This window comes from Prevotella sp. HMSC077E09 (assembly GCF_001814685.1).
Classification (GTDB): Bacteria; Bacteroidota; Bacteroidia; order Bacteroidales; family Bacteroidaceae; genus Prevotella; species Prevotella oris.
The window spans coordinates 1-57,671 of sequence record NZ_KV817498.1 but is presented as its reverse complement, the minus strand read 5'-3'; the positions used below and the strand labels follow the sequence as shown (position 1 = coordinate 57,671).

Here is a 57,671-nt window from a genome sequence, read left to right as displayed (position 1 = left end):
TTTTGATGCCTTTGAAGCACCGCAGATCAGCATCGACATGTTCAACAAGACACTCGACAAGAACTCTAAAATCAAGACTTTCCGCTGCAAACACCTGCACATCCACCGCAACAAACCGGGCTATATCCACTACGATGGCGACCCCGTAATGACCGGTGAAGACATTGAAGTGGAATTGAAAGAGAAGGGCATCAACATCATCGTGAACCCTCACGGCGACAAACGACTGCGTAGACCAAACGCAATTCAGAATGCTGCAGCCGACCTTTTCAATGAATTCAACAGCCTTCGCAAAGATATCAACCGCCAGAGCAGGCACATATTGGCAATCAACAAGAAGATACAAAGGAGATTGAATCTCTAAGAAAACGCAATAAAATCAACCATTCTTCCCTGACTTTCCTATGGGAAAAACATGATATCATGGGCAAATTATAAGTTTCAACAAGGCTTTCTGAATGACGAAACAGAACTAACGGGACTCTTATTTGTAAATTATTATAACCAAAAAAGACACCTTTCAAAACTCCACAAATAGAAAATGAAAGAGTGCTTTTCAGGATGCAACAAAGCGTTTTGACCGATATCAGTCCTCCGCTTCAATTGCCCGATGCTGTAACTTGACGCAAAAGACCTTGCAATCTGATGCAGATTACCGTGCTTAATGACGCAAAACACAGTGTAAAACAAGGCAAATCAGAGGGTAAAATGACATGAAACAGCACCGCTTTCTGTGCCTTTTTCTAAACTAAAATTAGACAAGAAGCACAACACCTTGTATGTCAGAACATTACAAACCCGTTCAAAACTCGCGTATTTGAAACGAGAAAACTTTTCGTCGGGAATATTGAAATCTAAGACGACGTTTTGTTAAATAAATTACAATATCATTTTCAAGAGGCTACAAATAAAAATCTTCTGTCAGACATTGATACCATTCCGAACGCTCCCCTTGCTGCATCAGACAGACGGTTTCCTCTTCGCGCTCAGCACAATATGCCTGCTGAAACTCCAAGAGATAACGCTTCACAGGCTTCCGCTCCACCGTTTTCACCCCACAGACACGCGACAGAGAAAAGCCCGTGAGCGTAGCTTCAGCCACAAACTGCGACTGACAGTCGGCAGGAATAATGGCCGAAAAGCATCCCAAAGGAGTCAGCAACCGCTTCACTCCGGCAAAAAGCATGCGATAAGACAACGTGGCAGTATGGCGTGCCATGCTGCGAGCGGCATCGGGATTTGGCAGAGAATTAACGAAAAAAGGAGGATTGCTGACAATGCAGTCAAACCGTTCGGCACTTTCAAACTCCTGCAATGAGGTCTGTTCCACCTGCACCTGATGTGCAAACAGACTGGCTGAAACGTTTTCTTTGGCCTGTCGGCAGGCTTCTTCTGCAATGTCGATAGCCGTTATCTTGGCTTCGGGAAAGCGCTGGGCCAGCATCAATGCAATCACCCCCGTACCTGTTCCGATGTCAAGAACACGGTTTCCACCACGCGCCCACGCCCCCAACAGCACGCCATCGGTGCCTACTTTCATGCCACACTGGTCTTGATTGACGGCAAACTTCTTGAATTTGAAGACACTGTTACTCATATTCCTACCCTCTTTAACGTAGAAATTGACCGTTTATTTTATACATTTTACGGATTTACACATTATTAAAAGCATTTTATGCTGACGTTTGCCAAGTTTCTGATTAAAAAAGCGTATCTTTGCACACCATTAGTTTTCAAGTAGCAAAATGAACAACAAAAATACATCAATACAAATGATTGCCGACTACGAAGGCGACATTTCGAATCTCCTCAACACGAATGTTTTGGGCGAGGTTCCTATTCTTACCACTCGCAATCTGGTGGTTTTCCCCGGCGTTGTCTCCCCTATTCTTGTGGGCAGAGAAGCCAGCGTGAAACTCATCAAGCATCTTGACAAGCATCCGGATACCATATTCTGCATCTTCTGTCAGCGTGACTCCAATGTTGATAATCCGGTTTTCAACGACCTCTACACTACCGGTGTATATGCCAAAGTGGTCAAAGTGATTGAGATGCCCGGGCCGGGAAACAACCTCACGGCTATCGTTCAGGGACTCGGCCGCTGCATGTTGGAGAGTCTTACGAAGATGAAACCGTTCTTTGCCGGTATCGTTTCACCAAATCCCGAGCAGCTCCCGAGCGAAAAAGAAAAGGAGTTTATCACTGTTTGCGAAACGGTGAAGAAGAGCGCCAAAGAGTATATCGGACTCAATGAAGACATGCCCGACGAGGCACAGTTTGCTTTGTCGAGCATTCAAAACAAAGTGGTCACAATCAACTATGTGTGCAGCACGCTGCCGTTCAGCATCAAAGACAAGATGAAACTGCTTGAAATTGATGATACAGAAAAACGGGCTTACAGTCTGCTTAAAATACTTGACCGCGAAACTCAACTGCTGAAACTCAAGCAGGAGATACGTCAGAAGACACGAATGGACCTTGATGAGCAGCAGCGCGAATACTTCCTGCAACAGCAAATCAAGAATATCAAGGAAGAACTCGGCCATGGTGACGGTTCACCTGAACATCGTGAGCTTTTGGAGAAGGCCAAGGATAAGAAATGGAATGAAGAAGTTGCGACGGCATTCTACAAGGAACTCGACAAGTTGGAGCTTTACAATCCGCAGAGTCCTGAATACAGTGTGCAGCTCAACTACCTGCAGAACATGGTCAATCTGCCTTGGGGGGTCTATACGAAAGACGATCTCAACCTGAAGAAAGCAGAGCGAGTGCTCAACCATGACCACTACGGTATGGAGAAAGTAAAGGAGAGAATTCTCGAATATATCTCTGTACTGAAACTGCGTGGCGACTTGAAATCACCCATTCTTTGCCTCTACGGGCCTCCCGGTGTGGGCAAGACTTCATTGGGAAAGAGCATTGCCGAGGCCATGAACCGCAAATATGTGCGCATGTCATTGGGCGGACTTCACGACGAATCTGAAATCCGCGGACACCGCAGAACCTATATCGGTGCAATGCCGGGACGCATTATCAAGAACATTCAAAAGGCCGGTTCGAGCAATCCGGTCTTCATTCTTGACGAAATAGATAAAGTCACTCAGAACACTATCAACGGTGACCCTTCATCGGCATTATTAGAGGTGCTCGACCCCGAACAGAACAATGCGTTCCACGACAACTATCTTGATGTTGACTATGACTTGTCGAAAGTGCTCTTCATTGCTACGGCCAATGACCTCAACACCATTCCCCGCCCACTGCTCGACCGCATGGAAGTCATCGAAGTGAGCGGTTATATCACGGAGGAGAAGATTGAGATTGCCAAGCGGCATCTTGTCCCTCGTGAGCTTGAGAACAACGGACTTGCGAACAACGAACCGAAGATAAAGTTCAACAAGGCCGCACTTGAAAAGATTATCGAACAGTACACACGCGAAAGCGGCGTGCGCCAATTGGAGAAACAAATCAATAAAGCCTTGCGCAAATTAGCCTATCAGAAAGCGATCAAGGGCGAGATTGAAAATTCAGACATCACAGCAGACAAGATAGAAAGCCTGCTTGGAAAGGCGCCTTTCTATCGCGACATCTACCAGGGTAACGGCTATGCAGGCGTGGTTACAGGCCTGGCATGGACCAGTGTAGGCGGAGAAATCCTCTTTATTGAGACCTCCCTCAACCAAGGTAAGGGCAACAAGCTCACATTGACAGGCAACTTAGGCGACGTAATGAAAGAGTCGGCCATGATTGCACTGCAATATGTCAAGGCACATGTAGACAAATTGGGCATTGACTATCGCGTTTTCGACAATTGGAACATCCATATCCACGTGCCCGAAGGAGCCACTCCGAAAGACGGCCCGTCGGCCGGTATCACGATTGCAACATCGATAGCCTCAGCACTTACGCAGCGCAAAGTGCGCAAGAACACGGCCATGACGGGCGAGATTACCCTGCGTGGCAAGGTGCTTCCTGTCGGCGGTATCAAGGAAAAGATATTGGCAGCCAAGCGTGCCGGCATTACAGACATCGTGATGTGTAAGGAAAACATGAAGGACATTGAGGAAATTCCAGAGAAATACCGCACGAATGTGGAGTTCCACTACGTAGAGAACATTCAGCAGGTGTGGGATTTCGCCCTTACAGACAAGTTGGTTGACAACGCTGTTACACTCACGATACCTGAAGAAAAAGAGGAAAAGAAATGACATTTGAAGTTCAGCATACCGACAACGCCAGTGATGCAAGGACGGGCATCATCACGACAGACCACGGACAAATCAAGACACCAATCTTCATGCCCGTGGGAACGGCAGGAACAGTAAAGGGAGTTCATTTCAGCGAACTACGCGAACAGGTGAATGCCCAGATTATTCTTGGCAACACATATCATTTGTATTTGCGTCCCGGACTTGACATATTGCGCCAAGCCGGAGGTCTTCATGGCTTCAATGGATGGGAACGTCCCATCCTGACGGATAGCGGAGGATTTCAGGTTTTCTCACTGACGGGCATTCGAAAGCTTACAGAAGAGGGCTGCACTTTCCAGTCACATATCGACGGAAGCAAGCATATCTTCACTCCGGAAAACGTGATGGACACGGAAAGGATTATCGGTGCGGACATCATGATGGCTTTCGATGAGTGTCCACCCGGCAAGAGTGACTATCAATATGCCAAGAAAAGTCTCGGTATGACACAGCGTTGGCTCGACCGATGCATCAAGCGCTTCAATGAAACCGAACCTCTCTACGGCTACAACCAGAGTCTTTTCCCTATCGTGCAAGGCTGCACTTACAAGGATCTACGACAGGAAGCAGCCAAGTTTGTCGCAGACAAAGGGGCGGATGGAAACGCTATCGGCGGTCTGGCTGTAGGCGAACCGACTGAAGTAATGTATGAAATGATTGAGGTTGTCAATGAAATTCTGCCAAAAGACAGGCCTCGTTACCTCATGGGAGTAGGCACTCCGCAGAACATTCTCGAAGCTATCGAGCGCGGTGTAGATATGTTTGACTGTGTGATGCCTACGCGAAACGGACGCAATGCATTGCTCTTTACCTATAATGGTACGATGAACATGCGCAACAAGAAATGGGAAAACGACTTTACACCGATTGATCCGGCGGGCTGTGATGTTGACAGAGTCTACACCAAAGCTTATCTTCACCACCTCTTCAAGGCGAAGGAACTGTTGGCCATGCAGATTGGAAGCATTCATAACTTGGCTTTCTACCTGCGCTTAGTGACCGATGCACGGCAGCATATTGAGCAGGGCGACTTTGTCACATGGAAGAAGTCGGTCATAGATCAGCTTGGGCAACGTTTATAAAATCAAGATGACTGAATTCAGTAAGATAAGGAAACACACCAAATGGTATCGCGTGTTGCGCTGGATGAGCAAACATCCGGCCTGGCTGCACCGCTTGTTTCGCTGGCTCGAGGCCCATACTCTTTGGCTGCAACGCATGGCGAAACGGATCGGCAGGAACTTGTCGTGGCTCCGTTTCATCAATCCTTTCCGCTACATCAAACGCTTGGATTGGTATATCATCAAGAAGTTCATAGGAACTTATATCTATTCCATTGCACTGATTATCAGCATATCAATTGTTGTTGACATCAATGAGAACTTGGCAAAATTCAGCGAATACCATGCGCCATTGAAAGCCATTGTGTTCGACTACTACATGAACTTCATCCCTTATTTTGCCAATCTGTTCAGTCCGCTTTTCGTGTTCATCGCCGTGATTTTCTTCACCTCGAAGTTAGCCGGGAACAGTGAGATTATAGCAATGTTGGCCGCAGGTGTCTCATTCAAACGGCTGATGCGCCCCTATATGATTACATGTATTCTGATTTCAGCCGTGTCATTCTATCTCAGCGGTTACGTGATTCCGCACAGCAATGTCATACGCCAAGACTTCGAATCTCTGTATAAGAACAACAAGAAAAATACGGCAGCCGACAATGTCATGCTGCAGGTTGGGAGTGGTGTTATCGCCTATATCCAGCAGTATGACAATAACACCAAACGAGGTTATGGCTTCTCTTTGGATAAGTTTCAAGACAAGAAACTCGTAAGCCACATGACAGCAACGGAGATACAATACGACACGATCAGTGACTCCAAGTATCATTGGACAGCATTGAACTACAAGATCAGGAAGTTCAACGGCTATCGGGAACAGATTGAAAACGGGGAGAAAAAGGACACAACCATCATGATGGAACCAACCGACCTCGTGTATTCCAAAGGCCAACAGGAGACTTTCACAAACCCCGAACTGAGTGATTATATCTCCAAACAAATCGACAGAGGATCAAGCAATGTGGTACAGTATCAGGTGGAATACCACAAGCGAATAGCAGCCAGTTTCGCATCCTTTATCCTGACCATTATCGGTCTTTCGCTCTCCGCCAAAAAGAGAAAAGGCGGCATGGGCTTGTATCTGGGCATCGGTCTGGCCCTGAGTTTCGGGTATATTATGTTGCAGACCGTATCATCAACGTTTGCTATCAATGCCAATCTTCCACCTGTTATTGCCGCATGGATACCAAACTTCATCTTCGCCGTCGTAGCTTATTTCTGCTACAGACAGGCGCCAAATTAAATGATTATGTATTTTGACGAATTAGAATTAAACGACAATGTCCTTGATGCACTCTATGATATGCGCTTCGAAAAGTGCACACCGGTGCAGGAAAACTGTATTCCCGAAATCCTCAAAGGCAATGATGTTCTGGGAGTAGCACAGACAGGAACCGGCAAAACGGCAGCCTATCTGCTCCCTATTCTGAGCAAACTTGACGACGGAGGGTATCCCGATAAAGCCATTAACTGCCTCATCATGAGCCCTACACGAGAGTTAGCCCAGCAGATAGACCAGGCCATGCAAGGCTTCGGCTACTATCTCAATGGCGTGAGCAGTGTGGCTGTTTACGGCGGGAATGACGGCAACCGATATGATCAAGAGCTGAAAAGTCTGCAATTAGGAGCCGATGTTGTCATCGCTACTCCGGGCCGTCTTATCTCACATATCAGCTTGGGAAATGTGGATTTGAGCAAGGTTTCGTTCTTCATTCTCGATGAAGCCGACCGTATGCTCGACATGGGTTTCTCTGATGATATCATTAAGATTGCCAAGAAACTTCCACAGACTTGCCAGACCATTATGTTCTCTGCAACGATGCCGGATAAGATTGAAGACCTTGCAAAGACATTGCTCAAGAACCCGAAAGTCATTAAACTCGCTGTCAGCAAACCCGCAGAAAAGATTAAGCAGAGTGCCTATGTATGCTATGAAACGCAGAAGATGGGCATCATTAAAGACATCTTCAAGAATGGCGATCTCGAGCGTGTCATCATCTTCTGCGGCAGTAAGCTGAAAGTGAAACAGGTTGCAGGGGCCCTTCAACGCAAGCATATCAACTGCGGTGAAATGCACTCCGACCTTGACCAGGCTACCCGCGACGACGTCATGTTCAAGTTCAAGAGCGGTCAATTCGACGTGCTTGTAGCTACAGACATCGTGGCCCGAGGCATAGATATCGATGATATCGCCATGGTCATCAACTATGATGTGCCCCACGATGCCGAAGACTACGTGCATCGTATCGGCCGTACTGCACGTGCTGCGCGCGAAGGATCAGCCATCACTTTCGTTTCCGAAGACGACATTTATTACTTCCAACAGATTGAAAAATTCCTTGAAAAAGAAGTTGAGAAGACACCACTGCCAGTTGGATTGGGCGACGGGCCAGAGTATAAGTCAGCAGGAAAGCCGAAGCGTGGCAGTTCTGCCAAGAGCCGACGTCGCGACAACCGAGACCGCACTTCGCATAAGGACAAGAAGCAGCAGAACCGCCGTCAGCGCAACAACAATGCTGAAATGCAGTCCAACGGCACTGAAACAAACAAGGAACAGCGCAACAGCAAAGAGCGCAATCCACAAAATAACAGGAACCAGCGGGGCAACAGAAATGCCGACACCCGTGGTGACAAACGCAACAACGAGCCACGCAACGGTAGGCCTAACGAGTCGAGAAATGCAGCAAAACCACGTAATGGTGAACAGCAACAACGCAAAAAGCGTCGCGGAAATGTGGAAGGTAACTACAAGAAACGCAACAATCCACAGGCTGAAAAGCGCCAGAACCACTCACAAAGCAACCCAACTGTCACACAGAAAACAAAGTCGGAAAGCGGCATCAAGAAGTTCTTGAAGAAGATTTTCAGAATGAAATAAATTGCGACAGGCAACATACTATGCAAGAGGGAAACTGTACAGGCTTCCCTCTTTTTTATTTAATACAAACCATATCAACCCTATAGTAGCGCTGCCACCTCATCTTTCTTGTCATCAACTAACTATTTCACACTATTCACAACAAAAAACTTTCTTTTTGTTTGCATTTCAAATAGAATTCTATAACTTTGCAATCACAAAATAGAGAAAGTTATTCGAGCAAACTATAAAAAGGAAAAAGATTATGAAAGCAACAGAAGTTGTAGAAAAACTGAAGGTCAGATTTCCTAACGAACCTGAATATATTCAGGCTGTCAGTCAGGTACTTGGCACGATTGAAGGAGAGTACAACAAGCATCCCGAATTTGAAAAAGCAAACCTTATCGAGCGAATTTGCATTCCCGACCGCCTTATTGAGTTCCGCGTTACATGGGTAGACGACAAAGGAAACGTGCAGACCAACATGGGATATCGCATCCAACACAACAACGCTATCGGCCCATACAAAGGCGGATTGCGCTTTCATCGCTCTGTAAACCTCTCTATTTTGAAGTTTCTTGCTTTTGAACAAACGTTCAAAAATTCATTGACAACCCTGCCGATGGGCGGTGCAAAAGGCGGTTCCGACTTCTCTCCTCGTGGCAAAAGTAATGCTGAAGTCATGCGCTTCTGCCAAGCTTTCATGAACGAACTCTATCGCCATATCGGGCCGAACGAGGATGTTCCGGCCGGTGATATCGGTGTAGGTGGCCGCGAGGTAGGCTATCTCTTTGGCCAATATAAAAAGCTAACCCACCAATTCTCAGGCATTCTTACCGGCAAAGGACAGGAGTTTGGCGGTTCGTTGATACGTCCCGAAGCAACAGGATATGGCAACGTTTATTTCTTGGAGAATATGCTCAAGACCCGCAATATCGACCTGAAAGGCAAGACTGTCCTCGTGTCGGGAGCCGGCAATGTGGCACAATACACCATTGAAAAGCTGCTGCAATTGGGTGCAAAACCCGTCACCTGCTCCGACTCCGACGGCTATATCTATGATCCGGATGGCATTGACGAGGAAAAACTTGCCTATATCATGGAACTTAAAAATGTAGAAAGAGGACGTATCAGGGAATATGCCGAGAAATACGGAGTCAAATATTCTGAAGGCAAACCTTGGTTCGAAAAGGCCGACATTGCAACGCCATGTGCCACACAGAACGAAATCAACGAAGAGGCTGCCAAGGCGCTTGTTGCCAATGGTGTGATAGCCATCAGCGAAGGTGCAAACATGCCAACTACCCCCGAAGCTACCAAAGTATTCCAAGACGCGAAGATACTTTATTGTCCGGGAAAGGCTTCCAACGCAGGCGGTGTAGCCGTTTCAGGCCTTGAGATGAGCCAGAATTCAGAACGATTGAAGTGGTCACGTGAGGAAGTTGATGCCAAGCTCCACGCCATTATGGACGATATTCACGCCAATTGTGTGAAATATGGCACCGAAGCTGACGGCTATATCAACTACGTCAAAGGTGCAAACATCGCCGGTTTCCTAAAGGTTGCCAAGGCAATGATGGCGCAAGGAATTGTCTGAACGCAGCATCCCACTGCATAACAAAATAAAAAAGGGGAAGAAACCATCACGGCTTCTCCCCTTTTCTGTTTGTCTATTATACAGAAAGAAAGCACTAAGGCCTTCCGTTTTTCAGTCTTTTAATGATTTCGCAACAGCCTCTTCAACCTCTTTCATATCAGCAGTAGGCTCAAAACGTGCTATCACTTTACCTTTCCTATTGATAAGGAATTTCGTGAAATTCCACTTGATATCCGGCTTCGAAGCATACATAGGATCGCTCTTCTTGAGCATTTTATCCATGAATTCTGCTTTCTTTCCAAAGCCGAAACCCACGAAACCCGCCTCTCGCTTCAAATAAGAATAGAGCGGACTTTCATGGGGACCATTCACCTCAATCTTGGCAAACTGAGGAAAATGAACATCAAAATTCGCCGTGCAGAACTGATGTATCTCTGCCGCACTGCCAGGTGCCTGCTGTCCAAATTGATTGCATGGGAAATCCAAAATGCAGAAACCTTCTGCCTGATACTTCTGATATAAGGCCTCAAGTTCCTTATACTGGGGTGTGAAACCGCATTTCGTTGCCGTGTTGACAATCAACAACACCTTACCTTTCCACTGTCCCAATTCCACTTCCTTATTATTTTCATCGGCCACCTTAAAGCCGTAAACATCGCTCTGTGCTGATGCTGTCAAGGCAACAAAAGCCAAGAATACTACGAGAAATCTTTTCATCTTTTTACTTATTTTTTAGTTTTAGAAGTTGTAAAATCATCTTTTGTATGGTCTTTCAATCTGTTGATTACCTCATCAAGAAGTGGCACCAATCGGAACACTTCTTCTTTCTTCAGTCCGCAATCAGCGAAATGTTCAAGCATACAGGCAGGCACTTTAGCAGCCTCTTTCTCCATGGCTTTTCCTTCCTTGGTCAATGAAACGATGCGCTGTCGCGTATCAACGATGCCTTTTGTACGGATGACCAATCCCATTTTCTCCATGCGCTGAATGAGCGGCGTCACCGTGTTGGTCTCCAAAAGCAGCTTATGTGCAATGTCATTAACAGGCTGATTGTCGGTCTCCCAAAGCACCATCAGCACCAAATACTGCGGATATGTAATCCCCAGTTTGTCGAGAAACGGCTTATACGTCTGCGTTACGAGCCTGCTTGCCGAATAGAGTCGAAAGCAAATCTGACTACTTAATTTCAATTGTTCGAATGCCATAATACGCTATTCTGAATGATTATATTTTATTTCTTGTTCACATTTAATACACCGAAAAGTATCACATCAACAGCCACATATCGCCTGTTGTCTCTGAAATTCTTACGTGTCAGCCTGTTACATATATCGTCTTCGATGCGAAGATACGTAAAAAAGTCAAGCAAACAAATAAAAGCAATCACATTTAAGCCTTATTAACTCTCATCGTAAGCGACAGAACAACATTTAATTTAAAGTAAGACAACCCCGTAAAAAATATTGAAACAGAGGATAAATACAACACAGAAACATGCTTGAATAACGAAAAACATTGTAACTTTGCAGTCTTAGCAGCATTTAATTCCATAGGAAATGAAAAAGACCACATGGCATAAACATCATAAATGGCTGGGCATTCTGCTCAGCTTCTTCCTGCTCATGTTTTGTCTTTCAGGGCTTGTGCTCAACCATCCTGCCCTATTCAGCGACATCAATATCAGCAGATCGTATCTTCCCGAAAGCTATCAATATAGCCAATGGAACCGTGGACTTCTTCGCGGCACCGTGAAATGGCACGACAAAGTGCTCCTTTATGGAAACGCAGGAATATGGCAAACCGACAGCACAGCCAGGTCGTTCAATGATTTCAATCAAGGACTGCCGAGCGGAGCCGACTTCAGAAACGTGCGTGGAATGGCCTTTATGCCTTCTGGAAGAGTCTTTACTGCAGGACAATACGGACTATACGAACTCATAGGAAACCGCTGGGAAAGCATCAATCTGCCCATCGGCAATCACGAAAAACTAAGTGATATCACAACAAGAGGCGACTCTTTGCTCATCACCGGACGCTCTTTCGTCTATCTCAGCACCCCACCTTACCGGCAGTTTCAACGCATCATGCTCCGTCCTGCAATCAACAATGACGGCAAAGTGTCGCTTTTCCGCACCGTATGGCTACTGCATAGTGGCGAACTGTTTGGCTTCTTCGGTGTGCTTTTTGTAGACTTCATAGCCCTCATTCTCATTTTTCTTGTTCTCACAGGCATTATCTACTGGGTGCATCCCAAGTGGGGGAAGAAGATTCATCTGTATCAGAAAGCAGGCTCATGGCACAATCACATCGGACGGATAAGCATTGTTTTCACCGTGTTTCTCTGTGTCACAGGGTGGCTTTTGCGCCCTCCTGCATTGCTTGCCATCGCTTCGGGAAGGGTGCCGGCCCTGCCATTTTCGGTGATGGACAGCAACAATAGCTGGAACGACCAACTGCGTTCACTGCGGTATGATGCAGCACAAGGCGACTGGCTTCTTTACAGTTCTAACGGTTTCTTCACGCTTAAAGACCTGCAGGCCACGCCCCACCCCATTACACATCAACCTCCTGTGAGCGTCATGGGCATCAATGTTGAGACACAAGATGAAAATGGTTACTGGCTGATTGGCTCGTTCAGTGGCATGTATATATGGGACCGCACTACGGATATCATTGCAGATTACTTCACACATGGCCCTGCCCAAGCGCCCAAAGGCATACCTATCAGCGACCATGCCATTGCGGGTTACAGCAATGATTTCGGCAAATATGAGTATGTAGTCGACTATAACACAGGCTGCAAGAGCATTGAAATGCCCGTAACCATGCAGAAGCTGCCCATGTCGTTGCGCAACCTTAGCCTTGAAATCCACACAGGACGCATCTATACCTTCCTCGGAATAGGCAATGTTCTCTATATTTTCATCATCGGACTTGCCATACTATGGTGCCTCTGGAGCGGTTGGAAAATACGCTGTCAGCGTCGGGAAAAGAAAGAGGAAACAGCATGATAAAGGGTTGTTTTGTAAGAATTAATTGCAGAAAAAAGTGCCTCTGATTTCTGTGCAAATAGAAATCAAGAAACGATTATCCAGCGATTATTGTCACAAATAGCAGAGACGGAAACCTTTTTTCGGGCTACTTCGAAGACAAAATCAGGCAAATCAGCTTGTAATATGCACCAAATTGCATGCTGTTTTGACTCAGGTTAAAGGGTGATTTGAGTCACTTCACACGCTAATCTGACGCAAGTCACCATCTGTTTTACAGCAGAACAGCGTTCAAAATAAGGCTAACAGCTCCAACACTCTGTATATCAAGCGGTTGCTTCAAAGGCTCAAAACTCGCGTATTTCCAACGAAATGGTTTTCTTTTTCAAATACGTTAATCTCTGAAAGGCATTTGTAAAGAATAATCATCAAACGGAGATGCCGTGAAAAGTAAAGCACCACGAAGGAGCATCAGTGTCTTCTACAGACAAAAGAACCGCTGCAAAGACTCATTCCTGCAGCGGTTATATTTCTTCAAATCAAGCGGAAGATGAGGGATTCAAACCCCCGATACGCGGAAAGCGTATACCGGATTTCGAGTCCAGCGCATTCGGTCACTCTGCCAATCTTCCTGAATTGCAATGCAAAAGTAATGAAAAAAGATGAAAGAAACTCATGAAAAAAAGACTGAAAACACGGATTTAACAGACATTATACATTCATCATTCAAATGAAAGCTTGTTGAGTCGGCTCCTCAATTGCTCGGCCTCACGCTTACGGATGCGCAAGGTGATGCTGCAAGTGTTATCAAACTGCTGGTCAACCACCTGCGGCTGCATTTCTTTCACAATGCGCATGACATCATTCATCATAGGATATGTGAAGTCATATTTAATGGTTTCTTCCACTTGTCTCACTTCAATTGTGGCATTGGCAATGGCATCTGCAGCAGCCGTTCGATAAGCAACAATCAGTCCGCCTGTGCCTAAATTCACGCCTCCGTAATAGCGGACAACCACAATAAGAATATCAGTCAGCCCCGCACTGTTGATTTGTCCGAGGATAGGTTTACCCGCAGTAGAACTCGGTTCGCCATCATCATTGGCACGAAATGCCTTTTGTTCCGGGCCAAGCATGTAAGCATAGCAGCAATGTCGGGCGTCATAATACTGCTTGCGATAGGCAGAAACAATGCTTTTCACCTCTTCTACCGTTTCAACATGATGCGCAAAAGCGAGGAACTTACTCCGCTTCTCGGTGTAATATCCCTCGCCTACGATGTTTTCTGAAATTGTATGATATTGGTCTTCCACTCTTTATTCCAATTTATTGATTACTAATCCACTGCGCAACTTAGGCTCAAACCAAGTTGCCTTGGGTGGCATAATCTTACCACTGTCGGCAATATCCATAATCTGCTGCATGCTGACAGGATACAAGGCCAAAGCCATTTGCATCTCACCGCTGTCCACTCGGCGACGCAGTTCCTGCAAACCACGCAATCCTCCAACGAAATCTATGCGCTTGTCTGACCGTAAATCCTTGATGCCAAGCAGTTCATCGAGGATTAATCTGCTGGAGATGTCTACATCTAAAACGCCGATAGGATCATTATTATTGTATGTCCCGGCCTTTGCCTTCAAACTATACCACTGCTTGTCAAGGTAAAGTGAGAACTCGTGTAGCTCTTGAGGACGATAGTCTTCATGGCCTTTCAAGGTGACGATGAAGTTCTTTTCGAGTGCATGTAGAAAGGCTTCGGCCGACATTCCATTGAGATCTTTCACCACACGGTTATAGTCTAATACCGTCAACTGACTGGTCTGAAAGCATACCGCCATAAAGTAATTATAAGCTTCACAGCCTGTATGGTTCGGATTTTGCTGTGCTTTCTCTGCTCCGACAAGTGCTGCTGCAGCAGAACGATGGTGTCCGTCGGCGATATAAAGATTGGGCATACGGTTAAATTCAGCTGTAATGGTGGCGATATCTGCATCATCACTGACCACCCAGAACTGATGATGAAAGCCGTCAATGGGTGCTATGAAGTCGTATTCGGGCTTGTTCTGCGCGTAACGGCAAAGCAGTTTATCGAGCACTTCATTGTCCGGATAGGCCAGAAAGACCGGTTCCATGTTGGCATTGCAGGCACGGACATGCTTCATTCTGTCTTCTTCTTTCTCGCGACGAGTCAGTTCATGCTTCTTGATTACACCCGACATATAGTCTGAAACGCTAGCCCCGACAACCAACCCATATTGAGTTTTACCGTTCATTGACTGTGCATAGATGTAATATTGCTCCTTTTCGTCCTGCATAAGCCAGCCTTTCTGCTGGAATTCTGCAAATTGTTCGGCAGCACTTTCATAGCCCCGAGGGTCGTGTTCGTCAGTACCTACAGGGAAATTGATTTCAGGTCGGGTGATATGATAAAGACTTTTCTCATTGGTTCCGGCTTCCTTGCGTGCTTCTTCAGAACTTAAGACATCGTAAGGACGACTTTCTACGAACTCAACGAGCGCCTGAGGAGGACGCAATCCCTTGAAAGGTTTGATTTTTACCATAGTAAACAAATATTGGAAATAGGGTTAAACAAAATGTCCCAAGCCTTTTGTCATGCCACAAAAGACCTGGGAGGATATGGTCAATTCTTTGCTTTATTTATTCACTTGATACTTTGTGCAACCGTCAGCAAAGTAAGCATTGATCTGCTTTGCAGCTGCTATACCGGCATTAATGTTAGCCTCGGCAGTCTGTGCACCCATTTTCTTGGGCGTAGAGAAATAGCGACCTTCAAGCTTCTTGAATGCAGCATCGGCGTCAGGCATGATATCCGTGACGTATTTCAGGTCGGTTCTATCGGCCAACAACTTTAACAATTCGTCTTCATTGATAACTTCCTTGCGAGCTGTATTGATAAGAACACCGCCTTTCGGCAACTTATTGACCAACTGATAGCCAATACTTTTAAGTGTCTCGGGCGTTGCAGGAATATGCAAACTCACGATATCGCAGCTCTCAAAGAGTTCATTCTGGCTCTTACAAGCATGCACACCGGCAGCCTCAATGACATCAGCCGGACAGAAAGCATCATAGGCATAGACCTCCATTCCGAAGCCTTTGGCCACGCGAGCAACATTGCGTCCCACATTACCGAAAGCCAGAATGCCAAGGCGCTTGCCTTTCAATTCCGTGCCAGACTTGCCATTATAGAAGTTGCGTACAGCCATTACGAGCATTCCAAACACCAATTCGGCAACAGCATTAGAGTTCTGTCCCGGTGTGTTCTCTGCCACTACATGATGCGAAGTGGCTGCTTTCAAGTCGATATTATCGTAACCTGCACCCGCACGGACAACAATCTGCAACTTCTCGGCAGCGTCAAGAACCTCTGCGTCAACCTTATCTGAACGGATAATCATGGCATCTGCGTCTTTCACGGCATGGAGAAGCTGAGCTTTCTCCGTATATTTTTCGAGCAGAACCAACTCATGTCCTGCACTTTCCACTTCTTTCTTAATGCCTTCAACAGCTGCAGCTGCAAAAGGTTTTTCGGTTGCAACCAATACTTTCATAGTCATTTGATTTAGTATGTCATAGGGCGGAAACGACGTCCGCCCTACAAGTAAGATTTCAATTAATGCTGTGCTTCAAAGTCTCTCATGGTCTGTATGAGTGCATTCACACCCTCCATGGTCTGCGCATTATAACAACTTGCACGGAAACCACCCACAGAACGATGTCCCTTGATGCCTACCATGCCACGCTCTGTAGCGAAGTCAAGGAATGGTTTTTCAAGCGCTTCATAGCCTTCGTTCATGACAAAACAAATGTTCATCACAGAGCGTGAAGCCTCTTCAACCGTGCCCTTGAAGAGCTTGTTGCGGTCAATTTCGGCATAAAGTGCTTCAGCACGCTCATGAGCACGCTTGTCGGCAGCCTCTACTCCACCATGTTTCTTCAGCCAACGCAGGTTCTCAAGCATTGAATAGACAGGTACAACGGGAGGAGTATTAAACATAGATCCCTTTTCAACATGTGTGCGGTAATCTATCATTGTGGGAAGTTCACGCGGAGCTTTTCCCAAGGCCTCGTCTTTCAAGATGATGACGGTCACACCGGCCATGGCTATGTTTTTCTGCGCACCTGCATAGATAGCGTTATACTTGGAAACGTCAACCGGACGACTCATTATATCCGAACTCATGTCGGCAATCAAAGGAATTTTGACATCAAAGTCCTTGCGATACTCGGTACCATAAATCGTATTGTTCGAGCAGATGTGCAGATAGTCAACGTCAGACGGTACATCTGACTCGAAATTCTTAGGATAGAACGTGTAATTGGAAGCGGCAGAAGAAGCCACCTCTACAACCTCTCCGAAGAGTTTCGCCTCTTTCATGGCTTTCTTTGCCCATACACCAGAATTCACATAAGCAGCCTTCTTGATGAGGAAGTTAGCCGGTATCTGCATGAACTGCAACGATGCTCCACCCCCTAAGAAGATGACAGAATATCCGTCAGGAATGCTCAACAAGTCCTTGAAAAGGGCTACACATTCATCTACAACAGGCTGAAAATCCTTTGCACGGTGACTGATTTCCATCAGTGAAAGACCGCTTCCGTTGAAATCAAGGAGTTGTTTTGCGGTGTTTTCTACTACTTCGCGGGGAAGCATTGAGGGGCCTGCATTAAAGTTATACTTCTTCATCTGATTAAAATTTTAAGTTCTGTTAATGCGTGATATCATTAGTTTTACAAATGCGAATGTACGCCTTTATTTTCAAAAAAGCAAATTATTTCTCATTATTTTACAGCTATTCTGCCGAATTCAACTATTTTATTAAGAAGTAATTACCTTTTGCTAAAATAACCATTGCGCAGACCTCATCTTCCATAGCACATCACTTCAAGCTGCAAGATGAGTCATCTTACACTGTAAAGTGACGCAACTCAGGCGCTGAAATAAGGCACTTTACACGGCAAAATGCGTCATTTCAGACGTACACATGCAACAAGTTGACTATCAACGACTTTCAAATCATCCTGCAACAGCATTTCACAATATCAGCGAACCTCCTCAACCACGGTTCTGATACCTTTGATCTTCTCGCCTTTCGTAAGGCGTAACACCTGTTTAGCCTTATCTCTTGCAACGGCAGCATAGGCGTAACGGTCGTTCACATCAATACGGCCTATCTCATCAGCACGCAGGCCTCCCTTCTTACAGAGAAAGCCGACGATATCTGCCTTGCTCACTTTGTCTTTCTTTCCCTTACCGATATAAAGTGTAATATTCCTTGGAAGTGCCGGGCGAAGCGGGGCATCCGAGACGGCATAGTCTTCGACTTCGGCATCCACATAGGCTGGTATCTGCTCCTGACTATTCAGGATGAAGAAAGCCCTTCCCTGCTTGTCCCAACGCGCAGTGCGCCCAACACGGTGGATATAGCCGTCTTCACTCTCCGGAATATGATAGTGGACGATATTGTCTATATCGGGAATATCAAGGCCACGCGATGCAAGATCTGTGCTGACTAAGATGTTCGCACTGCCGTTCGAGAAGCGATAGAGAGAGGCTTCACGCTGTTTCTGCTCCATGCCTCCATGGAAGAAACTCACACAGAAACCTGCTTCTATCAGGAAATTTGCCGTCCGTTCGACGGAATCACGATAGTTCAAGAAGACGATTGTGCTCTGTCCGCCAAATGAAAGCAACAGTTGTTGCAGCGTTTCGAGTTTGTCTTTCGTCGGACTTTCCACCTTATATATATGCACACGGTCAGGCACCTGCTCTGCCTCGGGTAGGAAATTGAGCACCTTGAAACAGCTGTTGACTATCTTCTGGTCGCCAAGTTCCTCTGCAGGAGTGGCCGAAAGAAGTATGCTTCTGACCTCTTTGGGCACCTTACTCATCAGTGCCTGCATCTCATCATGAAAGCCCATTTCAAGACATTTGTCGAATTCGTCGAGGATAAGAAAGCGGATATCCGATGCAAGGAGATTGCCCTTATCAAGATGATCGTTGAGTCGGCCGGGCGTTGCAAATACAATCTGTGGTTTCACTTCACGCAAACGGCGATGCTCATCCATTGCAGCACGGCCACCATAGCATGCCATTCCACGCAGACCGGAGCCCATATCCTTCAGCACTGTGGCCGACTGTTGGGCCAATTCACGACCTGGAACCACGACAACAGCCTGCACTTCATCGGATTGGGCATCGAGCAACTGTGTCAGAGGCAATAGATAAGACAGGGTCTTTCCAGAGCCGGTAGGCGACAAGACTATCATATTGTCCTTTCCATTCAACATGGCTTCCATGGCCGCCTGCTGCATTTCATTGAGCTGAATGCCTAACTTATGGATTATATTTTCTATCTTCATATCAACTTATCTATTTCATCAAACTGCTTGCCCATATTCAAATTCAGATATATTGTATATAGAGGCAATGCCCATTTATCCTTCTGGTCAGGTGCCATGGCACGATATTTCTCTAAATAAGGCATGGCTTTTCTATACAGTTCAAGTATCTGATTATACTTTTTTGAGCCAGACTGTGTCTTCTTATCCAATTCGACAGCCTGATCGAACAAAGCCAAGCCAGCATTCAGATAGGCATCAGCAAGCGTATCATTCTCGGCTATCAGCGCCTTACTGATAGCAAAACTCTGCTTATAACGCCCCATTGTCAACAGCAAAGAGCTTTTGGCATAACGGAAAAGTGTATTGACAGAGTCTGTCTGCAGTGCCTCATCACACGACTTCATGGCCTCATCGTAAGCACCGATATGGCTGTAATAATCTATCAGTCGCGGGAAAAAGAAGGGGAATTTGGGATATTTAGAGAAGCCGTCCTTTAGCGTCTGCACATAACGTGCCGTGTCTTTCTCCAATTTATAAGTCTCGGAGAGATACTGTAACATGTAAGGCAGATGCACAGAGTCCTTCAATGCCTGGTAAGTATGACGCAAAGTGAGCTGCGGTTTCTCCAATTTATAGCCACAATAGCTGGCCCAATAAGCAGCTTCGGGCAATCGCTTGTCACGCTCTGCATATTGATAGCGGGCAAACATTGGCTTTACAGCACTGTTGATATAAGTATCGAAAAAATCATAGGCACGTGAGAAATCGTGCTTTTTCATAAAGAACACACCACCATTGAACAAGTTGGGACGGTATATGTTCAGCAGTTCTGCACTACGGTCACGATATTTCAGCTTCACCTTTCCACGTGCATCAGGAAGCCTGTCGAGCGAATCAAGGCCTTCGAGCGTATCAAACATGCGCTTTCCCACAAGGAAAAGAGCCGTTGTGTCATATTTTTCTTTCAGATAAAGCTTTTCGTTTCCTTGATCATATTGTTTGCGCTGAGACTCGAAAAGCAATAGCCATACCTTTTCATTACCCCGAGATGACGAGTCATTGAGTAAGTCGGTCATCAGCTTTTCGGCCTTATCGAGATTCTTTCCGCTCTTGATATAGTCTTTGACTTGGGTCATCGTCTTCTTCTGTCCCCATGCTATCAGCGGTAAACAGATGAACACACAAATAAGAATTTTCTTCATTTCGTTTGTAATCCTAAAACTTTATCTACCTCATTGAGTATTTTTTTCCATTCTACAATCTGCTGTTTTTCATCGAGCACTGACGCTTGAAGCAGCCAAGTCCGTGCTGTTTGATAGAGTTCCTTTATGCGGTTTACGTCTTTTTTAGCTAATCTTCTCCGCTCACTCTCAAGACTGTCACGCAATTCTTCGGCTTTGGAAACATAGCAAATTCCAACATCATAGACCGCCTGAACATAGGTACTGTCCAATGTCACGGCCCGCTTGAAACTCATAATTGCATCATCCCATTTCCGTTCCTGTATCTCAATCTCACCTTTCAAGGCCCATGCACGCTTGTTGTCACGATGCTTCAATATCTCATCTGCAGCAAATTCATACAATTGCTGCTGCCTGTCTTTCAAACCGGCATAGTAGTCTATCAGCATCTTGAAATACACATCATTGGTTGGTGCCATGTCGTGAAGTGCTGTCAGTGCAGTGATATATTTGGCAGAATCCACATCCGTATAGAGATGAGTCTTCATGCAATTGATCTTGATTTCGGCAGCATCTTTAGCGTAATTGGCATCTTTCAAAGCCACATCAGCATAGCGCTCAGCTTCTGCGAAATTCTCTTTTCCATAAGAAAGCAGGCTTACATAATAAGCAACAAAGCCTCTGTTATTGTCTTTATCATGGAAAAGAGGACTGTCTACGCAATCAAGATAGAGCTTGAATATCTGCATTGCCTCGTCATTCTTGCGCAACCCGTACTGATACATGCCTGCATCAACCAACATAGGGAGGTAAGCTGACAGCCGCTTATGATTGGAATTGCGATAACGGGGATTGCTTCTGCCTTTCTTATCTGCCGCTGCATCAAAGTGATCGCATATCACCGCATCTTTCATCAACTGTACAATTGCCTTATAATAGGCTACCGTATCAGACTGAACAGAGGGCAGATTACCTAATTGCCTGTCTATACCTGCATTCAATTTCTTTGCTGTGTTTCGGGCATCCTGCCCTACACATGGCAACGAAACAACCATGCTGAAAACAAGATAAGATAAGATAAGATAACGCTTCATAAAGGAGAAGAAAGAAAAAAGGATAGTGCCATGGTCTAAACCACACACTATCCCCCTTATTAAAGAATATTATTTATTCAGACCTTCCATCTCTTTGGTACGGCTGTCTGCAGCACCATAGAGGCTATAGTAAACGGCATAGAGTGGATAACTCCAGTTAGCCTTTTCCCTGTTAGGGTCAAGGCTGCGTGCCTGCTCAAGGTAGCCTTCGCTCTCTTTGTAGAGTTTTTGTTGGTCAGCCTTGCTTACTCCGTCTTTAGCTGCCTGGGCATTGAGACAGAAACCAAGGTAAGTGAGAACGATAACATTCTTTCCATCCTTTGCAACTGACTTCTTGAAGCAGTCTACTGCCTCTTCAGGCTTGTTGGAATTCATATAGATCTGCCCTTTAAGTGCCCATGCCAGAGCATTCGTTGGGTCAGCAGCCAACTTGTCACTCAACACTTTATCCTGTTCAGCGGTCATCTTCAGACCACCGTACATGGTTACCAAATTAGAGAAAATCTGCTCGTTATTGGTATCCTTTGCATAGAGATCTTTCAACTTGTTGACATACTGAACAGAATCTTCCTTGGTCTTCAAGCCCTGCTGCATAATGTAAAGCTTCAGGTTCAAAGCATCTTTATAAGCAGCAGTATCCTTCATTGCCACGTCAACATACTTGTTGGCGAGGTCCATATTCTTTGCCTGGAAAGCGTAAACACCGGCTACACGAGCCACTTCACCTAAGTAAGTATCGGGATTTTTACTCTTATCAATGCTGTTAAACAGAGGATTAACGGCACTCTCCACATACATACCGAAGAACTTCAAGGCTTCAGCCTGATTGTTCTGCTGGCCTGCAGCTTGACCGGCATTAATCAGATTGGGACGTAAACCATAAAGACGATTGGCATTATTGCTCTCAAACTTAGGCTTTACCTTTCCCTTTTCGTTTGGCTTCTGATCGTACTCGTTGCAAAACATGGCGTCATTAATGGCATCATAGACAGCTTTGTTGAAACCCAAGGTATCATAAGCTGCTTCCTTTCCCTGTCCAAACTGCTTGGCCATCTGATTGGAAGTAATCGTAGCCTGCTCCTTAGAAACCTTCTCCATAGAAAGGTCTACAAGCTTATTATAAGCCTTAGCCTTCTCTGCATCATTGGCAAGTTGGTTCAGATTAGCCTTCACCAATTCCTGTGCTTCAGCATAGGTCTTTGCCTTGAGTATGGCTTTCAAAGGCTCACTGTCACCGGCAAAAGCTGCTGATGTGGTTAGCAACATCACAGCTGCAATCATTAATTTTTTCATATTCTATTCATTATTAAAAGGTTTATTATTCTTCCTTGTTGTCGTCTTCAAAGTCAACGAGCGGTGCATCTTTCGCACTTTCGCTTGCTTCGGCCTGGGTATCTTTCTTGATTTCTTCTGACTTGTTGGCCCATTGTGCACGACTTTCTTCTTCAACCGTGGCCTCAAGTTCTGAACTCATCACTTTACAGACACTGGCAATGACACCATTCTTCTTGGCCAGATTAATGAGACGGACTCCCTGTGTGGCGCGTCCCATGACGCGAACATCAGCAACAGCAAGGCGAATTACAATGCCACTCTTGTTGATAATCATCAAGTCGTTTTCATCGGTAACGTTCTTAATGCTGACAAGTCGACCTGTCTTCTCGGTTATCGCCAGTGTCTTGACACCCTTACCGCCACGGTTTGTGACACGATAGTCTTCAACCTGGCTACGCTTTCCATAGCCCTGCTCACTCACTACCATTACTGTTTCGGTCTCAGCTTCATTGACTGTCACCATGCCTACAACCTCATCGTCGCCACCATCAAGGCGCATACCACGTACACCAGTTGCTGTTCGGCCCATCGTACGAATGGTATTTTCATTGAATCTCACTGCACGACCATTGCGGTTTGCCATGATCAGTTCATTCCGTCCATTAGTCAAACGAACATCAACAACTTCGTCTCCATCAGCTATATTAATAGCAATGACACCATTAGCACGCGGACGACTATAAGCTTCAAGACTTGTTTTCTTCACGGTTCCGTTCTTGGTAGCGAAGATAACATAATGGCTGTTATTGAATATTTCATCGGTCAATGTTGTCAAACGAAGGATAGCATTGATGGCATCATCGCTTTCAATATTGAGCATATTCTGTATAGCGCGACCCTTACTGTTGCGGTCTCCCTCAGGAATTTCAAAGCACTTCAACCAGTAGCAGCGTCCCTTCTTCGTGAAGAAGAGCATCGTCTGATGCATGGTTGCAGGATAAATGAACTCTGTAAAGTCCTGTTCGCGATGACGGGCACCCTTTGCTCCCACTCCACCACGAGCCTGTTCGTGGAACTCACTCAGCGGAGTGCGCTTGATATATCCCATGTGGCTCACGGTAATCACTACCGGATCATTTGGATAGAAGTCCTCTGGATTGAATTCTTCGCTTGAATATTTGATTTCCGTACGACGCTCGTCGCCATATTTATCCTTTACTTCATTCAGTTCATCCTTCATCACCTTCTTACACAATTCGGGGTCATCAAGTATCTGTTGGAAGTAAGCTATCTGGCGTTCAAGCTCCTCATACTCTGCATGTAACTGGTCCATGCGCAGACCTGTCAACTGACTCAAGCGCATATCAACAATGGCCTTGCTCTGCAATTCGTCAAGATTGAAACGCTCTTCCAGATTACGCTGTGCGTCAGCCGGAGTCTTGCTGGCACGGATAATGTGCACAACTTCATCGATATTATCGCAGGCTATAATCAGTCCTTCAAGGATATGAGCACGCTCCTGAGCCTTCTTCAAATCATATTTCGTACGACGAATAGTCACATCATGACGATGCTCCACGAAATACTTCACGCATTCTTTCAGACTCAACAGGCGTGGGCGACCCTTTACAAGGGCAATACAGTTCACAGAGAATGAGCTCTGCAAAGCGGTCATCTTGAAGAGTTTGTTCAGAATAACATTGGCATTGGCATCGCGTTTCACATCAATCACAATGCGCATTCCCTGTCGACCCGACTCATCATTAGCATTGCTGATACCGTCAATCCTACCCTCTTTCACGAGATCGGCTATGTTTTCAATCAGCAACTGCTTATTAACGCCATAAGGAATCTCGGTCACAACAATCTTGTCATGGCTTTCATCACTTTCGATTTCGGCCTTGGCACGCATCACAATACGGCCACGTCCGGTCTCATAAGCCTGACGAACACCCTGTATACCATATATATATGCACCGGTCGGGAAGTCAGGTGCCTTGATATACTGCATCAATCCATCAAGCTCAATATCGGGATTATCAATGTAAGCACAGCAACCATCAATCACCTCTCTAAGGTTGTGAGTCGGTATATTGGTAGCCATACCCACGGCGATACCGTTTCCACCATTGACCAGAAGATTAGGAATCTTCGTCGGCATGACACTCGGTTCAATGAGCGTATCATCGAAGTTGTTGGCCATGTCTACGGTATCCTTCTCCAAGTCGTCCATAACGTGCTCACCCATCTTACTGAGTCGGCACTCCGTGTAACGCATGGCAGCAGGCGAGTCACCGTCAATAGAGCCGAAGTTACCCTGTCCGTCGACCAGCGTATAGCGCATATTCCAGTCCTGGCCCATGCGAACAAGGGCACCATAGACCGAAGAGTCACCATGCGGGTGATACTTACCGAGCACCTCACCTACTACGCGGGCACACTTCTTATAAGGTTTGTCACTGGTATTGCCGATACCCAGCATACCGTAAAGAATACGACGATGAACAGGTTTGAAACCGTCTCTGACATCCGGAAGCGCACGAGCTACAATCACCGACATAGAATAGTCGATGTAAGAAGACTTCATTTCTTCCTCAATGTTGATTTTCAAAATTCTGTCATTGTCAATTGTCTGATTTTCGTCCATTGATACTATTGATTGTTATTATTTTGCAATTAACTACAAACTACAAAGAAGAGAAAAAACGTCCTAAAGGCCGTTTATTCTCGTTCTAAGCGATTTTCTGGTCTTTTTCAAGGGTGCTAATTTACTACTTTTTTTTGATATAAAAGCCGTCATAGGCCTTAAAATCGCCAAATTTACGATTTATTTACCAACAAAGAAGAGTCTATCAGCAAGAGAAGTATTAAACATTCTTCCCCAAAAGATACTGTTTTATCAGAATATCAATTCTTTTTGCACTTGCTGGTTGACTCTGCTCCTAAACTATGTCAGGTTCTCTGAATTGATAATAAAAGCATAGTTTTTCTTCTTTTTCACTTTGTTTTTCTTCAAATTATTGTACCTTTGCATAAGATATAGCTGCACTCGGCAAATTGAAAGCAAGCTTTCTCTGCACTCGTTGGCAACATCTTTGCATAAACAATAGCACGAAGTGGGGTCTCATAGTTCAATGGATAGAACAAGTCTCTCCTAAAGATTAGATCCGAGTTCGATTCTCGGTGAGACCACGGAAAAGGGCCATGACCCTGTAACATTCTTTATTTCTGACTAACCTTAACACCATGCTTGGAGCAATTATAGGAGATATTATCGGCTCACGCTTTGAGTTTTCGAAGCAAACAAAACCCGAGTTTGAACTTTTTACGCCTGATTGTGACTTCACGGATGACACGATTTGCACCGTAGCTATTGCTGATGCGATACTCAATCACAAGCCTTACGGCACAGCGCTTCATGACTGGTGCCGACGCTATCCGACACCAATGGGAGGCTATGGAGACAAGTTTGAATTGTGGGTTGAGAGTGACAATCCGCAACCATATGGCAGCAGTGGCAATGGTTCGGCCATGCGCGTGAGTCCTGTCGGCTGGCTTTTTGACGAATATAAAGAGGTGTTGAACGAGGCAAAAGAGAGTGCAGTCGTGACGCATAACCACCCCGATGGCATCAATGGTGCACAGTGTGTGGGCACGCTCATCTATTGGCTTCGCACGTGTCGTATCACAAAAGACGAGATAGAGAGTGCGGTCAGGCGCAACTTCGGCTATCACATGACTCCGCTTCGCAATATCTATAAGATTGGCAGTGAGGGGCATTTCGACGGACTATGCAATGAAACCGTGCCCTATGCCATCAGTTGTTTCCTTGAAAGTCAGAACTTTGAAGACGCCATCCGCAAGGCAGTTGCTGCCGGTGGAGACACTGATACGAAGGCTGCTATATGTGGTTCTATTGCCGAAGCCTACTATGAAATTCCCGAAGAAATGATAGAAAAAGCCTACTCGTATCTGCCTGACGACATGCTTGATATCATCACGCAGTTCCACGACAAGATACAAAGTGAACTCTGATTTCAATCTTTGCAAAGAGCCGATTTAGATAATATATTTTACTATGCAAAGCGAGTAGAGGCATAGATTACACTGAAAGGTGACACCATTTTATGTCTGATTACATTGCAATATGACGCATTTCAGCGCATGAAATGACGCAGATGACAACGTCAAATGACGCAAATGGCGGTGTAAAGTGAGTCAAGTTGCAACGCAAAATGGGTCAGATTGCAGCGTAAGATAAGGCAGATTACATAACTGAACAGAAGAAACCCGCCGCGCAGGAAGCACAAAACATTCCCTTTTGAATGCCAAGCTGCCCACTTGAAAGAAGGAAAAAACAAGAGAACAACCTGTCGTTTGAAACGAAAGATGACGTGTTAGTAAAAAATAAAGAGCCGGGCGTTTGCACAGAACACCCGACTCTTTGTAACAGATATCATAAGGATATAAAATCCTTTATGGGCAAGGAACTTCCTTTATCCATTCTATTTTGCCTTCTCCGCCTTTTACAGCTGTATGCCCATGTCCCGTATAGTCTTTACAATTATCCGACATGTCATCCAGCTTCCAATAACCTTCCAACCCTTTACTGTCTACTTCAACAAAGCAGCGATGCAAGGGGTTGCGTAGTTCTGCTGCGGTTAATGCCCTTGTCCAAAGACGTGCTTCGCTGACGGAACCTTTCAGGAAGAAGCCGTCTTGCACGCCTGGTGCAGCACCAATATAGAAGTTTTCAGTGAATGAAACTTTCTTTTTATACTCGGCTTCTGCAAACAAGATACCATCAATATAGAGCAGCAGTTTGTTGTTGGAGAATACTCCTGCGACATGATACCACTCGTTCTTTGCCAACGTGAAGCCCAACTTACCGGCATAAACACTCCATTGTTTAACACCGAACATAAATACCGGAACATTACCGGCTCCGCCCACACGGTCTGGAGTCCCATCAACAAAGAGCCAAGCACTTTTCTCTATATTCTCACTTTCAGGGAAGCCGATGATGCCCATGAGGTTTCCACCATAGTATTTCGGGAATTCCCACATGCTCACACGTGCCTCAATGGTAAACGCATCAAGGTTTTGGAATTTGCTGACATCATTGTCCTTGAAATTCACTTTGAAATAGTTCTCACCGTTGAACTTAGGCACATTCATCAATAGTGTCCTGTTGATAACAACGTAAAGCACATCACTTCCCGGCAGGACAGGATATCTCTTAGCGTTGCTCACCAAGCGAATGGGCACAAGATAGTTTACTCCTTTTTTCAAAGCTTCAATGTCTTTTACGACTAACTTAACCGCTTCTGAACGATAATTACCATTTACAATCTTGACATGAGTGTCGGAAAGCTCACAAACTCCATTAGGCAATGATTGGTAATCTTCACCATGAGCACTGTTATAGCTTGCCACCAAAGCATTTTCAACAAGCAACTCTCCCTCTATATCAGACTTAGCTATCAATGCACTTGAAATCGTAATACCCAGTGCATCACCTGTCTTTTTAGCTGAAAAGTTCGTTATCGGCGTGTTCTCTGCCGCTGTTATATAAATGGAGTCTACAGAAACATCTTCGTTACAGGCCGAGAATATTCCTATACTCAGAACCATTAACAGTATTATTGGATTAAATATGGTTTTCATTTCTATCAAAGTAAAATATTAATAAGTCTTCATTTCTTTCCACTTCCGGCAGGATTCATGATCTGAATTGCCTGTCGTGCATAGAAGTAATTATTAGGTGGAACAGGTTTATTCAAATGATTTCCTTCGGCATAAGCAAATTGTAAAACATATGCCCCACAGCCAGCAGTTCCTTTATCTACAGCAAAATGTGCCATTCCCCATAAGCTGGGAATTTCTTCATCCTTATATTGATAGCTCACACCACCATGCCCAAAAGCGTTACCAACCTGACTGGTCCACTCACAGAATATCCTCTTTTCATTAGGAAAACCCTTGCCGTAGTCTTGTGATTTACCCTCCAATCTATAATTTAAGGAATACTCACTACCGGCATTATAAGCCTGACCGATAAAATAATCGAAGCGATCGGCATAATCTTTGTCAAGCCATTGACCGTCTACCACTAATAATTTATGTTTGCCATTGACCTGATATTCTTTATCACATTTAGGCCCCATGTACTTACTCATTACATCAATAAATGTACGCATCATCTCTGTAGTGTAGGCATCTCCTCCAAACCAAGGTTCATAATCCAAGTCGAAGCCATCCAATCCCCAAGTAAAAATGGAATCAACTAAGTTCTTAGCATACACTTTCATTGAATCCAGATTGTTCGTTCCCTCACCAGAAGTACTGAAATAGTGTTCAGGCCACATCGTAAGCAACACTTTTGTCCCCCGATGTTCCTGCAAAAATTTCACGTCGCTTCTGTTCTGTTCGTTGTTAACGTATCCCGTAAAGAAGGAAACAATGTCAAGACTATCGGGAATACCTCTCAATCGCGTTTGCATTGATGACGTTGCCGGACTGTAATTCATCCATGCAAAGAATATCTTATGGTCTGAATTCTTATATTTTATCAAATCTGCTTCCTGCTGGGGTGTTAAGGAATGAAATTGGGTTTGAGGCAATGAAACAGGATCGGCCTCAGTCCAACTGCTGCAACCAACAACTATAACAGTGATTAATAAGCAGAGTGCTGTTATAAAACAATTTCTTTTCATCTCCGTATCTTTTATTGTATTAATATTCATAAGGTTTATTCGTTCTCTTATCCCACCAGAGTTTTGTTCCTCCATTATCTGCTCCATTCAACTGTTGAAGTGCTTCTGGATACAGCTTGGGGTAATCTGATTTGATGTTGGTGGGATAAGGAAGTCTTGCAATTTGTTTTTGTGTATTGATATGACCTCCACTATAATTGATACTGTTGGGAATTACTTGCGGACAGCCTGTCCGACGGAACTCACTCCATGCCTCTTGTCCGTCAGGATATAAAGCCAACCACTTTTGAGTGATAATCTTTTCAAGTAAAGCGTCTTCATCATCAGCAGCGTCTTCCCAACTGACAGACACCTGTCCTGCAGCATCATAGCTATATTCTGCATTCTTCACATCAACATAGGGTTCTGGCATTGATGTTCCTTGAATATACTCAGTAGCATCACCGGCTTTAGCATTATTGGCACCAATAGGTTGTGCAAACGCTGTGCGTATTCCATCCTCATAGAATGATTGAGCACTCTTTCCTCCTACATCCCATTTGCGAAGAGCAGCTTCGGCACATAAGAAGTAAATTTCAGCTGCAGTCATCAGCTGAATGGGAGTACTTGCCGATACATTCAATAAAGAAAACACCTTGTATTCATTACCCTCAAAAGCTATACCATTTCTCACACCATTGCAATCGGTTCCTCCGGAAACTTCTGATGGTAAGAACCACAGTTTCATTCTGGGATCTTTATAACCTTTCAAGTAAGATTCCATCGTAGCACCCAATCGTGTATCATTATAGGTATGACTAATCATATAGAGCGGATTTACAGTAGAAGACCCATCCACTTGAATCAATGCATTATCTTCATTAGATGTAAAAACACCAGCCTTGATAGCCTCTTCGCCCTTTGATTTCGCTTTTTCGGGATTGGCATAAACAATACGAATAGCAAGACGTAACTTTAATGAATTAGCAAACTTAATCCATTTGTTAAAGTCACCAGCATATACTTTATCATAGGCAGCCAATGGCTTTGCCCCGGGATTTGCTTTTATATAATCATTCAAAATAGCAGTAGCTTCATCAAGTTCATTGAAAAAAATATCATAAATTTCATCCTGTGGTGTAAAGGGAACATCAGAAGCTGGTACAAAATTCTTATAAGGGATAGGCCCATACATATCTGTTATTCGATGCATTCCATAGACCTTCAATATCTGCCCGACAGCAAAGGATGCTGGACTTATATCTTTTTTCTTAAACAGATTATACCAAGGGTTCATGTAGTTTTGGTATGCCACTGTATAAGCAGTCTTACACCAATCAGGGGTCATGTTGTAAGTAGTGTTGTTACGTCCATTGTTTTCAAACATGTTTGAAGCACCTTGATGCCCTGAATAAATATCTCCCGCGAGGCTATACATCTTTTGGTAATTGTTTACATCCACGTTCTGATCCTTGACAATACAAGGAAACATCTGATACTGCATTTGTGTAATCAACGAACCAAGTCCCAGATTATCATATCCTAATTCTTCTTGTGTAGCAGCATTGGGATCCGTATTTGTGTCAAAGAAGCTATCTGTACAAGAAGTAATCAACAAGAGGGAAAGCAACAAAAGAATGCCCTTCATCTTGAAACAATTATTTTTAATTGAACTTTTCATCATATAATTTTTAAAAGGTTATAATGAAAATCTTACATTAAATCCAAAGCTTCTGAGACTTGGCATCAAGAAATAATCAATACCTTGATAATAAGTTCCAACAGAAGATGTCAGCTGTGGATCGAAAGGAGCTTTGTTATAAATCATCCACAAGTTACGTGCTGTTATTGATAATGTAAAATCCTTAATGATATTATAGAACAGAGGTTTATCAAATTTATAGGATAAAGAGGCTTCTCTTAAACGAATATTCGTGGCACTATAAACATAGTTTGAAAGAACGCCGGAGCCACCTCCTACCTGCTTATAATAGGTTTCAGCATCCATTAACACTCCGTTTACATCTACTCCCCCGCGATCTCTTGCTTTTGCACTCTGTTTAGATGCGCCAAAAGAATCAAGGATTGCCTGTGTTGAAGAAACAACCTTACCTCCTATTCGAGCATCGACAAGAAATGAAAGCGTAAAGCGTTTATACTTTAATGTATTATTAAAACCCATACAGAAATCAGGATTGGTATTTCCTGCATGAATTAAATTCTCATTGTCCGTCAACATCTGTTGTGTATTAGGATTAACATAAGTATAACCATTTCCATCTTTCATGAACGAATTTACATAAATGTCTCCTATAGAACCGCCCTCATTGATATAATTACGGAAAGAAGAAAGACCACCCATATCAAAATGATTGATGTTCATAAGCTTTCCTGTAAGTGGATTAGGGATATTACGTACCAGTTCAACGATTTTGTTCTTATTGTAAGTAAAAGTAAGCATCGGAGAATAATTGAATTCACCAAAGGAGAGATCTGCATCCAAAGAAGCCTCTATTCCATAATTGTTTACTTTTCCTGCATTCACGTAAAAATATCTATATCCACTATTCTCGGGTGCTCTGAATTTAAAGAGTTGATCGTAAGTATTGGCATTATAATAAGTAATGTCAAAGCCAATCTTATTGTTAAGGAAACGGGAATTCAAACCGATTTCAAACGATTTTGTTTTTTCAAACTTTAAGTTGTTAATGGGTAAATCAGGATTAATATTTACTCCCCCACCCGGACTGATAGGATAAGATGGTATTGTGATACCCGCTAAATACAAAGGAACATTACCAACAGTAGCATATGAGAGACGAAGCTTAGAGAAGGTAAGAATACTCTTAGGAACTTTCACGAATTCTGTGATAATGAATGAGAGTCCTACAGAAGGATAAAAGAAACTTTTACTTTGGGTGTTTGCTAAAAGAGAAGTCCACTCATTACGTCCCGTAAAATCCAAAAAGATCTTCCTACGCCAATCCACAGAAACACTGGTAAACAGAGCCTGAGACTTCATCGCTTTTCCCTCCTGGTATTGAGGTTCGGGGGTCAAGTTGTTAAGACTAAACTTATTGGGGACTGTAGCCAGAGGTGCACCGAATTCTAATTTATTGGAATTTGCCGTATAGTTGAAACTCATATTCTTAAAACTTCCACCGGCATTCACAACAAAGCCCCAGTCTGAAACATTCTTTTGAAAACTTGCAATGATATCACCATAATCCTGTACACTTTTGTCTGTTGCCAAAAGATAAGAGCCTTTAGTTGAACCCGAAGTCAACAAAGGTAAAGTAGAAGCATAGTTTTTGATTTCATTTGTTTTTGTATTCCGGTCTGTTCTGAAACGGGCAGTAATATTCAACCATTTAGTGAAAGTATATTTCAGGCTTCCTCCCAGAATAATCCGTTCATCATGGTTGACATTAAAGTTTCTATTGGTAATCCAATAGGGGTTTTGCAAGCTTCTCTTCTGATCGCCATAAGGCCAGAACTGAGTAGCAAATCCTCTATTGGGATTATAGCGTTCATATGATTTATACTTATTAAAATTATCACCACGTGGAAATAGATAAAGAGGAACTATAGGGTTATAATATTCTCCTTGTGACAACATATTCTGAGCCTTTTTGTCTACATACATAAACATTGCACCCAAAGTAAGTTTGTCTGTAATATTATATTGTCCGTTATATGAGACATTATAACGATCCATTTTATTATTATGAATAATACCACGAGCGTTATAAGCTGCCAAAGAAATATAACTCTTGTTCTTCTGATTACCAAATTGTAGTCCTAAACTATTAGAATAACTCGTTCCCGTATTGAAGAAATCTGATACATTATATTTTGCCGGATCTTTCAATTTAGGCCCCCAACTGGCAAACTCTCCTGTACGACTACCATATGTGTTTTGTAATTCAGGCAAAACAAAAGGATGATAGAAATCAGAATAATGAGAGAAGGAGATACGAGGCTTTCCATCTTTCATGCCTCCCTGTTTAGAAGTCAGCATAACAACTCCATTGGCTGCCTGACCTCCATATAATGCTGCAGCGGAAGGGCCGGTCAATACCGTAACCTCAGCAATATCTTCCATATTGATACTCGAAATACCATCACCTTCATCAACTCCACCATATCGTCCATTCGAGCTTGATGCACGTTTCGGGAACAAATCGGGCAGAGGAATACCATCAAGTACATACAAGGCATTATTGTTTCCATCTGGATTAACAGACTTATCACCACGCATCACAACCTTGGTAGAGCCTCCTATGCCTGAAGCTCCTTGACTAACAGTAACACCGGCAATCTTTCCAGACAGCGCATTGGGAACACTCGCCTCTTTCACTGCAAGCAATTGACTGGCTTTCAACTTCTGCACATTATAGCTCAAAGCCTTATCCGAACGCTTGATACCTAAAGCTGTGACAACCACTTCATTCAGATTTCTGCCTTTCTCTCTCATTTTCACATCAATGGTGCTATGATTATTTGCCGTAACCGTATGATTGGAATAGCCGACATACGTGAATTCCAAAACTGATTTCTCACCGACTCCGGCAATTGAATAGCATCCATTAATATCTGTAATTACGGCATTCCCCGTAGCTTTATCACGAATACTGACACCAATAAGAGGCTCACCTTGCTCATCAATGACCTTTCCCGATATCGTACGTGGCCCTTTCTGTGGATGCTCCTCTTTCACTTTTTCCTGTTTCACCTTATTATAAGTAAGATAAATCACATTACCAGAGATACGATAACTCAATCCTGTATCTCTGAAAAGCTTGTCGAGCAGCGTATTGATAGATACATCTTTCACATTGGCTGCATTGACCATGACCTCTTTCAATGCGTCATTGTAAAAGAAACGATAGCTCGACTGAGAGGTTATCTTTTCTAAAACAACTTCCAATTTCGCACGACCCGAACTTAAATTCAACTGTGCATATCCCCCTTGAAAGAAGAAGCAAAGGAAACATGTAAGCAGAATTACCCTACAACAAACAGGAATTCTTTCATTCTTTTTTTTCATGTTAGATTTAGTAAAAATTAGACATTGAACCCACCCTAAGGGCAGAATGTTCTTAGTTATTATTCATATAGACAACAATTAAGGTTATAAGACTACGTATCCTTTTATAGCTTTTTCTTCAAATATAGCTGAAAAACAGAATGCAATAGAAGCAAACCACCTCTCATCGTGCGTAGAGTTCCACCTTTCCTTTCTTTATTTTATAACTGAAAGGAATAGAATAAGCAAGATCTCTCAACATCGAATCTATTGTCTCCGTATGCCTGATTGCCCCCGAATAAGTGGAATTATCTTTCAGAGTAGGATGAATTTGCACTTTCGTTTGATAGAGTTGTTCTATGATTGTTGCAATCTCATGAATATGAATATTACGGAAAGGAATCAAATGACTGTGCCAAACCGTCTCCAAAGGAATAGGAGTTTCCTCTACTTCCATACTGTTCGTAGATGTATTGAATACGACTTTTTGTTTCGGTCGAAGGATTATGCTGCCTTCATCATGATTACCCTCTACCCTCACTTTTCCCTCAATGAGAGTCACCTCTTCAGTATGACGTTTCCTGTCATCCGTGTTGAAATTAAATACCGTTCCAAGCACTTTTGTAGTAAGATGAGTGCTTTTCACAACAAACGGGCGGACAGTATCTTTAGCAACTACAAAATAACCTTCTCCTTTCAAGACCACTTTCCGCTGATCATCACCAAATATCTTGGGGTAAGTCAAAGTCGTGTTTTCATTCAACCACACTTTACTTCCATCTGGAAGAACAACTTGTTTCACCTCTTTTGCAACCGTTCTTACCTCTATCAGCCCAACAGTTGTGCGAGAAAAATAAACAGCTGTCACAGAAAGGAATATCAACAGGGCAGCAGCTGCATAATAAAGAAAGCGCTTTTGACAGAAGAAAGGACGCTTTCTCTCCTCATGAATTCTGCGAAAGACATTCATCTCCACCTTTTGCTGCACCTGCTTAGCGGTAAAGCGTGAAGCCTTTCCGGTCTTATAAGCATCAACCTGATCGAACAACCAGAGTGCATGCTCTTCACTTGAATTTATCCACTCATATAACTGTTCGATTTCTTTTTGTGAACAACGACCAAGTATATAGTTCTTTATAATTCTGTCATTTATCTCTTTCATCACGTTTTACACCTTTTATATATAATACAATTCAAACCGCAAAAAGACTTACTTGAAACAAAAGAATAACAAAAAGGAGGTCAGATAACCAAGTCGCACACGCAGGTATTTAAGAGCTTTATAAATCTGAACTTCAACCGTGCGAACAGATATATTCATCATCTCTGCAATTTCTTTATTACTGATACCATGCACATAACCCATGATGAAAATCTGCCTTCTCTTGTCTGGCAATTCCTCAATTGCCTCTTCTATCTGGCGTCCCAGCTCCATGTTTTCAACATATTTTGCCGTCGTATTATGAGCCGGATTATAGTATTCCAATCTCTTCTTCTCAATACACAAGTATTCCTTTGAATACTTATGGATGACACTTCGATGCTTAAGCACATTCAACGCGCGTGTATAAACTGCACGAAAAAGAAAGGCATGGATATGCTTTTCCTCGGTAATCTGCTCTCGTCTGCGCCACAATTCAACAAAAACATCCTGCACTACGTCTTCAACATCATCATCATGCAGGATCTTGGCAGCATAGAGTGCCACGGCAGGATATTGTAGCCTGAAGACTATTCGGAATTCATTAAGTGTCATATCAGCATAGATTTATTCACATTATTTTGTTCATTGCCACAAAAATACAATTATTTTTTCAATTTATATGACATTTCTGAATAAGAATATCACCAAAAACAGATGCCTGACTTACAGGAACTCTCTACATAGCTCTCACAGAGAGAGAATGAGCAACAATAAAGAAGACAAAGCATAAATGTAAATTTTATATCACAAAAAAGCATACCTCAGAAAGTAGGCAAATAGAAAATGAAAAACAGCAAAAATGGAATTTACAGACAAAATCAAGGAGATTTTCCCACCATCTCAGTTGAATAACCACATAACATGACCCACTTCAGCGCACAGAATGAGGCAGATGGCATGACAAAACAATAGAAACAAGCGGCTGTAAAAGCACAAAACACGCACTTACTGATGCAGAAAACACGCTGCAAAAGAAAAGAAATTACACGATTTTGTTTATTAAATCATGCAACCAACTCATTGACAACAACTTAGGGAACAAGCCGCAAAACTCGCGAATTTGAAGCAAACCACAAGGTTGATTGGCTACACGCGAGATATAAAGCGCCTTTTGTAAGATTAATTCTGAATTAATAAATAGAGGTAAATACCATTGTCCGGCAACAGAAAATCGCCAACTTCAAGCTGCAACCCCCCAATATTCAACACTCATCTACATAGTAACGTTGCATCAACCCCACTAAAGGACTCTTGTCAATACCATTGACCTCATAGCCGAAGTCATGGCACACCTCGGTCAGAAGTTCTGCAAATCCATAGGCAACACTGCCGACAAAGCCGATGGGAAGGCGGCTGTGGTAAGGCTCAATGTTACGTAAAATGAAATCAGAGAAATTGTCCTTGACCAACTTCTTCAGGCATTCTTCCTCCAAATGACGGCTGACAAACAAAGCCACGGAAGCCAAATAACGGTTGGCAAGCGGCTCACGATAAACCCGACGGATAACATCTGCATAGCTCTGCCCTGTTTCTTCTAAGTATAAATCGCGCAGACTTGCAGGCAGACTCCCCTTGAAAATGCCATTCAAGAAACGTTCTCCAAGTACGGCTCCACTGCCTTCATCACCAAGAATATAGCCCAAAGGAGGCGTATTCTGCACAATGTGTTGTCCGTCGTAAAGGCAGCTGTTGGCCCCTGTTCCAAGTATGCAGGCGATGCCTTCCTCGTGACCACAGACCGCACGGGCAGCTGCCAACAGGTCGCCGGCAACCTCAATGCTGTCGGTTGGCAACTGAAAACTATCGGCCAACAGAGTCGTCATAGTTGGCATAAGGTCTGCCGTGCAACCGCTTCCATAGAAAGAAAGCTGAATATCGGATAGTGACTTGCCGTCTGATAAAGGAAAAAACTCCGTGCAAAGCACCTGCCGGATTTCTTCCGGTTGCTGATGACAAGGGTTGATACCCTGCGTTTTCCAAGAACCGACAACCTGTCCTTTATCTGTCAAGACCCAATCAGTCTTCGTGCTTCCACTGTCTGCTATCAATCTCATGCTCTATCTCTTTTACCGCACAAAAGTAGGAATAAAAAAGCAAAAGCAGGCGTAGGAAAATGATAAATATTTCAAAATTATGGCAACAGTGACGCATTGAGTCTATTCTTTTTATTATTTTTGTAAACCAAAAAAAGTTATAAGAAGTCATGAACAAAAGGGCCATACTACTCATATTATTCACCTTATTAACGCTTTTCCAGGCACATGCAGTGCTAAAAGAACAGGACTTAGAGAGTACATTGTCGATTTTGCGCACCGAACTCACTAATTATCATGCGGAGCTCGAACGTCAGTCGGGTTATATGAAAAGTCAACAGGCGGCTATCAGAGACAAGCTGTTCAGCATCATGGGACAAAGTAATCAGAATGCACTGATGCTTTATTCGCAGAAACCTGAATATGTGTTTGACATGGCCTATGCCTGCCATGAGGCCACAGAACAATATGATGATTTCAAGAAAAACGTGCAACCTTTCCGGCTTCTCATTGAAAAGAACAAGGCAGAAATTGCCCGTTATGACTATTTGATCAACTCTTTGAGCACCATGAATGTCTCGACCTTGAGCAAGAAAGCACAAACAGATAAAAGCGTTTGTCTGACTTTTGCCGTGAACATTCGACACACACTCAACGACAACAGCAATCAGTTTAAAGACTACATCAATTATTATCAGGAAATTGAGCAACAGCTGAAAGCACTCAATGACTATGCCAACAAGCGTTATAAGAATATTCAAAGTGGCATATTCAACAATGCCGGTGAGAACTATTTCAATATTCTTACCAAGTTTCGTACAAACTATCAGGAGACAAAAGAGGACATCACGACAAAATACTTTGAGGATTCCAATGCAGAATCACAGTGGGATGCAAGTTATATCATCGGTCTGTTTATCCTCATTATCTTTTATGCTGTCATTGCCGGACTCATCAACCTATTGGTTATCCGCTTCTTAATTCCGAAGCGTTTCCGCACACCAGCCTTTATCAGTCGACGCACCTGTATCACCATGACGACCTCAGTCGTATCCTTAGCTCTGCTCTTAGGAGTGATACGCATGATTTTCTTCGGTCAGAATTTCATTATCATGGCCTGTGGACTCCTTGTGGGCTACACGTGGTTGTTGGGGGTAATTCTCATCTCGTTACTGCTGCGTCTGAGTGGCGAACAGATTAAAAGCGGGTTCCGCATCTATCTTCCACTGATGGCAATGGGGTTCATTGTGATTGCATTCCGCATTGTCCTCGTTCCTAACAGCTTGATACATATCGCCCTCTGTCCTGTGCTTCTTGTTTGCACAATATGGCAGTGGATAGCGATTAGACATAACAATAAGAATGTTCCGAAAAGTGATGTCACCTATACTTACATCTCCCTGACGGTCTTTCTCATCTCATTTGTCTGCGCATGGATGGGCTACACACTGCTCAGTGTGCAGCTGTTGATATGGTGGATCATGCAGCTGACTTGTGTTCTGACCATTACCTGTCTGCGCGGATGGCTGAAAAAACTGGCTGAGAAACGCGAATACGAGAAAAAAGATATCACGCAGACATGGTTCTTCTATGCCATATATCAAGTGGTTCTGCCTATACTTTCCGTTGCATCTTTCCTGCTTGCACTCTATTGGGCAGCCGATGTGTTCAATCTGAGCGATAAGATTTGGGACATTTACAAGGAGAAATATATCAACACTAAATGGTTTGCAGCAAACATTCTGTCGATAGCAGAGGTCGTTGCCCTATACTTTATTTTCGCTTATCTCAACCGTACAATAAAAGCATTCTTGAAGATTCACTTCGAGAACTCTGATCTCAGTACGGCTGCAAGCCGTAACATCATGGCCAAGAACGTTGTGCAGGTGGCTGTGTGGGGCACGTGGTTGATTATATCCTTGGCCATGTTCCATATCGACAACACATGGCTTGTTGTCGTTTCAGGTGGCTTCTCCACGGGTGTCGGATTTGCCATGAAAGACATTCTGGAGAATATCTATTATGGCATTTCTCTCATGGCAGGACGTGTGAAGATCGGCGATTACATCGTTTTTGAAGGCACACGTGGGCGCGTGAGTTCTATCAATTACACTTCTACAATTGTTGAAGCCACAGACGGTTCTATCATTGCATTTCAAAATAGTCAGCTGTTTACCAAGAGCTATAAGAACATGACCAAAAATCATGGTTATGAGCTTGACATCTTGGAAGTTGGCGTGGCTTATGGCAGCGATATCAAACAAGTGAAGCAGCTTCTTTACGATGCCATAACAGCATTGAAGATTACGGCTAAGAAGCGGGAAGTAAAGATTGTACTGAAGGAATTCGGCGATAATGCCATTACTTTGAAGATACTTGTTTGGGTTTCTGTCATGACACAATATATTGACGACGGCCGAATCATGGAATGTGTTTATGACACATTGAATGCCAACAATATTGAAATCCCATTCCCACAACGCGACATTCATATCATTCATGCAACTCCCGAACAGATGGAGACGGCCGCAAATGGAGGTGCCATATAGTATGAAAAGGTATAACTTCCCTTTATAAATATAAGGGGAATGTTTGTTATTTATCCTCTTTTTACGTACCTTTGCAGGACAAGCTAAAAAGAAAACGATATGCAACCCATATTTATCGCAGGTCCCTGTGTCATAGAATCGGCAACTTTACTGAACACTGTTGCCCATGAATTAGTAAGAATAAACCGTAAATACGGTATCAATATTATCTTCAAAGCATCGTTCGACAAGGCTAACCGCACGTCAATCCACTCTTTCCGTGGCCCGGGATTGGATAAAGGTTTGCAAATGCTTGCAGACATAAAAGCCGAATATGGCCTGCAAATACTAACTGACATTCATGAAAGCTGTCAGGCAGAAGCAGCAGGAGAAGTGTGCGATGTGCTTCAGATACCGGCGTTTCTGTGTCGTCAGACCGATTTATTAGTTGCAGCAGCAAAGACAGGAAAAACAATAAATATCAAGAAAGCACAGTTCTTAAGCGGTGCAGACATGCGTTATCCTGTGGAGAAAGCTATGGAAAGTGGAGCCAAAGAAGTGTGGCTTACAGAACGTGGAAACAGCTTTGGTTACAACAACTTAGTAGTTGATTTCCGCAATATTCCAGATATGAAAGAGATTGTTCCGACGGTAATCATGGACTGCACACACAGTGTGCAACGCCCCGGTGCAGGCAATGGAAAGACCTCCGGTGACCGAAGATTTGTTCCTTCAATGGCTTTAGCAGCAAAAGCTTTCGGGGCAACCGGATATTTCTTTGAGGTTCATCCCAATCCTGACAAAGGACTTAGTGACGGCCCGAACATGCTGGAACTTGACAAACTGGAACAATTAATAGGACAATTATTGTAGGCAAATGAACAATATTGACATTGAAAACAGGCTAAAGAACGTATGTGAATGGGGTGCACAAGCACTGAAAGAAGAGGCACAAGCCATTCTGGAACTTATCCCCCAATTAGATGACAACTTCACGAAAGCCGTTGAGATGATGGCACATTGTCATGGAAAAATTATTGTCACAGGCGTAGGAAAGAGTGGAAACGTGGGTGCAAAGATTGCTGCAACGCTGGCTTCGACAGGTACTCCGGCCTTTTTTATCAACCCTTTAGACGTGTATCATGGCGATTTAGGTGTAATGACTTCAGATGATGTTGTGTTGGCATTGAGCAACTCCGGACAGACCGATGAACTGCTTCGTTTCATTCCGATGGTGCTCCACATGAACATACCCATCATCTCCATGACCGGCAATCCCAATTCCTTGCTGGCTAAATACAGCAATGCACACATAAAAGTTTATGTCAAGAAAGAAGCCTGTCCGCTCAATCTTGCACCCACAAGTAGCACAACCGCGGCACTCGCCATGGGCGATGCATTGGCTATTGCACTGATGCAAGTGCGTGATTTCCGCCCACAAGACTTTGCACAATTTCATCCGGGAGGAGAGTTGGGCAAGCGACTGTTGACCACAGCTGCTGATGTTATGCGCACCAACGACTTGCCTGTCATTCCGCAAGAAATGCATTTAGGTGAAGCTATCATATGCGTCAGCAAGGGTCAGTTAGGCCTCGGAGTGTCGCTTGGAGCAGACAACAAGGTCATAGGATTAATCACAGATGGCGATATCCGACGAGCTATGGAACGCTGGCAAGCTGAATTCTTTGACCACACGGTAAGCGATATCATGACGAAAACACCAAAACTGGTGTTGCCTACAACCAAGATTACGGAGATACAACGCATCATGCACAACCATAAAATACATACGGTGCTGGTCGTTGATGAAGAGAAACATCTGCTGGGTGTTGTCGATCACTACGCTTGTATGGTGTAAATTAAGATTTGAGAGAATTGAAACTACTACTATTTTTTATTGCATTATGGATAGGTTGTGCTACTACAAGTACGGCCCAAACGGCAGATTCCTTGATTGCGCATGACCTCAGAAAACACGGGGTTACATTCACAAACAATAACTCCGTGACACTACTGATGACCGGACAAGAGAAGTTCGATGACATGTTCAAAGCCATCCAGCAGGCCCGAAAAAGTATTCATTTGGAATATTTCAACTTCCGCAATGACTCTATTGCAGGCCTTCTGTTCCGCATCTTAGAGCAGAAAGCCCAGGAAGGAATTGAAGTCCGTGCCCTCTTCGATGCTTTCGGCAACGCTTCGAACAACCGTCCTTTGAAAGCGCATCACCTCGATGAAATCCGCAAATCGGGCGTGGAAATCTATAAATTCGACCCGATTACATTTCCTTGGATCAATCATGTCTTTTCACGAGACCACAGGAAAATCGTTGTCATAGACGGCAAGACAGCCTATACAGGAGGCATGAACGTGGCAGACTATTACATCAAAGGGACTGAGGTTGTAGGTGAATGGCACGACATGCACTGCCGTATTGAAGGCGATGCCGTTAATACCTTGCAGGCTATCTTTCTCAACATGTGGAACAAAGTGTCCGGACAGAATGTGCATGGCGAACAATATTTCCGTGGTATTCATAATGCCAACTACATTCAAGGACTAAAGAAAGACACGTGCAAAACAGCCTATCATAAAACGGTCGGCATCATCAACCGCGAACCGGGAACAAGCAATGCCATCATTCGGCAGTTTTATCTGTCGGCCATCAACCGCGCAAAAGACAGCATAAAGATTATCAATCCCTACTTTACGCTTAATCATAAGCTGAAGAAAGCACTGAAAAAGGCTGTTCAGAGAGGAGTCAAGGTAGAAATCATGCTCAGCACCAAGAGCGATATCCCATTGACTCCAGACTGCGGTTTCTATAATGCTCACAAGCTCATGCTGGCTGGTTGCCACGTTTGGATGTACACTCCAGGCTTTCACCACACCAAAATTATCATGGTGGATGGACAAGTATGTACTGTTGGAAGCGCCAACCTCAACGCGCGAAGCCTTAGTTGGGACTACGAAGAAAACGCCGTCATCCTCGACAAATGCACAACACAGCAGTTGGACAACCTTTTTGACAGTGAGAAAAAAGACTGCTTCTATCTCACAGAAAAGACATGGAAAGCGTGGCGTACACCATGGCAGCGTGCCCGAGGTTGGTTCAGTCATCTGCTTGCCCCTTTCCTATAAATATCTGTCAAACAACAAATTTCGATATGGAAGAGAACACAAAACACAGCATGCCACCGCACCCTGTGGAAAGACATAAGGCAGGCAGACCGAAATTGGCTATCATCGACAACAACATCCTGGCCATGGTCGGCTTGAAAACCATACTGCAAAACGTCATGCCAATTGCCGACATAGAAACTTTCTGCACCTTCAACGAACTTGAAGCAGCCAATCCAAACCAGTTCATGCACTATTTCGTAGCTATCAAATTCGTACTTGAAAATCGTAATTTCTTTCTCAACTATAAGCAGAAGACCATCGTACTGACGACGTCAACCAATCCAAACGCACAGCTCTCCGACTTCAAAAGCCTTTGCATCAACACCTCTGAAGAGCTTTTGGTGAAGTCATTACTGCAACTCGAGCAATACGGACATGCCGGCGGGAAAAATCTTCCCGACATGCCAAGAGCACTGAAAGCCAAGCTGCTCAGCGACAGAGAAATCGAAGTGCTGTCGCTGATTGCACAAGGATATATCAATAAGGAAATCGGCAATCAACTCAATATCGGCCTTACAACGGTAATCAGTCATCGCAAGAACATCGTGGAAAAGCTTGGAATGAAAAGCGTCAGTGCCCTCACCATCTATGCAGTCATGCATGGATATGTAGACATCAACAAGATATAAAAAACTAAACAACAACGGTTATATAATAGAAAAAGGATGCACCATGGTGCATCCTTTTTCTTTATCTCGTTTCAAAGAATTACTTTGCATAGGCAATCGAACGCGTCTCACGAATGACGGTAATCTTCACCTGGCCTGGATAAGTCATCTCATTCTGGATTTTTGTGGCAATCTCGTCACTCAGTCTGATACTCTCTTCATCGTTCATCTTGTCGGCACCGACAATCACACGAAGCTCGCGGCCTGCCTGAATAGCATAGGTTTTTGTTACTCCCGGATAACTCATTGCAATGGCTTCAAGATCGTTCAGACGCTTGATATAGGCCTCAACAATCTCGCGACGGGCACCTGGACGGGCACCGGAAATAGCATCGCAGACCTGGACTATCGGTGCAAGCAAAGTCGTCATTTCCTCTTCATCGTGGTGGGCTGCTATAGCATTGCATATATCCGGCTTCTCTTTATATTTCTCTGCAATCTTTGCACCATACAGAGCGTGAGGCAATTCACTTTCTTCATCCGGCACTTTCCCTATGTCGTGAAGCAATCCTGCACGCTTTGCTTTCTTAGGGTTCAAACCAAGTTCACTGGCCATTACCGCACAAAGATTTGCGGTTTCACGAGCATGTTGCAACAAGTTCTGACCGTAACTTGAACGATATTTCATCTTACCGATGATGCGAATCAATTCGGGATGCAGGCCATGAATACCCAAATCGATAGCTGTGCGCTTACCCGTTTCAATGACTTCATTATCAAGTTGCTTCTTCACTTTAGCCACAACTTCCTCAATACGCGCAGGATGAATACGACCGTCGGCCACAAGTTGATGCAGGGCCAAACGGCATACCTCGCGACGAATTGGATCGAATGCACTGATAACAATTGCCTCGGGAGTGTCATCAACAACAATTTCTACGCCGGTAGCTGCCTCTAAAGCACGGATATTCCGACCTTCACGACCGATAATTCTACCCTTGACTTCATCGTTATCAATATGGAAAACGCTGACTGAATTCTCAATGGCTGTCTCCGTCGCTACACGCTGAATAGTCTGGATAACGATTTTCTTTGCCTGCTGATTGGCATTCAGTTTTGCATCGTCCATAATCTCATTGACATAGCTTGCAGCATCGAGTCTGGCCTGATCTTTCAGACTTTCAATGAGTCGGTTCTTAGCTTCTTCAGCACTGAGTCCCGAGAGTTCCTCAAGCTTGGCTTGCTCCTGCTTCTGCATTTTCTCTAATTCCTGCTGCTTTACAGACAGGAGTTTTTTCTCATTATCAATGCGTTGCTGACTTTGATCAACCTCCATCTTGCGGCGTCCTAATTCTTCCTGACGCTGATTTAAAGAGATTTCACGTTGCTTTAAGCGGTTTTCACTCTGCTGTATCTTTTGATTTCGCTGCTGAACTTCCTTTTCGAGTTCACTCTTCTTATTAAGGAATTTCTCCTTCACCTCCAAGAGTTTCTTTTCCTTAACAACGTCCGCTTCCTTGTTAGCGGCCTCAATCATTTCATTGTATTTTCCCTTAATGACATAACGAAAAACAGCATATCCAATTGCGCAACCGGCCAACAGAGCAACGCAGGCAATTATAATAGTCACTACATTCATTATACTTTAGATTTAAATAATATTCCCGTTCAACTATTTCAACGCTTCTTCAATTTCAGAAGTCAACTGTCCGAGAATATTCTTAAAAGGCTCCGTATCATTACGCAAGGCCTCGCGCTCATAGCGTAAAGCTATATCTATGAGAGCCATATACAGCAATTCCTTATCGCTCTTGCGACCTTTGAACACGCCTGCGTAATTATTAACGGTCGTCGTAATAAGCTTTGCAGCATCACGATACAGCTTTTCGTCCTCACGAACAATGTTCACCGGCAACTCTGTATCATAGACATGCAGTCTTATATGCAACTTATCCTTATTCTCTTCTGCCATCGCTTCTGTTATCTTTCACTCAGTAGCGTTATACATTTATTCACGTCTCTGATCAAGCGTTGCAGTCGTTTCTGGGCGCTTTCCACGTCACCATCAGTCACTTCCAACATCTTGGCCATCTTGAGACTATTGTAATCATTCTGCGCCTGAGCAAGCTTTGCATTAAGCGTTTTGATTTGTTCTTCCCGCTCATCTACCATAGCATAAAGTTCAGCATTCTCCTTCTTCAGTTCCTTGTACTGAAGAAGCATCTGCCTTACGCGGGTAGAAAACTGGTTGAGAGCATGCTCAGTTGCATCCATAAATTCACAATTTGGTTACAAATTTACTTGATTTAATTGATATATCCAAATTTTAACTCAACATTTTACAGCATCTATATACAACATGATTACCCCCTGATTTCCAAGTAAGAACAATGGAGTTTCCCGGGAATCACATAGATATGGAACAAGAAAACGGCCTTGACCAACATCAAGACCGCCACGAACTTCATTTCTTTTTCACGTCTGCATCTGACGGACGTGGCTCCTTTTTAGCCAACATCACTACTTGGAAGACAAAGTCGGTAATCCATTTCAGGCTGAAACCCAAACGCTTGTCATACTGTCTTACAGCCATCACAGCCTTGATAACGCCAGGATCGCTGTAGTCATTCTTCGTAAACAAGTCTGAAACAGTCTTCTCTGTCATCGTATAAAGTGCTTTCTTCATGAACGAAGGCAGGCGGAGCTTAAACTTCATGAGGTTGCCGACAAGCATCATCAAATCTTGTGAAAAGCCCTGGAACTGTATCATATAAGGCTGCACATCCTGCAACTTCCGACAGTTCTTACGTATGCTCTGATCTATTTCCTTAAAGAAATTATCGTCCATTCCGTAGATTTCTTTCATCATCTTCCGGCAATGATTCTTCTCTCCAAGTCCTAATTTGTTGTTCAATGTAGGCACATGAAGTGTCGCCTTGAACGTGCGCAAATCAGGTAACATGCCTAAATTGTTGATACCAAGATTAGCTGCTAACGATGCTTCGAAATACACGCGTATCAGCGTCATGAAGTCTTCCATACCGCCAACCTTAGCTTCAGTTTCCTTCTTTCCTAAGAGTTTAGAAAAAAATCCCATACTATCTATTCTGTCAATAATTTTAATGTAAGTTATAAAATGCTTTGCAAAGATACAATATTCCAAGCAATAAACCTAATTTTTCACACAAGAATATTTCTACACTAAACGCGACATATCTCTCTATAAAACAAAGAAAGAACGCCATTATACCTGCGCACGAATTATATGTTAATTTTTATCATCAATCTTTACAATTCAGATTACTTTTCCTGTAAATTTGAAACAGAGTCCCTCCTCACTCCAAATACACCCCACTTTTTAGCAATTCACAACGCATTGACAATCAATTTATTATAAAATTCAATAAAAATCAGAATGTAAAATCACACTAAAAAGCACTGTGTTTTGCATTGAATTACCCTGTAACTCACATCATATCAGCGGATATTCTGACGCAAACAGCCACGCAGTTTGAGTCAAATGACAATGCATGATGACCGGAGTTGCGTTACAAAAAGCCTGAAATTGGAAAATAAACTCTATTTTCCTGATTTTCTTTTTCTCTTTGGCCGTATATCGAAGTGTTAAAAACAAGCAACAATATTTACAAAGAACAGGAAACAACAGGCAGGAACTTTTCACTTCATGAAAGGCTTGTAAAGAAACATGATAAAACGAAGACAGCGTTCAGAGATGCTGAAAAGGCACGAAACGCCAAGCCGATAGCGACAGAACAGCACAATTCATGGAGAATATGAAGCAAATGAAACTCAAAAGATATAGATTTTCATACAAAACAACCCCATTCAACAGAGAGAAGCATGCCTTATTGAATAAAAAACTGTTTCAAAGTTTCCGAATTGTATTATTTTTTGTTATCTTTGCACAATCGCATATAACAACAACAAACAAAAACGTATATTCTAATAAAATAAGTACACGATGAGCCTAAATCTTAGTAGGAACGAATTCGTGCGTCGGTTGGTTACATTCAACGATTTCATGATTATCAACATCATTCTCGTTTGTTTTATCCTGCTGCTTCCCAATGATGTCCCCGACTATTTTCATAGTGCGACAAAGATAACCGTGTTCACTGCCAATGCAGCTATGGGGGTTGCACAATACTTCTTCAATACAATCGTGCACTATCGCAAGATTGAATTCGACAGGATTATACTCAGAGTGTCGCAATTAGTGGCTACACATGTAATTCTCACTTACGCCTTTCTGAGTTTTCTCTGCCCACGCGAAAACTTCTTCCACATATCGGTACTCTATGCTTTCACGAGCTTTGCACTCATCATGCTCAGTCGTTTTGCCGAACGAGGAATACTGAATTATCTGCGACAGACTGGTCACAACTCACGCAAAGTGCTGTTTGTGGGGCATGACCATTCGCTTGCCGAGCTTTACAAAAAAATGACAGGAGACCCTACCATGGGCTATTCTGTACGTGGATATTATGCCAACAAGGAGATTGAAAACTGTCCGAAATCCTTTCGATATTTAGGCTCACTCAAAGACTTCGGCACTAAGATGGAACAAGAAGACAGGGCATTTGCCGAGGAGATATTCTGCAGTCTGAGCCATGACTACAATGATTTCATTGCACAGATTATGAAATTCTGCGATGCCAATGTCATCCGCTTCTACTATCTCCCGCGTACATTTGGAACCTATCGGCTACGCCTGAAACCTGAATTCATGGGCGACACACTGCTATATACAAACCACATTGAACCACTTGCAATCATGAGCAATCGGCTCATCAAACGGTCTTTCGACATCGTGGTATCAGCAATTGCATGCCTTTGCCTGCTCCCGCTCATCCCTATCATTGCCATCATTATTAAGCTCCAAAGTCCGGGGCCGACGTTCTTTGTGCAAGAACGCACAGGGTTTGAAGGGAAATCATTCAAATGCTACAAGTTTCGAAGTATGCATGTCAACAAGAATGCCGACACAGAACAAGCTACCAAGAACGATCCACGCAAGTTTGCTTTCGGCAATTTCATGCGGAAAACCAATATTGATGAACTGCCACAATTCTGGAATGTGCTGAAAGGTGACATGAGTATTGTCGGGCCCCGACCTCACATGTTGCATCATACTGAAATCTACAGTGACTTGATAGACAAATATATGGTACGTCATTTCTGTAAGCCGGGCATCACCGGTTGGGCACAGGTTACAGGCTACCGAGGGGAAACCCGAGAGCTATGGCAGATGCAAGAGCGCGTGGAACACGATATCTGGTATATCGAACACTGGACTTTCCGGCTTGATATTTATATCATTTTCAAGACAGCCTACAGTATTATCGTACCCGACAAGCACGCTTATTGACAAAGAACAGAGTTATAAACTAAATAGAAACGAACATGAAAGGGATTGTTTTAGCCGGTGGTTCTGGCACCCGTCTCTACCCCATTACAAAGGGTATCAGCAAGCAATTGCTACCTATCTTTGACAAACCGATGATATATTATCCGGTATCCGTACTGATGCTTGCCGGCATCAAGGATATCCTGATTATCTCCACTCCATTTGATTTGCCGGGCTTTAAGCGCTTATTAGGCGACGGACACGAACTTGGAGTGTACTTTGAATATGCAGAACAGCCCTCTCCGGATGGTCTGGCACAGGCTTTTATCATTGGAGAGAAGTTCATTGGAGATGATGCTGTGTGCCTTGTTTTGGGCGATAACATCTTTTATGGAGCCGGCTTCACAGGACTACTCAAAGAGAGTGTTGCCGATGCAGAACAGAGACAGCAGGCCAGTGTCTTCGGATATTATGTCAATGATCCGCAACGTTACGGCGTCGCAGAATTTGATAAAGCAGGAAACTGCTTGAGCATTGAAGAGAAACCGGAGCATCCGAGGAGTAATTATGCCGTTGTTGGCTTGTATTTCTATCCCAACAATGTCATTGAAATCGCCAAGAACATCAAGCCAAGTGCACGCGGCGAGTTGGAAATCACGACCGTAAACCAAGAGTATCTGGAGCTGAAGAAACTCAAAGTAAAGTCTCTTCAACGTGGTTTCGCATGGCTTGACACCGGCACGCATGACAGTCTTTCTGAAGCAAGTACATTCATTGAAGTGATTGAAAAACGTCAAGGTCTGAAGATTGCATGCCTCGAAGAGATTGCATACCGACAAGGCTGGATCAGCGAAGAACAATTGATTGACAACGCCAAACCCATGTTGAAAAACGGCTATGGGCAATATCTCATGGAGATTGTAGAAAATAAAAGAGTTTAGAACTAATATTTATAAAAATCTAAATATAACTGACATCATATACAGTTAATTGTTGATTTATGGACAATAACAAAATAACAACGGCTGAAGAAAATCAGCAACAAGAGGTAAAACGCCTATTCAATTTCCGGGCAATATATACTTCGCTCATATTGCATTGGACATGGTTCGTTGTCTCTATCCTTGTCTGTCTTGCAGGTGCTTATATCTATCTGAGATATTCAACTCCCGTATATCAGGCTTACGCAAAGCTTCTCATTAAAGACGAACAGAGTTCACGCAGAGGCAACAGCATCCAGAATTCCAATAACCTTGGAATGATTTCAAACTCCAACGGCATTGATAATGAAATGGAAATCCTGACTTCTCACAGTCTGGCACAAAGTGCTGTGAGAGACTTGAAGCTGTATGTGAGCTACAGCATAGAGGGTAAGTTTAAGAATATATTATTGTATAAAAACGAGCCTCTCAAGGTGGATTTTGATCCGATTAACTTAGAGAAAATCAATAATCCGTTTGAGATGCTACTCACATTCGACAACGGTAAATATCATCTCACAGGTACTTATTATGCGCCGATTGACGACATGCACGCTAATGGTCCTTACTACATTGACAAGACTTTCAGCAAGTTTCCTGTAGCAATCTATACAAGGGCGGGCAGCTTGACGATTACAAAGAACCTTGCACCTGATGCCGTGAGAATGACATCAGACACGAAAGTGCACATCGTTCTCAACTCTCCGAATAATACAGCCTATCAATATCAAGGAGCATTGTCTGTCAATCAGACTTCAAGGTCAACAACTATTGCGCAGTTGACACTAACAGATATCAATCAACAGCGGGCTGTTGACTATCTGAAACAACTGTCCATTTGCTATAACCGACAGGCCAATGAAGACAAGAATCAAGTGGCAATCCGTACGGAGAAGTTTATTAACTCACGCTTAGAGAAGATCAATTCAGAGTTAGGACTGACAGAAGGGCAGCTTGAAAACTTCAAGAAGCGAAATAATATGGTTGAATTGAAGATGAATGCAAGCAGTGCTTTCGACAATCAGACACAGTTCAGCCAACGCCTGACCGATGCAAACACACAGATTACACTGCTTGATGAGATTGCAGCCTATCAGAACAAGGTGGCCAATCGCTATGAACCCATTCCAGAAAACATAGGCCTGTCAGACCAGAGTACCAGTTCTTTGATCAATAAATACAACGAGATTTCATTGGAGAGAAAACGCCTTCTGCGCAGTGCAAGTGAAAAAAGTCCAATCATTCAGCCTCTGACCTCGCAACTTGATGACCTTAACAACAGCATACGTCGGGCTATAACACAAGCCCGAAAAGGCTTGGAAATCCAACGTAATGCCATTATGAGCCAGTTCAACAAATATAGTGGACAGGTTGGAGAAACACCTGAACAAGAGCGAATTCTCACTCAGATCGGAAGACAACAGGAGGTGAAATCAGGCCTGTATCTCATGCTGTTACAGAAGAGAGAAGAGAATTCCATTTCGCTTGCAGCTACAGCTGACAAAGGAAAACTCATTGATGAGCCTGAATTCGGAGGCAAAGTCAGCCCGAATAATTCCATGATTTATCTCATTGCGCTCATTATCGGACTCTCAATTCCTACACTTATCATCATCATTGCCGAGTTCTTCCACTACAAGATTGAGGGCAGAAACGATGTGGTTCAACTGACAAAGCTGCCTATTTTGGGAGACGTTCCGATTGCAAGCGACCAAGCAAAGACCAAAGCAGGCGTCGTTGTCCATGAGAATAAGAACGACTTAATGGAAGAAATCTTCCGTGGAATGCGAACCAACCTGCAATTTATGCTCAAGGAAAATGAGAAGGTTATTGCATTCACTTCTACCACTTCAGGTGAAGGAAAGACATTCACGGCCGCAAACTTAGCTGTCAGTTTTGCACTCTTAGGCAAGAAGGTTATCATCGTTGGTCTTGATATCCGAAAACCTCGTTTGGCCGAATTGTTCGAAATCAAAGACCATCATCACGGCATAACAAAATTGTTAGTACATGAGCATCCGACACGCGAGGAAATTCTTTCACAAGTATTGCCCTCCGGTGTCAATGACCGATTAGACCTGTTGATGGCAGGGCCTATTCCTCCCAATCCCGCAGAATTGTTAGCAAGAAAAAGTCTTGACAATATCATTATTGAATTAAAGGAAATCTATGACTATATCATCATTGACACTGCACCGATTGGTCTGGTAACAGATACACTGCAACTTTCACGTATCATAGATGCCACCGTATACCTCTGCCGCGCTGACTATACAACAAAAGACAGCTTCATGTTGATTAACAGTTTGGCTGCAGAAAAGAAACTTCCTAATATGTCTATCGTCATCAATGGCTTAGACATGACGAAGAAGAAATATGGCTATTACTATGGATATGGTCGCTATGCGCACTATGGAAGATACGCAAAGTATGGTTATGGTTCATATCATAGCGACTCATATATGGGAAAATCGTATAATTCTTATAGCAACTATGGAAACTACGGTAAGAGAGATGGCTCATATAGAGACAATAATGACAATTCAATCAAACAATAATGAAAATCGCAGTCGATTTTGATGGCACTATCGTAACCCATGAATATCCTGCCATTGGCGAAGAGATTCCTTTTGCAACAGAAACTCTTCGCCAACTCACGGCAGAGGGGCATCAACTCATTCTATGGAGCGTAAGAGAGGGGGAAACATTAGATGAAGCTGTAGAATGGTGCAGGCAGCGTGGTGTTGAATTCTGGGCTGTAAACAGAGACTACCCTGAAGAGACTGTCGACAACAACAACCACTATTCCAGAAAGCTGAAAGTTGATTTGTTTATCGACGACAGAAATGTCGGAGGATTACCCGACTGGGGACAAATCTACAGGATGATTCATGACCGCGTAAGCTTCTATCATCTTCTCAAAGAACAACTCGCACAAGGCTTTCCACAACATTCTCACAAGAAAAAACATTGGTGGCAGTTCTGAGATAAAAACAAAAAAGAACTTGTACAGCATCATTTGGATAGCTGCACAAGCTTTTCTTCTTTTTATTCGGCCGTAAATTCATCTTGAAAAGGCTTTGCATTTGCTCGAAATCCCTTACCGGCTTCCTCTGCCTCTGAGATATCAAAGATGAGTTCTTCTTTTTGTCCACTCGCATCCGCACTACTTGAATGAGGACCGGAAGCAGATAATAAAGAGGAACTAAATGCTAAACTATGGACCGAAACTACAGGCCGTAAGTATGTTTTATTCATGGATTAATAAATTGATTAAGTTAAAATCAGGCGTTTCATAGCATAATATATTTTTTTAGGAATACCATAAAATAACATGGCAAGGTTCTCCCTACGTGATAAAACAAAAAACTTTAAATAATGACGCAACTTCACTAAGAAGGCTTCTACATAATATCCTATCCCTGAACGAACACTGTTTTTCCTCCCGTGCATACCGAAATTACCCCGTTTGAATACAACCTCCAAAATTGCATGCTCATAAGAACGCGCGCGCTTCGTGAACTCAAACGGATATTCAGAAACAGGCAAGCCCAAGCCATCTACACACACTGCTCCGAAAGCATGAAATGCCCTATAGAAACCGAGCTGCTTAAGCCAATAAGTCAACTGCGCCTTCCCTTCATCACTATTCAGCACATCGCGATATTGATGCAACATCAGAGCCATGTCACAAATCTGCCGCAATCCAACACCAAGTTCGATGAAATGATGATATAAATGCAAAAAAGTGAAAATGACATTCTCAACAGGAGACAAGGTCGGCACAAGCACATCGCCAACCTTTATCGTATAGGGAGCGCTGTGGCTCACCATCTCGTCAAAACAACGCTGCACCCTTGGTGATATGAAACTAAGCAGACAGAAATGCAACTCGAAAAGAATTCCCTTATATTCGAACCCAATATGCTGCTCCCTATCGTCCTCGTCATCATCATGAAACGTTACGTTCCAGGCTTCACCGATAAGCTTCCGTGCCTTCTCAAAGTTCGTTTCGTCACAATAGAAATCAATGTCACCGGCCTGTCTCATTAAAGGCTGTGGATAAAACTGAGCTAACAGTTGCCCCTTTACAACTATGAAATCTATAGAATGCGCCCGCAAGAGACAACAAAGTTCAGCCAAGACCGCATTAACCTTAAGATTCAGACTTCTGATTTTATTCTGATAAACGAATGCATTGATTGCATCTGACTTTGCAAGACGTATTTGATAACGCTCTTCTGACAACGCCTGGACGAATAAACCAACCACGGTCTGCCGCTTTGCCTCATGCATCAAATGCTGAAAACAATCCGTAGGCATCAGTCCACCCTTCAGGTCTTCCCCCCAAAGAGCGGCCCGAACCACCGTCAAAAGTGCATATTCATTTGTCATAACAACCAAGTAAACTTATTCAATTCCAGTATCACTCATGTCTTTCCTCCACGTGAACATCAAGGGCGGAATACACAGAATTCTTTGAAACAAACTCCGGAACGATTTCCTTCATCTTGCCCACAATCTTCATTTCATCATAAGATTTTGCAAGTTCTACTAAAGCATCGATTTCCTTACTGACCTGTTCAAAGTCGTATTCCTTTACCTTTGCTATCCTGATCTTTTCATGGAAGCTTGGTAAAGTGTTCTCCGTGTTGCTCAAGACCTCTTCATAAAGCTTCTCACCAGGCCTCAATCCCGTATAGACAATCTTCACATCCTTAGCTCCACTCAACTGTATCATGCGGTGTGCCAAATCTGCAATCTTAACAGGTTCACCCATGTCGAACACGAAAATCTGTCCACCTTTGCCGTGAGTTCCTGCTTCAAGCACGAGCTTGCAAGCCTCCGGAATCAGCATAAAGAAGCGAATAATCTTCGGATCTGTTACTGTTACCGGACCACCTGCCTTAATCTGTTTCTCAAACAGTGGAATGACAGAACCTGTCGACCCCAAAACATTGCCGAAACGTGTCGTGACAAACTGTGTCGGAGGAATGCCCTTACAGCCATTGGCCTCGTAATCTCTGACGAGTTTTTCATTCAAAGCCTGTGTGTAAATCTCGCAGATACGCTTTGAACAGCCCATTACATTCGTTGGATTTACAGCCTTATCCGTACTTATCATGACGAACTTCTTCACGCCATACTTCACACTTAGGTCTGCAATAACCTTCGTTCCATAGACATTGTTCTGAATACTTTCACTCGGATTATCCTCCATCATGGGCACGTGTTTATAAGCTGCTGCATGGAAAACATAGTCGGGACGAAACTCATCAAACAATCGTTCCATGCGTGCCTGCTTAGTGATGCTCGAGAGAACTATCTTACATTCCACGCCCTGAAACTTGTTCATCATCATCAATTTGATATCATGTTGCGGTGTCTCTGCCTGATCAATCAGCATCATTGCAGCAGGCTTGAACGAAGCTATCTGGCGCACCATCTCACTTCCAATGCTACCGGCCGACCCCGTTATAAGGATTTTCTTATCCTTCAACATGTCACCAACAGATTTCATGTTAACGTTGATTTCATTACGAGGAAGCAGATCGTTGATACTCACCGGCTGCAGATCATGCACATCTGTCTTACCGTCCCATTCCTTCGTTTCAGGCAACATTAAAATCTTTATGCCCGCATCTATCAGCAAATCCTGCAGAAACGCATCCTTACGGAAACGCTCATTCTGCAACGGGGAAACAAGAACAGTAGATATACCTTCCTTTTCTATCACCGAACGAAGCCCCTCGCCTACTTGATAAACATGTTCCCCCATGAGCAAACGCGACTTATATCCCGGATTATGACTGATAAAACCTTTCAGCAAATAGCGTGTAGGTTTCTCGCTCCGAATGTTCTTTGCCAAGGCAACACCACCATCTCTGACACCATAAATCAGCGTTTTGGCCGCCCCCTCATTGGCAAACGAAACATCATATATTGATTTGATAACAATACGAGCAGCCCACATTGCCATTGTTGCCAACAGATACATGGCCACAAGCTGACGCCCCTGAAGACGTACAAACTCAAGATCCCAACTGTAAACCACGTAGTGCATTATCTCTGCTACTATCAAAGAAACGCCCATGGCATAGCCCACCCGCTTCAAATCAACAAAACTTGAATAGCGAATAATACCCGAATAGGTATGGAATATCTTAAAACCTATGAGGTTGAAACACATGTAGGTGAATATTGTTTTGGTCAACAAAGCAATATTGCCTAACGTGACGGCACCACGGTAATAAAGCCAGAAAACAAGAATACCTGACAGATAACAAATCAAGATATCCATTGCCAATATCGCCCAATAGGGCAATGACCTCTTGGAAAAATACCAATTCGTAATCTTATTGAAAAACGTCATATACGAAATATCTATTAGTTTAACAGCAAACAGAATCCTTTATCGTGTGGATTATTCTGGCCACATCTTCATCTGTAACCATAGGGCCACTCGGCAAACAAAGTCCGCAATGGAACAATTCTTCACTGACACCATTGAGATATGCCGGTGCATCCTGGTAGACAGGTTGCCTGTGCATGGGTTTCCATAACGGTCGACTTTCAATGCCGGCCCTATCAAGATAGAGCCTCATTGCCTCCACATTGGCGTTTGGTTCACAATCCGTATGTGCCGTTGAAGCCTGATGAACAACGCCTGCAGCACCCCCTACGGCCCCTTTTACAATTGTTTTGTAGGCATTCTCCTGCCCTTTCACCTTCAAATCGGGGGCTATCGTTATCGTATTCAGCCAGAAATTACTGTCTGTGCGCTCATCGGGATTATCATGAAAATCTATGCCTTCCACTTCCTTGAAAGCCTCCCTGTAAAGCTGGGCGATATGCTGATGATGACGGATATGCTCATCTATAACCGTCATCTGCCCACGTCCGATGCCCGCACAGATATTACTCATGCGATAGTTATAACCGATTTCCGTATGCTGATAGTAAGGATATGACTCACGTGCCTGCGTTGCAAAATACATCACCCGATTGTAACTTTCACTGTCAGGACATATCAATGCACCGCCACCTGAAGTCGTAATCATCTTATTCCCATTGAAACTAAGCACACCATAACGGCCAAAACTGCCGACCATCTGACGGTCATAACGCGAGCCAAATCCTTCGGCTGCATCTTCAACAACAGAGATATCATAACGTTCGGCAACGGATAAAATCTCATCAATCTTAGCCGGCATGCCATATAAATAGACAGGAACAATAGCCTTAGGTTTACGTCCTGTCTTTGCAATTCTGTCTTCCTCAAATCCGCAACTAAGCCCTTGAAGGTTCT

44 protein-coding genes and 2 tRNA genes (1 of these 46 running past the window's edge) are annotated in these 57,671 nt (G+C 43.6%); 18 read left to right on the top strand and 28 right to left on the bottom strand.

Annotation, left to right across the window (positions count from 1 at the left end):
- On the top strand, nt 1-364 hold the end of the coding sequence (locus HMPREF2983_RS01660) for a diacylglycerol/lipid kinase family protein (protein ID WP_004376638.1). It extends 668 nt beyond the left edge of the window; 364 of the gene's 1,032 nt are visible here — the last part of the coding sequence; its start codon lies off the left edge, out of view; its stop codon occupies nt 362-364.
- Between the two features lie 537 nt (nt 365-901).
- Here HMPREF2983_RS01660 and HMPREF2983_RS01655 read toward each other — a convergent pair.
- On the bottom strand, nt 902-1,597 hold the full coding sequence (locus HMPREF2983_RS01655) for a tRNA1(Val) (adenine(37)-N6)-methyltransferase (protein WP_018919226.1): 696 nt from the start codon (nt 1,595-1,597) through the stop codon (nt 902-904).
- A gap of 148 nt (nt 1,598-1,745) precedes the next feature.
- On the opposite strand from HMPREF2983_RS01655, the gene lon reads away from it, so the two are divergent.
- The 5 genes from lon to HMPREF2983_RS01630 all read left to right on the top strand — a co-directional run bounded on the left by lon (nt 1,746) and on the right by HMPREF2983_RS01630 (nt 9,825).
- Nucleotides 1,746-4,208, top strand: coding sequence for an endopeptidase La (lon, locus tag HMPREF2983_RS01650; protein WP_070666040.1), 2,463 nt, complete (start codon nt 1,746-1,748; stop codon nt 4,206-4,208).
- Nucleotides 4,205-5,332 (top strand): tRNA guanosine(34) transglycosylase Tgt, encoded by a 1,128-nt coding sequence (tgt, locus tag HMPREF2983_RS01645; protein WP_070666037.1) that lies wholly within the window; start codon nt 4,205-4,207, stop codon nt 5,330-5,332. Before lon ends, tgt begins: the two co-directional genes overlap by 4 nt.
- Before the next feature lie 7 nt (nt 5,333-5,339).
- Nucleotides 5,340-6,614 carry an LptF/LptG family permease gene (locus tag HMPREF2983_RS01640; protein ID WP_070666054.1) on the top strand — a complete coding sequence of 425 codons (1,275 nt, stop codon included), beginning with the start codon at nt 5,340-5,342 and terminating at the stop codon, nt 6,612-6,614.
- A gap of 6 nt (nt 6,615-6,620) precedes the next feature.
- A complete protein-coding gene (locus HMPREF2983_RS01635) occupies nt 6,621-8,249 on the top strand; it encodes a DEAD/DEAH box helicase (protein ID WP_070666052.1) in 1,629 nt (542 codons plus the stop codon).
- 244 nt (nt 8,250-8,493) lie between these two features.
- Nucleotides 8,494-9,825 carry an NADP-specific glutamate dehydrogenase gene (locus tag HMPREF2983_RS01630; protein ID WP_018919230.1) on the top strand — a complete coding sequence of 444 codons (1,332 nt, stop codon included), beginning with the start codon at nt 8,494-8,496 and terminating at the stop codon, nt 9,823-9,825.
- Nucleotides 9,826-9,936: 111 nt separating this feature from the next.
- Here HMPREF2983_RS01630 and HMPREF2983_RS01625 read toward each other — a convergent pair whose 3' ends face one another.
- Nucleotides 9,937-10,542, bottom strand: coding sequence for a glutathione peroxidase (locus tag HMPREF2983_RS01625; RefSeq protein ID WP_070666034.1), 606 nt, complete (start codon nt 10,540-10,542; stop codon nt 9,937-9,939).
- A gap of 8 nt (nt 10,543-10,550) precedes the next feature.
- Nucleotides 10,551-11,030, bottom strand: a complete 480-nt coding sequence (locus HMPREF2983_RS01620) for a MarR family winged helix-turn-helix transcriptional regulator (RefSeq protein ID WP_004376655.1) — start codon at nt 11,028-11,030, stop codon at nt 10,551-10,553.
- Between the two features lie 351 nt (nt 11,031-11,381).
- Between HMPREF2983_RS01620 and HMPREF2983_RS01615 the strand changes: the two genes are divergently transcribed.
- Nucleotides 11,382-12,836, top strand: a complete 1,455-nt coding sequence (locus HMPREF2983_RS01615) for a PepSY domain-containing protein (protein WP_070666031.1) — start codon at nt 11,382-11,384, stop codon at nt 12,834-12,836.
- A gap of 523 nt (nt 12,837-13,359) precedes the next feature.
- On the opposite strand, the gene HMPREF2983_RS01610 is transcribed toward HMPREF2983_RS01615, so the two are convergent.
- From HMPREF2983_RS01610 to gyrA, 10 genes are all read right to left on the bottom strand, one after another.
- Nucleotides 13,360-13,447: transfer RNA gene (locus tag HMPREF2983_RS01610), tRNA-Ser, on the bottom strand.
- Between the two features lie 90 nt (nt 13,448-13,537).
- A complete protein-coding gene (locus tag HMPREF2983_RS01605; protein ID WP_070666027.1) occupies nt 13,538-14,128 on the bottom strand; it encodes an IMPACT family protein in 591 nt (196 codons plus the stop codon).
- A gap of 3 nt (nt 14,129-14,131) precedes the next feature.
- A complete protein-coding gene (locus HMPREF2983_RS01600; RefSeq protein ID WP_070666024.1) occupies nt 14,132-15,379 on the bottom strand; it encodes a DUF1015 domain-containing protein in 1,248 nt (415 codons plus the stop codon).
- 93 nt (nt 15,380-15,472) lie between these two features.
- The gene (locus HMPREF2983_RS01595) at nt 15,473-16,390 is read right to left on the bottom strand and encodes an NAD(P)-dependent oxidoreductase (RefSeq protein WP_070666020.1); all 918 of its coding nucleotides are present in this window, start codon (nt 16,388-16,390) and stop codon (nt 15,473-15,475) included.
- 62 nt (nt 16,391-16,452) lie between these two features.
- Entirely contained in the window at nt 16,453-17,526 is a 1,074-nt protein-coding gene (gene serC / locus HMPREF2983_RS01590) for a 3-phosphoserine/phosphohydroxythreonine transaminase (protein ID WP_070666017.1), read from the bottom strand.
- 356 nt (nt 17,527-17,882) lie between these two features.
- Nucleotides 17,883-19,202, bottom strand: coding sequence for a DEAD/DEAH box helicase (locus HMPREF2983_RS01585; RefSeq protein WP_070666014.1), 1,320 nt, complete (start codon nt 19,200-19,202; stop codon nt 17,883-17,885).
- A complete protein-coding gene (locus tag HMPREF2983_RS01580; protein WP_070666011.1) occupies nt 19,199-20,386 on the bottom strand; it encodes a tetratricopeptide repeat protein in 1,188 nt (395 codons plus the stop codon). The genes HMPREF2983_RS01585 and HMPREF2983_RS01580 overlap by 4 nt, the downstream gene beginning before the upstream one ends.
- Nucleotides 20,383-21,459, bottom strand: coding sequence for a tetratricopeptide repeat protein (locus HMPREF2983_RS01575; protein ID WP_070666009.1), 1,077 nt, complete (start codon nt 21,457-21,459; stop codon nt 20,383-20,385). The genes HMPREF2983_RS01580 and HMPREF2983_RS01575 overlap by 4 nt, the downstream gene beginning before the upstream one ends.
- A 69-nt stretch (nt 21,460-21,528) precedes the next feature.
- Nucleotides 21,529-22,752, bottom strand: coding sequence for a tetratricopeptide repeat protein (locus tag HMPREF2983_RS01570; RefSeq protein ID WP_070666005.1), 1,224 nt, complete (start codon nt 22,750-22,752; stop codon nt 21,529-21,531).
- Between the two features lie 25 nt (nt 22,753-22,777).
- Complete coding sequence (gyrA, locus tag HMPREF2983_RS01565; protein ID WP_070666002.1) at nt 22,778-25,381, bottom strand: DNA gyrase subunit A; 2,604 nt, start codon at nt 25,379-25,381, stop codon at nt 22,778-22,780.
- A gap of 473 nt (nt 25,382-25,854) precedes the next feature.
- Here gyrA and HMPREF2983_RS01560 point away from each other — a divergent pair.
- Nucleotides 25,855-25,926, top strand: a tRNA-Arg gene (locus HMPREF2983_RS01560).
- Nucleotides 25,927-25,980: 54 nt separating this feature from the next.
- The gene (locus tag HMPREF2983_RS01555) at nt 25,981-26,769 is read left to right on the top strand and encodes an ADP-ribosylglycohydrolase family protein (RefSeq protein WP_070665999.1); all 789 of its coding nucleotides are present in this window, start codon (nt 25,981-25,983) and stop codon (nt 26,767-26,769) included.
- A 441-nt stretch (nt 26,770-27,210) separates the two neighbouring features.
- Here the strand turns inward: HMPREF2983_RS01555 and HMPREF2983_RS01550 are convergent, their stop codons facing one another.
- From HMPREF2983_RS01550 to HMPREF2983_RS01520, 7 genes are all read right to left on the bottom strand, one after another.
- Complete coding sequence (locus HMPREF2983_RS01550) at nt 27,211-28,401, bottom strand: DUF1735 and LamG domain-containing protein (protein WP_070665996.1); 1,191 nt, start codon at nt 28,399-28,401, stop codon at nt 27,211-27,213.
- A gap of 29 nt (nt 28,402-28,430) precedes the next feature.
- Complete coding sequence (locus HMPREF2983_RS01545) at nt 28,431-29,480, bottom strand: glycoside hydrolase family 18 (RefSeq protein ID WP_070665992.1); 1,050 nt, start codon at nt 29,478-29,480, stop codon at nt 28,431-28,433.
- Nucleotides 29,470-31,113: a SusD/RagB family nutrient-binding outer membrane lipoprotein gene (locus HMPREF2983_RS01540; protein ID WP_070665990.1), complete on the bottom strand. Its 1,644-nt coding sequence runs from the start codon at nt 31,111-31,113 to the stop codon at nt 29,470-29,472. The genes HMPREF2983_RS01545 and HMPREF2983_RS01540 overlap by 11 nt, the downstream gene beginning before the upstream one ends.
- Before the next feature lie 15 nt (nt 31,114-31,128).
- Nucleotides 31,129-34,479 carry a SusC/RagA family TonB-linked outer membrane protein gene (locus HMPREF2983_RS01535; RefSeq protein WP_070665987.1) on the bottom strand — a complete coding sequence of 1,117 codons (3,351 nt, stop codon included), beginning with the start codon at nt 34,477-34,479 and terminating at the stop codon, nt 31,129-31,131.
- Between the two features lie 163 nt (nt 34,480-34,642).
- Nucleotides 34,643-35,620 (bottom strand): FecR family protein, encoded by a 978-nt coding sequence (locus tag HMPREF2983_RS01530; protein ID WP_070665983.1) that lies wholly within the window; start codon nt 35,618-35,620, stop codon nt 34,643-34,645.
- Nucleotides 35,621-35,668: 48 nt separating this feature from the next.
- Nucleotides 35,669-36,214 (bottom strand): RNA polymerase sigma-70 factor, encoded by a 546-nt coding sequence (locus HMPREF2983_RS01525; RefSeq protein WP_004372537.1) that lies wholly within the window; start codon nt 36,212-36,214, stop codon nt 35,669-35,671.
- 650 nt (nt 36,215-36,864) lie between these two features.
- Nucleotides 36,865-37,716 carry an ATPase gene (locus HMPREF2983_RS01520; protein WP_070665980.1) on the bottom strand — a complete coding sequence of 284 codons (852 nt, stop codon included), beginning with the start codon at nt 37,714-37,716 and terminating at the stop codon, nt 36,865-36,867.
- 149 nt (nt 37,717-37,865) lie between these two features.
- Between HMPREF2983_RS01520 and HMPREF2983_RS01515 the strand changes: the two genes are divergently transcribed.
- From HMPREF2983_RS01515 to HMPREF2983_RS01495, 5 genes are all read left to right on the top strand, one after another.
- Nucleotides 37,866-40,244 (top strand): mechanosensitive ion channel family protein, encoded by a 2,379-nt coding sequence (locus HMPREF2983_RS01515; RefSeq protein ID WP_070665978.1) that lies wholly within the window; start codon nt 37,866-37,868, stop codon nt 40,242-40,244.
- Nucleotides 40,245-40,343: 99 nt separating this feature from the next.
- Nucleotides 40,344-41,096: a 3-deoxy-8-phosphooctulonate synthase gene (gene kdsA / locus HMPREF2983_RS01510; RefSeq protein WP_004376690.1), complete on the top strand. Its 753-nt coding sequence runs from the start codon at nt 40,344-40,346 to the stop codon at nt 41,094-41,096.
- 4 nt (nt 41,097-41,100) lie between these two features.
- On the top strand, nt 41,101-42,081 hold the full coding sequence (locus tag HMPREF2983_RS01505; protein ID WP_018919250.1) for a KpsF/GutQ family sugar-phosphate isomerase: 981 nt from the start codon (nt 41,101-41,103) through the stop codon (nt 42,079-42,081).
- Between the two features lie 17 nt (nt 42,082-42,098).
- Complete coding sequence (locus HMPREF2983_RS01500; RefSeq protein WP_070665975.1) at nt 42,099-43,364, top strand: phospholipase D-like domain-containing protein; 1,266 nt, start codon at nt 42,099-42,101, stop codon at nt 43,362-43,364.
- A 26-nt stretch (nt 43,365-43,390) separates the two neighbouring features.
- Nucleotides 43,391-44,035, top strand: coding sequence for a response regulator transcription factor (locus HMPREF2983_RS01495; RefSeq protein ID WP_004372531.1), 645 nt, complete (start codon nt 43,391-43,393; stop codon nt 44,033-44,035).
- Between the two features lie 79 nt (nt 44,036-44,114).
- Here the strand turns inward: HMPREF2983_RS01495 and rny are convergent, their stop codons facing one another.
- The 4 genes from rny to HMPREF2983_RS01475 form a co-directional block, all read right to left on the bottom strand.
- Nucleotides 44,115-45,653 (bottom strand): ribonuclease Y, encoded by a 1,539-nt coding sequence (gene rny, locus HMPREF2983_RS01490; RefSeq protein WP_004372530.1) that lies wholly within the window; start codon nt 45,651-45,653, stop codon nt 44,115-44,117.
- Between the two features lie 33 nt (nt 45,654-45,686).
- Nucleotides 45,687-45,986 (bottom strand): cell division protein ZapA, encoded by a 300-nt coding sequence (locus tag HMPREF2983_RS01485; RefSeq protein WP_004372529.1) that lies wholly within the window; start codon nt 45,984-45,986, stop codon nt 45,687-45,689.
- Nucleotides 45,987-45,994: 8 nt separating this feature from the next.
- Nucleotides 45,995-46,288, bottom strand: a complete 294-nt coding sequence (locus HMPREF2983_RS01480; RefSeq protein WP_004372528.1) for a coiled-coil domain-containing protein — start codon at nt 46,286-46,288, stop codon at nt 45,995-45,997.
- A 190-nt stretch (nt 46,289-46,478) separates the two neighbouring features.
- Nucleotides 46,479-47,111: a hypothetical protein gene (locus HMPREF2983_RS01475; protein ID WP_004376694.1), complete on the bottom strand. Its 633-nt coding sequence runs from the start codon at nt 47,109-47,111 to the stop codon at nt 46,479-46,481.
- A gap of 885 nt (nt 47,112-47,996) precedes the next feature.
- Between HMPREF2983_RS01475 and HMPREF2983_RS01470 the strand changes: the two genes are divergently transcribed.
- The 4 genes from HMPREF2983_RS01470 to HMPREF2983_RS01455 are packed head-to-tail and all read left to right on the top strand — an operon-like array spanning nt 47,997 to nt 53,348.
- Nucleotides 47,997-49,403, top strand: coding sequence for an undecaprenyl-phosphate glucose phosphotransferase (locus tag HMPREF2983_RS01470; protein WP_070665970.1), 1,407 nt, complete (start codon nt 47,997-47,999; stop codon nt 49,401-49,403).
- A 35-nt stretch (nt 49,404-49,438) separates the two neighbouring features.
- Nucleotides 49,439-50,323, top strand: coding sequence for a glucose-1-phosphate thymidylyltransferase RfbA (gene rfbA / locus HMPREF2983_RS01465; protein ID WP_070665967.1), 885 nt, complete (start codon nt 49,439-49,441; stop codon nt 50,321-50,323).
- A gap of 59 nt (nt 50,324-50,382) precedes the next feature.
- On the top strand, nt 50,383-52,920 hold the full coding sequence (locus HMPREF2983_RS01460) for a GumC family protein (RefSeq protein ID WP_070665964.1): 2,538 nt from the start codon (nt 50,383-50,385) through the stop codon (nt 52,918-52,920).
- Nucleotides 52,920-53,348, top strand: coding sequence for a BT0820 family HAD-type phosphatase (locus HMPREF2983_RS01455; protein WP_070665960.1), 429 nt, complete (start codon nt 52,920-52,922; stop codon nt 53,346-53,348). The genes HMPREF2983_RS01460 and HMPREF2983_RS01455 overlap by 1 nt, the downstream gene beginning before the upstream one ends.
- Before the next feature lie 62 nt (nt 53,349-53,410).
- Here HMPREF2983_RS01455 and HMPREF2983_RS13920 read toward each other — a convergent pair whose 3' ends face one another.
- From HMPREF2983_RS13920 to HMPREF2983_RS01435, 4 genes are all read right to left on the bottom strand, one after another.
- Nucleotides 53,411-53,620, bottom strand: coding sequence for a hypothetical protein (locus tag HMPREF2983_RS13920; RefSeq protein WP_070665957.1), 210 nt, complete (start codon nt 53,618-53,620; stop codon nt 53,411-53,413).
- Nucleotides 53,621-53,635: 15 nt separating this feature from the next.
- Nucleotides 53,636-54,757 (bottom strand): nucleotidyltransferase domain-containing protein, encoded by a 1,122-nt coding sequence (locus HMPREF2983_RS01445; protein ID WP_070665954.1) that lies wholly within the window; start codon nt 54,755-54,757, stop codon nt 53,636-53,638.
- Between the two features lie 31 nt (nt 54,758-54,788).
- Nucleotides 54,789-56,735 carry a polysaccharide biosynthesis protein gene (locus tag HMPREF2983_RS01440; protein WP_070665951.1) on the bottom strand — a complete coding sequence of 649 codons (1,947 nt, stop codon included), beginning with the start codon at nt 56,733-56,735 and terminating at the stop codon, nt 54,789-54,791.
- Nucleotides 56,736-56,754: 19 nt separating this feature from the next.
- Nucleotides 56,755-57,671, bottom strand: a 917-nt coding sequence (locus tag HMPREF2983_RS01435) for a DegT/DnrJ/EryC1/StrS family aminotransferase (RefSeq protein ID WP_070665948.1), incomplete at its 5' end; no start/stop codon positions are given.

Excerpts from the sequence above, each read along its gene's own strand:
- HMPREF2983_RS01655 (WP_018919226.1), bottom strand. The coding sequence starts at position 1,597 with ATGAGTAACAGTGTCTTCAAATTCAAGAAGTTTGCCGTCAATCAAGAC.
- lon (WP_070666040.1), top strand. The coding sequence starts at position 1,746 with ATGAACAACAAAAATACATCAATACAAATGATTGCCGACTACGAAGGC.
- tgt (WP_070666037.1), top strand. The coding sequence starts at position 4,205 with ATGACATTTGAAGTTCAGCATACCGACAACGCCAGTGATGCAAGGACG.
- HMPREF2983_RS01640 (WP_070666054.1), top strand. The coding sequence starts at position 5,340 with ATGACTGAATTCAGTAAGATAAGGAAACACACCAAATGGTATCGCGTG.
- HMPREF2983_RS01635 (WP_070666052.1), top strand. The coding sequence starts at position 6,621 with ATGTATTTTGACGAATTAGAATTAAACGACAATGTCCTTGATGCACTC.
- HMPREF2983_RS01630 (WP_018919230.1), top strand. The coding sequence starts at position 8,494 with ATGAAAGCAACAGAAGTTGTAGAAAAACTGAAGGTCAGATTTCCTAAC.
- HMPREF2983_RS01625 (WP_070666034.1), bottom strand. The coding sequence starts at position 10,542 with ATGAAAAGATTTCTCGTAGTATTCTTGGCTTTTGTTGCCTTGACAGCA.
- HMPREF2983_RS01620 (WP_004376655.1), bottom strand. The coding sequence starts at position 11,030 with ATGGCATTCGAACAATTGAAATTAAGTAGTCAGATTTGCTTTCGACTC.
- HMPREF2983_RS01615 (WP_070666031.1), top strand. The coding sequence starts at position 11,382 with ATGAAAAAGACCACATGGCATAAACATCATAAATGGCTGGGCATTCTG.
- HMPREF2983_RS01600 (WP_070666024.1), bottom strand. The coding sequence starts at position 15,379 with ATGGTAAAAATCAAACCTTTCAAGGGATTGCGTCCTCCTCAGGCGCTC.
- HMPREF2983_RS01595 (WP_070666020.1), bottom strand. The coding sequence starts at position 16,390 with ATGAAAGTATTGGTTGCAACCGAAAAACCTTTTGCAGCTGCAGCTGTT.
- serC (WP_070666017.1), bottom strand. The coding sequence starts at position 17,526 with ATGAAGAAGTATAACTTTAATGCAGGCCCCTCAATGCTTCCCCGCGAA.
- HMPREF2983_RS01585 (WP_070666014.1), bottom strand. The coding sequence starts at position 19,202 with ATGAAGATAGAAAATATAATCCATAAGTTAGGCATTCAGCTCAATGAA.
- HMPREF2983_RS01580 (WP_070666011.1), bottom strand. The coding sequence starts at position 20,386 with ATGAAGAAAATTCTTATTTGTGTGTTCATCTGTTTACCGCTGATAGCA.
- HMPREF2983_RS01575 (WP_070666009.1), bottom strand. The coding sequence starts at position 21,459 with ATGAAGCGTTATCTTATCTTATCTTATCTTGTTTTCAGCATGGTTGTT.
- HMPREF2983_RS01570 (WP_070666005.1), bottom strand. The coding sequence starts at position 22,752 with ATGAAAAAATTAATGATTGCAGCTGTGATGTTGCTAACCACATCAGCA.
- gyrA (WP_070666002.1), bottom strand. The coding sequence starts at position 25,381 with ATGGACGAAAATCAGACAATTGACAATGACAGAATTTTGAAAATCAAC.
- HMPREF2983_RS01555 (WP_070665999.1), top strand. The coding sequence starts at position 25,981 with ATGCTTGGAGCAATTATAGGAGATATTATCGGCTCACGCTTTGAGTTT.
- HMPREF2983_RS01550 (WP_070665996.1), bottom strand. The coding sequence starts at position 28,401 with ATGAAAACCATATTTAATCCAATAATACTGTTAATGGTTCTGAGTATA.
- HMPREF2983_RS01545 (WP_070665992.1), bottom strand. The coding sequence starts at position 29,480 with ATGAATATTAATACAATAAAAGATACGGAGATGAAAAGAAATTGTTTT.
- HMPREF2983_RS01540 (WP_070665990.1), bottom strand. The coding sequence starts at position 31,113 with ATGATGAAAAGTTCAATTAAAAATAATTGTTTCAAGATGAAGGGCATT.
- HMPREF2983_RS01535 (WP_070665987.1), bottom strand. The coding sequence starts at position 34,479 with ATGAAAAAAAAGAATGAAAGAATTCCTGTTTGTTGTAGGGTAATTCTG.
- HMPREF2983_RS01530 (WP_070665983.1), bottom strand. The coding sequence starts at position 35,620 with ATGAAAGAGATAAATGACAGAATTATAAAGAACTATATACTTGGTCGT.
- HMPREF2983_RS01525 (WP_004372537.1), bottom strand. The coding sequence starts at position 36,214 with ATGACACTTAATGAATTCCGAATAGTCTTCAGGCTACAATATCCTGCC.
- HMPREF2983_RS01520 (WP_070665980.1), bottom strand. The coding sequence starts at position 37,716 with ATGAGATTGATAGCAGACAGTGGAAGCACGAAGACTGATTGGGTCTTG.
- HMPREF2983_RS01515 (WP_070665978.1), top strand. The coding sequence starts at position 37,866 with ATGAACAAAAGGGCCATACTACTCATATTATTCACCTTATTAACGCTT.
- kdsA (WP_004376690.1), top strand. The coding sequence starts at position 40,344 with ATGCAACCCATATTTATCGCAGGTCCCTGTGTCATAGAATCGGCAACT.
- HMPREF2983_RS01505 (WP_018919250.1), top strand. The coding sequence starts at position 41,101 with ATGAACAATATTGACATTGAAAACAGGCTAAAGAACGTATGTGAATGG.
- HMPREF2983_RS01495 (WP_004372531.1), top strand. The coding sequence starts at position 43,391 with ATGGAAGAGAACACAAAACACAGCATGCCACCGCACCCTGTGGAAAGA.
- rny (WP_004372530.1), bottom strand. The coding sequence starts at position 45,653 with ATGAATGTAGTGACTATTATAATTGCCTGCGTTGCTCTGTTGGCCGGT.
- HMPREF2983_RS01485 (WP_004372529.1), bottom strand. The coding sequence starts at position 45,986 with ATGGCAGAAGAGAATAAGGATAAGTTGCATATAAGACTGCATGTCTAT.
- HMPREF2983_RS01480 (WP_004372528.1), bottom strand. The coding sequence starts at position 46,288 with ATGGATGCAACTGAGCATGCTCTCAACCAGTTTTCTACCCGCGTAAGG.
- HMPREF2983_RS01475 (WP_004376694.1), bottom strand. The coding sequence starts at position 47,111 with ATGGGATTTTTTTCTAAACTCTTAGGAAAGAAGGAAACTGAAGCTAAG.
- HMPREF2983_RS01470 (WP_070665970.1), top strand. The coding sequence starts at position 47,997 with ATGAGCCTAAATCTTAGTAGGAACGAATTCGTGCGTCGGTTGGTTACA.
- rfbA (WP_070665967.1), top strand. The coding sequence starts at position 49,439 with ATGAAAGGGATTGTTTTAGCCGGTGGTTCTGGCACCCGTCTCTACCCC.
- HMPREF2983_RS01460 (WP_070665964.1), top strand. The coding sequence starts at position 50,383 with ATGGACAATAACAAAATAACAACGGCTGAAGAAAATCAGCAACAAGAG.
- HMPREF2983_RS01455 (WP_070665960.1), top strand. The coding sequence starts at position 52,920 with ATGAAAATCGCAGTCGATTTTGATGGCACTATCGTAACCCATGAATAT.
- HMPREF2983_RS13920 (WP_070665957.1), bottom strand. The coding sequence starts at position 53,620 with ATGAATAAAACATACTTACGGCCTGTAGTTTCGGTCCATAGTTTAGCA.
- HMPREF2983_RS01445 (WP_070665954.1), bottom strand. The coding sequence starts at position 54,757 with ATGACAAATGAATATGCACTTTTGACGGTGGTTCGGGCCGCTCTTTGG.
- HMPREF2983_RS01440 (WP_070665951.1), bottom strand. The coding sequence starts at position 56,735 with ATGACGTTTTTCAATAAGATTACGAATTGGTATTTTTCCAAGAGGTCA.